The sequence below is a fragment of the Streptomyces corallincola genome, from assembly GCF_019104725.1.
Lineage (GTDB): Bacteria > Actinomycetota > Actinomycetes > Streptomycetales > Streptomycetaceae > Streptomyces > Streptomyces corallincola.
The window spans coordinates 1-44,434 of the sequence record NZ_JAHRXF010000051.1 but is presented as its reverse complement, the minus strand read 5'-3'; the positions used below and the strand labels follow the sequence as shown (position 1 = coordinate 44,434).

The window sequence follows — 44,434 nt, the reverse complement described above, 5'->3', positions numbered from 1 at the left end:
GAACCGCAGCATGTTCCCGGCCCCCAGCAACCCCCCAAGAGCAGAAGGCCGCTCAAAATGAAGGAGATGCCCCGCCTCGGGAATCTCCGCATAGCTGCCATGCGGAAGAACCCGCACCATCTCCTGCGCCTCCGCACGACCAAGCTCCCCGTCAAGCCCCCGCACGACGAGGGCGGGACACCGGACCTGGGCAAGTTCGTCCCAGTGGGCGTCATGGACCCAGCTCTCACGGGTGCGAAGCATCTGGCCGGGATCGAAGACGGGCCGCCAGCCATCGGCATGCTCCCGCATGCTCTCGGCGTAGAACGCACCGCGCGCCGGATCGGGCCGCTCCAACCAGGGGTCCCCCTCGGCGAACCAGTGCCGGGCGTCCGCGAGCCGCGCGAACGGCAGCGGCCAGGACGCGAACCAGTCGGCCCACTCCCGCTGGGAGGCCGCGCCGAGCGCGGAGGCCCGCATGTCGCAGATGACGAGGCCGCACACGAGGTCGGGGCGGCGCGCGGCGAGCTGCCAGGCGGTCAGCGCGCCCATCGCGTGGCCGACGAGCACAGCGGGCCCGAGCCCGAGCTGTTCGAGCGCGGCCTCGGCGTCCTCGACGTACGCCTCACGGGTGTACGCGGCCTGCCGCGGGCCCTCGCTGGCGCCGTGGCCGCGCTGGTCGAGGGCGACGACACGGTGCCGCCGGGCCAGTCGGCCCGCGATCCGCGCCCAGTGGGAGGCGCACCCCATCAGCCCGTGGAGCAGCAGCACGCCCGGCGTGCCGGACGGCGCGCGGTCCGCCGCGCCGGACTCCCAGGCGGCCAGCCGCACCCCGCCCGTCCCGGTCACTTCGATACGCCGTGCCATCGCTCCCGCCCCCCAGCTCCGCCCGGACCACCGGGGCGTGCGGCCCTGGTCACGGCCGTACGCTCCGCCGGTCTCGTCCCGGTCGTACTGCCTCGCACGCTATCGAAAACCCATTCGACGAACGGCTTCGTCCGGCCAACACCCCTCGTTCGAGTGACACCCCTCAAGGAATGATCGCCGCCGCCGAGGGGATCTTTCAGGCGGGAGGCGGACCACTCGGGGAAAAGCGGTCCGTGGGGAACGACCCTGGGAGCTCGGGGCTCCGGGTCGGTCACGGGGAGGTGAGGCCCCGGCGCCGGGAGGCGCCGGGGCTCTCCCGTGAGGGCCGGGGCTCTCCCGCACGGAGAGCCGGGGGGCCGATACCGGTGGGGCGCCGCCCGCCGCTCAGCCCTTGGCCACGAACACATGGGAGGCGACGTCCGCCTCCAGCTCCGCCGCCTCACCGCCGCTGCCCACCAGCACCCCGCCCGCCGACTCCGTGACACTCACCACCGAACCGGGCTGCACCCCCGCCCGGCGCAGGGCGTACATCAGCTGCGCGTCGGTCTGGATGGGCTCCCCGATCCGCCGGACGACCACGTTCTTGCCGTCGGCGCCGGGGGCGAGGTCCGCCAGCGAGACCATGCCCTCGTCCAGGAACGGATGGGCGCCGTCCTTCTCGCCCAGCTCCTCAAGACCGGGGATGGGGTTGCCGTAGGGCGACTCGGTGGGGTGCCGCAGCAGCTCCAGCACCCGGCGCTCGACGGCCTCGCTCATCACGTGCTCCCAGCGGCACGCCTCCGCGTGCACCTGCTCCCACTCCAGGCCGATCACATCGACGAGCAGGCACTCCGCGAGGCGGTGCTTGCGCATCACGCGGGTGGCCAGCCGACGGCCCTCCTCGGTCAGCTCCAGGTGACGGTCGCTGGCCACGGAGACCAGCCCGTCGCGCTCCATGCGCGCCACGGTCTGGCTCACGGTCGGCCCGCTCTGGTCGAGGCGCTCGGCGATGCGGGCGCGCATGGGCACGACGCCTTCCTCTTCCAGTTCGAGGATGGTGCGGAGATACATCTCCGTGGTGTCGATCAGTCCGGACATACGTGCCCCTCGATTACCTGTGCCGGTTGCCCGGCGCGTGCGACGGCCCTTCGTTCAATTCTGCCGGATACCACTGACAAGCGAGTGCCACCGTCCGTACCCGGCCCCCGTCGGCCACCCCAGTGGTGCGACGCGTGGAGCGCCCGGGGCGCCCGGTGCGCACGGGGTGTGAGGGCGTATTGACACAGGGCTGGTCCGGACCGCACCGTGATCCGCGACACGGCCGCCGGGAGAGCCGCGGCGGGACGCCGGAAGGGGACATCCCAATGAGCGACGGCACGGCCGCCGAGCTGTTCTTCGACGCCGCCATCGGCCTGCTGCGACGGGTCCGCGAGGAGGAGGCGGACGCGGTCGCGGCGGCGGGCACGCTGCTCGCGGACACCGTGGAGTCCGGAGGCAGGCTGTTCGCCTACGGCGCCGGGCACTCCGCGCTGGCCGCCCAGGACGTGGTCTACCGGGCCGGTGGACTCGCCCTGCTCAACCTGCTCGCCGTCCCCGGCGCCGTCGGCGTCGAGGCCCCGGCCACGCTGGGCTCCGCGCTGGAGCGGGTGGAGGGGCTGGCCGACGCCGTCCTCGACTGCTCCCCGGCCCGCGCGGGCGACGCGCTGATCGTCATCTCGTTGTCCGGCCGCAACGCCCTGCCCGTCGAGATGGCGCTCAAGGCCCGCGCGCTGGGCCTGAAGGTGATCGGCGTGACCTCCATGGCGTACACCGCCGGGACCTCCTCCCGGCACCGCTCGGGCACCTTCCTCAAGGACCACTGCGACGTCGTACTCGACTCCAAGATCGCCGTGGGGGACGCGGAACTCACCCTGGACACCATCCCGGCCCCCTTCGCCCCCGCCTCCACCGTGGTCACCTCCGCGCTGATGCAGGCGATGGTCGCCACCGCCGCCGCCACCCTCGCCGACCGGGGCATCGAACCCCCGCTGCTCCGCTCCGGCAACGTGGACGGCGGCACGGAATGGAACCGGCGCGTGATGACGGAGTACGGCGACCGGATCTTCTACCAGCGCTGAACGGGCGGTACGGGCACGGGAGTCGGCACCGGGCGACCCGTGGCGGACGTGGCCCGTACGAGGCGCGGTGCGCCCGGCCCGCGTGGATCAGCCCGCCGGGCCCCCGGCGGCCCCCCGCTCCCCCGCCAGGTCGAGCGCGGCGGCGATACGGGCGGCCACGTCCTCCGCGTAGGCAGCGTCGGGGCGTTCGTAGCGGCTGCGGCCGGTGCCGCGCAGGAAGGTGACGACGCCGAGGGTGCGGCCCCGGCTGCGCAGCGGGACGCACAGCGCGTGCGCGGTGTCCGCGGGCCACTGCCGGGCGAGCGCCCACTCGCGGGCGCGCTCGCCGGTACGGTCCCCGGCGTCGGCACGGACCGTACCGCCCCGCTCGACGCAGCTCGGCGCGGGGTGACCGGAGGCGTACCGCAGCGGGAGTCCGGCCGGGCAGGCGTCGTGGCCCGGTCCGGCGGCCCCGGCGGGCGCGGCGGCGACCCGTACCAGCCGCACCCGCGCCGTACGACCGCCGTCACCGCCCCCGGAGGCGGGACCGCTCGCGGACACCCGGTCCAGCAGCGCGTGGTCGGCGAACCCGGCGAGGGCGAAGTCGAGGTGCACGGTGGCCGCCTCGGCCGGGTCCTCGCACTCGGCGGCCACGCGGGCGGCCCGGTACGACTGGTTGGTACGGAACCGGAGCCGCGCCGCGTCCTGCTCGGCCCGCTTGGCGTCGGTGACGTCCTGGAACAGCCAGCCCACACCGAGGGGAACCGGTTCTTCGGCGAGTGGCGAGGCCAGCCGGAGGAAGCCGCTGCGCCAGCAGTGCCGCTCCTCGCCCTCCGGGGTGCGCACGGTCACCCACAGCTCGGCGGGCGCGGGCGGGGCGCCCTCGGCGAGGACATGGGTGAGGGCGCTCTGGAGCTCCTCCACGCCCTGGGTGATCAGTTCGCCCAGCGGGCGGCCCAGCAGGGCGGTGCGGGCGGTGCCGAAGGCGCGGGCGGCGCGGGCGTTGACCACGGCCGGACGCAGGTCGGCGTCGATCAGCACGACCCCCCAGGACGCGTCCTCGAACAGGGCCTCGCTGAGCGCGACGGACCGCTCCAGGTCGATCTGGGCGTGCACCTCGCTGAACGCGCAGTACACCCCGGCGGGCTCGCCGTCCGGGCCGCGCACGGCCGCCGACTGGGTGCGCACCAGGACCCGGCCGCCCGCCTTGGTGACCAGCGCGAACTCGTGCACCCGGCGGCCGGGCGCGCGCATGGCGGCCATCAGCCGCGCCTGTACGTCCTCGGCGTCCGCGCTGCGCACCGCCCAGCCGGTGAAGCCCGCCCGGCCCACGGCCTCGGCGGCGCTCCAGCCGAGTATCCGCTCGGCCTCCCGGTTCCAGTGCGTGACGACACCGTCCGCGTCGAAGGCGCACAGCGCCGCGTCCATGCCGTCCAGCAGCGCGGCCAGCAGCACGACGGATCCGCCCGTCTCGTCGGCGGCCTCCGGCGCCACGGAGAGCGCGTCGGCGGCCGGGCCGGTCGGCCGGGACCCGTCCGGCCCGCGTTCGTCGGTGGTCCCACTCGGCCGGGAAGCACTCACCTGGACCCCCTGGACACTCCGCCCGCGCACCTGCGGCACACGATCCGTTCACTGGCCATCATTCAACTCGAACGTGACACAGCCCACATCCTGTTCCCGCAAGATTGCGAAAATCAGCACGTGCCCCCGGAAACCCCCACCTCACCTGCGCGGAGCCGCAGATCCACGTACTCGGCCGTCTCCCCGTCCAGGACGTACCGCTCGCTCTCCACGAACCCGCGCGCCACCGCGAACGCGAGCCCGTCGGCGTTGGCCGCGAGCACACAGGTCTCCACCTCCCGCGCCCCCAGTTCCCGCGCCAGCGCCAGCCCGTCCGCGTAGAGCGCCGTACCGAATCCGCGCCGCCGGAAGCCGGGGAGCACCCGCGCGATGACGGTCGCCACCCCCTCCGGCCCGGCAGGCGGCCGTACCGTCGAACACCCCACGAGCACGTCCCCCAGATAGGCGTTGCGCAACCGGTTCCGCCCCAGCCGCTCCCGCGCCCCCTCGGACGCCATCGCGGCGGGCGGCACGACGGTGTTGTGCACGTACCGCCACTCCTCCAGCGCCCGGTCCCCGGCGACGGACTCGATACGCAACACGGCCGCAGGGAGCACGGGGCTGCGGGGCACGGAGCTACGGAGTGCGGGGCTGTCGGGTTCGCTCATGCGGCGAACGGTAGGAGGCGGGGGCGGAGGGAGTCCACGGAAAAAAAGGGGTTGAGCCGTGCGGGGGGCGTTCTTATGGTGGGGCGTACACGAGAAGGGAGGTGGTTCGGCAGATGTACAAGAACCGGACGCGTGAGGTGACTGCGGGCTAGCGGCCCGTCGCCACTCGAAGTGCGGTGCCGGACCGGCATGCCTCGTGCGTGCAGCCGGCCCAATCCCAGCAGTCACCGACCCGCGAACCCGCCGGTACGTCCGGCCGGCTTCCGTGCTGCGGCATGGAGACCTGGGTTCGCGGGTTGTCCGCTGTCCGGGGCTGTCCCGTAGGGGGCGGCCCCGGATGTGTTTCCGGGGCCGGGTGGGTTTCAGTGGGCGATGTCGGCGAAGCCGTCGATGTCCCGGGGGCTGCGGGAGCCGGGGCCGGTGTAGCGGGCGGAGGGGCGGACCAGGCGGCCGGTGCGCTTCTGCTCCAGGATGTGCGCGGACCAGCCGGCGGTGCGGGCGCAGGTGAACATCGAGGTGAACATGGGGGCGGGTACCTCGGCGAAGTCGAGCATGATGGCCGCCCAGAACTCCACGTTGGTGGCGAGGACGCGGTCGGGGCGCCGGTTGTGCAGTTCCTCCAGGGCCGCCTTCTCCAGCGCCTCCGCGATCTCGAAGCGCGGCGCGCCCAGTTCGCGGGCGGTACGGCGCAGCACGCGGGCGCGCGGGTCCTCGGCGCGGTAGACGCGGTGCCCGAAGCCCATCAGCCGCTCGCCCTTGTCCAGCGCCTTCTTCACGAACGCCTCGGCGTCACCGGTGCGCTCGATCTCCTCGATCATGCCCAGCACCCGCGAGGGCGCCCCGCCGTGCAGCGGGCCGGACATCGCGCCGACCGCGCCGGACAGCGCGGCGGCGACGTCGGCGCCGGTGGAGGCGATGACGCGGGCGGTGAAGGTGGAGGCGTTCATGCCGTGCTCGGCGGCCGAGGTCCAGTACGCGTCCACGGCGGCGACATGCTTGGGGTCCGGCTCGCCCCGCCAGCGGATCATGAACCGCTCGACGACGGAGCCCGCCTTGTCGATCTCGCTCTGCGGCACCATCGGCAGCGCCTGTCCGCGCGCCGACTGGGCGACGTAGGACAGCGCCATCACGGCGGCCCGCGCGAGGTCGTTCCTGGCCTGCTCGGCGTCGATGTCGAGCAGCGGCTTGAGCCCCCAGGCCGGCGCGAGCATGGCGAGCGCGGACTGCACGTCCACCCGGATGTCCCCGGAGTGCACGGGGATGGGGAACGGCTCGGCGGGCGGCAGACCGGGGTTGAACGCCCCGTCCACCAGCAGCCCCCACACGTTGCCGAAGGACACGTGTCCGACGAGGTCCTCGATATCGACGCCTCGGTACCGCAGGGCGCCGCCTTCCTTGTCGGGTTCGGCGATCTCCGTCTCGAACGCGACGACCCCTTCGAGGCCGGGTACGAAGTCGGACATCAGGCGGCTCCTCGTGACGTGGCGGCGGCGGTCGGTCACCCGGTGATACCCCGCTGCCACGGGGGTCACCCGGAACGGAGCGGAGATCTGCACCATAGCCCTGAGTGCCACTTTTGGGCAGCCCGTACGACACTCAGTGCCAGCTTCGTTCGAACGGCCGGGCGCCCCCGTGCCGGGTGTGCGGTGGAGCAGCCGCCCCCGTACGGCAGGATGACCGCGTGACCGACGCCGCCGACCACCCCGCCGACCGTCCGGAGCGCCCCGACCCGCTCGTGGACCCCGCCGCCATGCGCCGTCAGTACCGCGCCGTCGGTCTGGACGCCGCGCTGCTGGCCGCGCACCCGATGGACCAGTTCTCCCGCTGGTTCGAGGACGCGGCACGCGCGGCCTCGCACGGCACGCTGTACGAGCCGAACGCGATGGTGGTGTCCACGGCGGACGCGGCGGGGCGCCCCAGTTCGCGCACGGTGCTGCTGAAGCGCTTCGACAGCAGGGGCTTCGTCTTCTACACCAACTACACGTCCCGCAAGGCCCGCGAGCTGGCCGCGAACCCCGGCGTCTCGCTCCTCTTCCCCTGGCACCCGATCGCCCGCCAGGTCGTCGTCACGGGTACGGCGGCCCGCACGAGCCGGGAGGAAACGGCCGCGTACTTCCACAGCCGCCCGCACGGCTCCCAGCTCGGCGCGTGGGCCAGCGCCCAGTCCTCGGTGATCGCCTCCCGTGACGAACTGGACGCGGAGTACGTCGAGTTGGCGGCTCGGTACCCGGAGGGCGAGCCGGTGCCGGTGCCGCCGCACTGGGGCGGGTTCCGGGTCGTACCGGAGACGGTGGAGTTCTGGCAGGGCCGGGAGAACCGGCTCCACGACCGCCTGCGCTACATCACCCGCCCCGAGGACGGGAGTTGGACCGTTGAGCGGCTGAGCCCCTGACCGGCGGGCGATACGGCGGGACCCGTACCGCCGCTCAAGGCATCTGCCGCGTACGGCACTTCAGGCGGGCGTCAGCAGGTCGCCGTGGTGGCGGCGGGCGACCAGCGGGTGCGCGCGGAGCTTGCCCTTCAGTTCGTTGTTGCCGTACTCCGCGAACAGCGGGTTGGCCGGGTCCTCGGTGATGCCGGGGGCGTCGGAGGCGTGCGGGAAGGGCAGCGGGGCGATACGGGCGTCCAGGCGGGGGTTGTAGAAGAACGGCACGGAGAAGCGCTCGGTGGCGCCGGGCGGGCTGACCACGCGGTGGTTGGTGGCGATGAGATAGCCGTTGGTGGCGACCTCCAGCAGTTCACCGAGGTTGACGACGAACGCCCCTTCCAGCGGCGGGACTTCGTGGAACCGGCCGTCCTCCCGCTGGACCTGGAGCCCGCCGACGGCGTCCTGGAGCAGCAGGGTGAGGAAGCCGTAGTCCTTGTGGGCGCCGACGCCCTGGTCGGTGCCGTCGGCGGCGCTGCCCGGATAGCGGACGAGCTTCAGGTGCGGGTGGGCGTGCGCGCCGAACACCGGGTCGTAGAAACCGGCCGGGGCGCCGATCGCGGTCAGCAGCTCGCGCAGCAGGCGTCCGGCGACCGCGCCGAGCCGGTCGATCCAGGCGAGGGCGGCGGTACGCAGCTCGGGCAGGGCGGCGGGCCACTGGTTGGGGCCCTGGAGCCACCAGTACGCGGGCTCGCCGGGCACGGGGAGGCGGGCGGGGCGTTCAGCGCCGATGTCGAGCTGGTCCCGCCAGTCGCGGGCACCGGCGGTCTGCTCGTCGCCGGTGCGCGTATAGCCCCTGAAGTGCGGGGAGTTGACGTTGTCCAACGCGAGCCGGTCGGCCTCGGGGAGCGCGAAGAAGGCCCGCATCGCGGTGAGCAGGGCTTCGGTCTCGGCCCGTGTCACCCCGTGTCCGACCAGTTGGAAGAAGCCGACGTCGTGCGCGGCGGCGTGCAACTGGGCCAGGAAGGCGGCTCGTTCGGCGGGTGTGCCGTCGGCGGCGGCGAGGTCGATGACCGGGAGCTGGTCGTACCGGGAGGAAGTCGTCATGGGTGCGTCCGCGGGGTGTACGGGGCACGGGGGTCCGCCAGGGGTGGGGCGGGCCCCTGGTGCCGGAGGACGGGAGATGGTCCGGGTGGTCCGGACCCGGATCACGAGGAGACCGGATCGCGGCGGAAGGGGGCTGGGTCAGGCAGAGCGCCGACAGCCCATGCTCGTGACGCGCACGTAGTCCACGTGGCGGCGTCGAACGAGCGGCAGAAGCATGGGGAAAGGTTACTGCGGGACTGGAGATACGGGTGTGACGGGGGTCACGGGTGCGCCGGGTCTCGGGATCGGGGTCACGGGATCGCCAGGGCGCGGGATCGCGGGGTCAGCAGGTCGCGGGGTCGCGGTGGGGTGCGCCCGCCCCGGCCCCCGCCCCTTGCCCGCTCAGCGACCCGCACGCGCCCAGCGACCCCCACGCGCCCGGCGCCCCCCCTATGCGCTCAGCAGCACCCGCGCGCTCAGTACCCCTCCGCCCCGAGAGCGCCCTCCAGCAGCCCGGCCCACTGCGCCACCACCCGCTCCCGCCGGGCCCCGTCGTCGGTGAGCAGGTTGGCGAGCCCCAGTCCGCGCGCCATGTCCAGCAGCCCCTGGACGCTCTCGCGGACGCCGGGGCGTGACTCGTCGGCGCCGAGGAGTTCGACGGCGATGCGGTGCGTCTCGCGGCCGACCTTCGCCTCCAACTCGGTCACGCGCGGACGGAGTTGGTCTTCGTCGCTGGCGGCGACCCAGAGGTGCAGGGCCGCGCGGAAGAGGGGGCCGGTGTAGAGGTCCACCAGGGCGGCGACGACGGCACGGTGATCCGCGGGACGGCGATCGGCGGGACGGTCGGCGGGGCCGTCCGCGAAGAGGGCGCGCAGGGCGGTCGAGCGTTCTTCGGCGACGTACTCGACGGCGGCCGTGAACAGGTCCTCACGGGTCGGAAAGTGATGCTGGGCCGCGCCCCGCGAGACCCCGGCGCGCTCGGCGACGACGGAGACGGTGGACCCGGCCCAGCCGCGCTCGGCCAGGCACGCCACGGCGGCCTCCAGCAACCGCTGCCGGGTGACCCGGCTGCGGTCCTGCTTGGGCGCCCGCTCCCGGCCGCCCGCGCTCACACCACCCACTCCGCGTCCCGTCTCTCCAGGAAGGCCGTCATCCCCTCCCGTGCGTGGGGGGTGGCGAACAGTTGGGCCGAGAGTGCGGTCAGGTGGGCCGCGTCCCGGTCGAAGGTCTCCAGCACCCTAGCCGTGAGCAGCCGCTTCGTCTCGGCGAGGGCCTCGGGCGCGGAGCGGCGCAGGCCGTCCAGGATCGGGGCGAGCACGGCGTCGGCGTCCCGCCCGGCGGCGGTGAGCAGGCCGAGCCGTACGGCCTCGGCGGGGTCGAAGCGCTCGCCGGTGAGGCAGTACCGGGCCAGGGCGCGCGGGTCGGCGCGGGGCAGCAGGGGCAGGGAGATCACGGCGGGCGCGACCCCGATCCGTACCTCGGTGAAGGCGAACGTTGCCCGCGCCGAGGCCACCGCGAGATCGCAGGCGGCGACCAGCCCGAGCCCCCCGGCCCGTACGTGCCCGGTGATCCGGGCGGCCACCGGGCACCGCAGCTCCACGATCGTCCTCAACAGCGTTACCAGAGCGGCCGGTTCGGGCGGGTCCCGCAGATCCGCACCGGCACAGAACGTGCCGCCGGTGTGCGTGAGCACCACCGCCCGTACGCCGGGGTCGGCCGCGCACTCCTCCAGCGCACCGGCCAACTCCCCCACGAGCGAGGCGGACAGGGCGTTCCGGGTGGCCTCGGAGTCGAGGCTGAGTGTCTGTACGGCACGGTCGCGGGCGCGGCCGATCAGCGGGCTCACGCGTCCTCCTCCGGTCGGCGGCGCGGGATCTCCCCGGAGAGGGCGCGGGGGACGGCGGGGCGAGTGAGGGGCGGTGCCTCTCGTTCGGCGGGTGGCACAGCGTCGTACACGTCACGGGACACGGTGTCTCCGATCATGCTTCCGGCACGTCTCTAGTACGACTTGGGCAGGCCCAGGGTCTGGTGGGAGACGTAGTTGAGGATCATCTCGCGGCTGACCGGGGCGATTCGGGCCACGCGGGCGGCCGTGACGAGGGAGGCGAGGCCGAACTCGCGGGTGAGGCCGTTGCCGCCGAGGGTGTGCACGGCCTGGTCCACCGCCTTCGCGCAGGCCTCCCCGGCCGCGTACTTGGCCATGTTGGCGGCCTCGCCCGCGCCCGCGTCGTCACCGGCGTCGTAGAGCCGGGCGGCCTTCTGCATCATCAGCCGGGCGAGTTCGAGTTCGATGTGCGCCTGGGCGAGGGGGTGGGCGATGGCCTGGTGGGAGCCGATGGGCGCCTGCCACACGGTGCGTTCCCGGGCGTAGGCGACGGCCTTGCCGAGCGCGTACCGGCCCATCCCGATGGCGAACGCGGCCGTCATGATCCGCTCGGGGTTGAGCCCGGCGAAGAGTTGCAGCAGCCCGGCGTCCTCCTCCCCCACCAACGCCCCGGCGGGAAGCCGTACGTCGTCGAGGACCAGCTCGAACTGCTTCTCGGCGGCGCTGAGTTCCATGTCGATGGGGTTGCGGGCGAAGCCCTCGGAGTCGCGCGGGACGATGAACAGGCACGGCTTGAGGCGGCCGGTCCGGGCGTCCTCGGTGCGGCCGACGATCAGGGTGGCGTCGGCGTGGTCCACCCCGGAGACGAACACCTTGCGGCCAGTGAGGACCCAGTCGGCGCCGTCGCGGCGGGCGGTGGTCGTGATCCGGTGCGCGTTGGAGCCCGCGTCGGGCTCGGTGATCCCGAACGCCATGATCCGGGTGCCGTCCGCGAGACCGGGCAGCCACTCCCGCTTCTGCTCCGGGGTGCCGAAGCGGGCGATCACCGTGCCGCAGATCGCGGGCGACACCACCAGCATCAGCAGCGGGGAGCCGGAGGCGCCCAACTCCTCCAGCACGATGGACAGTTCACTGACCCCGCCGCCTCCGCCGCCGTACTCCTCGGGGAGGTTGACGCCGAGATAGCCGAGCTTGCCCGCCTCCGACCAGAGTTCGGTCGGGGGGCGGCCCTCCGCGATGACGTTGGTGAGGTAGGCGCGGCCGTAACGCTTCCCGAGGGCACCGACCGCCGCGCGCAGCGCCGTGTGCTCCTCGGGTTCTGTGAGAGTGGTCATGGGGGTGCCTCCGGGGTGCGGGGCGGATGGGGACCGGGCTCATGGGGCGGGGCTCATGGGAGCGGGGCTCATCGGGGGGGCGAGGCTCATGAGGGCGGGGCTCATCGAGCGGGCTTGTCTCGCTCCGCTCGCTGTTCGCCGGGGAGTTGGGGTGACCCCTGTTCATCGGCCCGCTCATCGGGACGCTCCTCGGCCCGCCCCCCGCTCACCACCGCGAGCAGCGTGCCCGGTTCCACCCGCTGTCCCGGTACGGCGTGCAGGGCGGTGAGGGTGCCGTCGGCGGGGGCGGTGACGCGGTGCTCCATCTTCATCGCCTCCAGCCAGAGCAGGGGCTGTCCCGCCGTGACGGCCGCGCCCTCGGCCAGCCCCTCGGCCACGCGGACGACGGTGCCGGGCATGGGGGCGACCAGCGAACCGGGCGCGAGCCGTTCCCCGGGTTCGGGGAAGCGGGGCAGCGCGGTCAGGACGGTGCCGCCGACATGGACCCGGTCGCCGTACCGCGCGACCTCGAACCTCCTTTGTACGCCGTCCACTTCGAGCACGACCAGATCCGCGTCGGCACGCACCACACGCACCCCGTCGGCGGTGAGGCCCTGCCGGGTGTGCCGGTAGCGGACCTCGTGTTCCTCACCCGCCATCGCGTACCGCTTGACCTGCGGCTGCGCGGGCACGTTGCGCCAGCCGCCGAAGCGGGAGGCGCCCCGGGCGTCCGCGAGGGCGGCGGCGAGCGGGGCGTACGGGTCGTGGGCGGGCGCGGTGAGGGCGGTGAGGTGGCGGTCGTAGAACCCGGTGTCCATGCGGGCGGCGGTGAACTCGAGGTGCCGGAGTGAGGCGACGAGCAACGCGCGGTTGGTCGTTGGCCCGTGGAGGGTGGCCCGCTCCAGGGCCCCGGCCAGTTTGCGGACGGCCTCGGCGCGGGTGGGGGCGTGGGCGACGACCTTGGCGAGCATCGGGTCGTAGTGCACGCCGACCCGGTCGCCGTCGCCGTACCCGCTGTCGAGGCGGACGCCGTCCGGAACGGCGAGCCGGTGCAGGGTGCCGGTCTGCGGGGCCCAGGCGTGCGCGGGGTCCTCGGCGTAGAGGCGGGCCTCGACGGCGTGACCGTGCGCGGGCGGTGGCCCGGCGGGGAGCGGGTGTCCCTCCGCGATCCGGATCTGTTCCGCGACGAGGTCCAGCCCGAACACGGCCTCGGTGACGGGGTGTTCGACCTGGAGCCGGGTGTTCATCTCCAGGAAGTGCGCCCGCCCGTCCGCCACCAGGAACTCCACGGTGCCCGCGCCGACGTACGACACGGAGCGTGCCGCGCGTATCGCCAACGCGGCCATCTCTTCCTGGAGTTGCGGCGGGAGTCCTGGTGCGGGCGCCTCCTCGATCACCTTCTGGTGGCGCCGCTGGAGCGAGCAGTCGCGGGTGCCGAGCGTCCACACGGTGCCGTGGGTGTCCGCGAGGATCTGCACCTCGACATGGCGGCCCCGCTCCAGGTACGGCTCGGCGAACACCTCCCCGTCCCCGAACGCGGCGGCGGCCTCGGCCCGCGCCCCCTCCAACGCGGCTGCCAGTTCGCCCAGTTGGCGTACGACGCGCATACCGCGTCCGCCGCCCCCGGAGGCCGCCTTGACCAGCACGGGCAGATCGGCGGCGGTGACCTCGCCGAGCGGTTCGATGCCCAGCAGCTCCTTGGCCCGCGTCTTGGACGCCATCGCCTCGATTGCCTCCGGCGGCGGCCCGATCCAGGTCAGGCCCGCGTCGAGCACGGCACGCGCGAAGCCCGCGTTCTCGGAGAGGAAGCCGTAACCGGGGTGCACGGCGTCCGCTCCGGCGGCCAGCGCGGCCTTCACGATCAGGTCGCCGCGCAGATACGTCTCGGTGGGCGCCGCGCCCGGCAGCCGTACGGCACGGTCGGCCGAACGGGCGTGCAGAGCACCGGAGTCGGCGTCGGAGTGCACGGCGACGGTACGGATGCCGAGGGCGGCGCAGGTGCGGAAGACCCGGCAGGCGATCTCGCCCCGGTTGGCGACGAGCAGGTTCTCGATCATGGGCCTCACATCCGGAAGACGCCGTAGCCGCCGCGCACGCCCGCGTAGGGCGCGTTGTGCACGGCGGACAGGCACAGGCCGAGGACGGTGCGGGTGTCGCGCGGGTCGATGACGCCGTCGTCGTACAGCCGCCCGGACAGGAACATGGGCAGCGACTCGGACTCGATCTGCCCCTCCACCAGCGCGCGCAGTCCCGCGTCCGCCTCCTCGTCGTACGGCAGGCCCTTCGCCGCCGCCGACTGGCGGGCGACGATGGAGAGCACCCCGGCGAGCTGCTGCGGGCCCATCACCGCCGACTTGGCGCTCGGCCAGGCGAAGAGGAACCGCGGGTCGTACGCCCGGCCGCACATGCCGTAGTGCCCGGCACCGTAGGAGGCTCCCAACAGCACGGAAATGTGCGGGACTTGGGAGTTGGCGACGGCGTTGATCATCATCGCGCCGTGCTTGACGATGCCGCCCTGCTCGTACTCCCGGCCCACCATGTAGCCGGTGGTGTTGTGCAGGAACAGCAGCGGGATGTCCCGCTGGTTGGCGAGCTGGATGAACTGCGCCGCCTTCTGCGACTCCTCGCTGAACAGCACGCCCCGGGCGTTGGCGAGGATGCCGACCGGGTAGCCGTGCAGCGTGGCCCAGCCGGTGGCGAGGCTCGTGCCGTACAGCGGCTTGAACGCGTCGAAGTCGGAGCCGTCCACCAGCCGGGCGATCACCTCGTGCGGGTCGAACGGGGTGCGCAGATCGCCGGGGACGATGCCGAGCAGTTCCTCGGGGTCGTACTTCGGCGGCTCGGCCGGGGGCGGATCGTCGTACGCCTTGCGGTGGTTGAGGCGCGCGACGATCCTGCGCGCCTGGCGCAGCGCGTCCGGCTCGTCCGCGGCGAAGTGGTCCGCGAGCCCGGAGTTGCGGGCGTGCATCTCGGCGCCGCCGAGGGACTCGTCGTCGCTCTCCTCGCCGGTCGCCATCTTCACCAGGGGCGGCCCGCCGAGGAAGACCTTCGCGCGTTCCTTGACCATGATCACGTGGTCGGACATGCCGGGTACGTACGCGCCGCCCGCCGTGGAGTTGCCGAAGACGACCGCGACCGTGGGAATCCCGGCGGCCGAAAGCCGGGTCAGATCACGGAAGATGGCGCCGCCGGGGATGAAGATCTCCTTCTGCGAGGGGAGATCGGCGCCGCCGGACTCGACCAGGCTGATGACCGGCAGCCGGTTGGCGAGCGCGATGTCATTGGCGCGCAGGGCCTTCTTCAGGCTCCACGGGTTACTGGCACCGCCGCGCACGGTCGGGTCGTTGGCGGTGATCAGGCACTCCACGCCCGCCACCACCCCGATCCCGGTGACCAGCGAGGCGCCGACCGTGTAGTCACTGCCCCACGCGGCCAGCGGCGACAGCTCCAGGAACGGGGTGTCGGGGTCGAGGAGCAGCTCGACGCGTTCCCGCGCGAGGAGTTTGCCCCGTGCGCGGTGCCGGGCGACGTACTTCTCGCCGCCGCCCGCGAGCGCCTTGGCGTGCTCGGCGTCCAGGTCCGCGAGTTTGGCCAGCATGGCCGCGCGGTTCGCCCGGTGGTCGGGGGACTCGGGGTCGAGGCCGGTGGGCAGGACGGTCACAGCAGGGCCTCCGGGATGTCCAGGTGGCGGGAGCGCAGCCACTCCCCGAGCGCCTTCGCCTGCGGATCGAACCGGTGCCGCGCGGCGACCCCGGCGCCGAGGATGCCGGTCACGACGAAGTTGAGGGCGCGGAGGTTGGGGAGTTCGTGCCGGGTGACGGTCAGGTCGCGGGTCTCGGGGAGGAGTTCCTTGAAGCGGCTCGTGGTGAGGGTGGCCGCGAGCCAGGCGTAGGCGTCGTCGGTACGGGTCCACAGGCCGAGGTTGGCGTCCCCGCCCTTGTCACCGCTGCGGGCTCCGGCCAGGTGGCCCAGGGGGACGCGGCGGGTGGGGGCTTGCGGGGAGGCGGCGGTGCGGGGGTGGGGTGGGGGCACATGGGGGGTGGGCACATATGGGGCGAGCCCGTGTGCCGAGGACACATGGGGCGGCGGCACATGGGGGGCGGGCGGGTCCGCTGGGTGGGGTGGGGCCACATGTGGGGTGGGCACATGTGGGGCGACCACATGGGGTGGGGCCACGCTGACGCGGCGGCCGTCGTGGAGTACGGCCACATGGTCCACGGCGCTGTGGGGGACGGCCACATCCTCGAACACCCCATAGGGCGACCCCTTTTCCGGGGGCGCGAGGACATGGAAGCCGGGGTAGCTGGCGAGGGCGAGTTCGACGGCGGCGCTGGTGAGCGCGCGGCCCACGGCACGCTCGTCCGGGTCGCGTACGACGAGACGCAGCAGCGCGCTGGCGGTCTCCTCGGTGTCCGCGTCGGCGCGGTCGGTGCGCACGAGGTGCCAACTCGCCTCGGCAGGGCGGGTCTTGGCGAAGGCGGTGCTCTCCACCTGTTCCCGGACCAGCGCGGCCTTGGCCTCGACGTCGAGTCCGGTGAGGACGAAGGCGACCTCGTTGCGGAAGCCGCCGAGCCGGTTCAGCCCGACCTTGAGGGTGGGGGGTGGCGCCTCGCCCCGTACGCCCTCGATCCGCACCCGGTCCGGCCCGTCCTGGCGCAGCCGTACGGTGTCCAGCCGGGCGGTGACGTCGGGCCCCGGGTAGCGGGCGCCCCCGGTCTCGTAGAGGAGTTGCGCGGTGACCGTGCCGACGTCCACGAAGCCGCCGGTGCCGGGGTGCTTGGTGATGAGGCTGCTGCCGTCGGCGTACAGCTCGGCGAGCGGGAAGCCGGGGTGCCGTACGTCCCCGTCGCGGAAGAACGCGTAGTTGCCGCCGGTGGCCTGGGTACCGCACTCCAGCACATGTCCGGCGACCACACTCCCGGCGAGCGCGTCATGGTCGTCGGGAGTCCAGCCGAAGTGGGCGGCGGCCGGGCCGGTGACGAGGGCGGCGTCGGTGACGCGTCCGGCGATCACGATGTCGGCCCCGGCCCGCAGGCACTCCGCGATACCGAACCCGCCGAGGTAGGCGTGGGCGGCGAGGGTGCCGGGGTGGGCGGCGGTGAGATCGTCGCCCTCGACGTGCGCGACCCGTGTGGGTATGCCGAGCCGGTCCGCCAACTCCCTTATGTGCGAGGCGAGTCCGGCCGGGTTGAGCCCGCCCGCGTTGGTGACGATCCGCACCCCGCGCTCGTGGGCGAGGCCGAGGCAGTCCTCCAGTTGGCGGGGGAAGGTGCGGGCGTATCCGGCGGACGGGTCCTTGAGGCGGTCGCGGGCGAGGATGAGCATCGTCAGTTCGGCGAGGTAGTCACCGGTGAGGACGTCCACCTCGCCGCCGGTCAGCATCTCGCGCAGGGCGCCGGACCGGTCGCCGTAGAAGCCGGAGAAGTTGCCGACGCGCAGGGGCGGCGCGGTCATGCCGTACCCCCCGTGGCCGGGCGTCCGGTGCCGGGCGGTCCGGCGAAGGCCTGGGCGATGTCCAGCCACCGGTCGGCGTCGGCGCCCTCGGCCCGTACGGCGAGGTCGGCGCGGTGGGCGCGCTGGGTCACCAGGAGACAGAAGTCGAGCGCGGGCCCGCTGACCCGCTGGGCGGCGCCCTCGGGACCGTAGGCCCACAGATCACCGGAGGGAGCGGTCACCTCGATCCGGAACTCCTCGTCGGGCACGGGCAGTCCGTGCGTGCGGTAGGCGAAGTCCCGCGCCCGCACACCGATGCGCACCACATGCCGAAGCCGGTCCGTGGGTGTGCGCACCACACCCAGCGCGTCCGCGACGTCCTGCCCGTGCGCCCAGGTCTCCATGAGCCGCCCGGTCGCCACGGACGCCGCCGACATGGGCGGCCCGAACCACGGGAACCGCGCTCCCGGCGGCGCCGCGCGCAACGCCCCCAGCAACGCGTCCCGCCCCTGCCGCCACCGCCCCAGCAACTCCCCCGGCGCCAGCCGGGCCGCCGCCTCCGCCCCGTCGTCCACGAACGTGGCGGGCGCGGCCGACGCCTCTTCCAGGAGCTTCCGGAACCCGCCCTCATCGGTCACCGCGAGCAACGCGGCCCGGTCGGTCCAGCACAGGTGCCCGATCTGGTGCGCGATGCTCCACCCCGCGGCAGGCGTACCACCCCGCCACCACTCCTCGTCCAACTCACCTACCAACAGGTCGAGTTGGCTGCTTTCCTCGCACAGATCGTCAAAGACGGGCGTCGGCTCGGACATGGGGGGAGCATGGCAGCGGCCGAAGAAACAATCAAGCGTGCTTGCATTAATCAATGTCCCGACGGAATCGAGCGGTTCGCGTGGACCGCGTCACCCACCGGCGAGCATGTCCCGGAGATCCTTCGCCGCCTCGGTGACATCCGCGTCGTACCCACCCTGGGCGAGCCGCAGCATGTACGCCACGGCGTTGTCGGGGCTCGGGTCGGTTACTCGATCCCGCCGAGCCCGCCTTCGGCCCCGGCACCCCCGCCGGGAAGATGCCTCGGCCAAGGACGTCGGCCCTTCGCCCGCGCGGCGCCGGTGGGTGCCGCGCGGGCGGAGGGACGTACCGCTGCGCTACACCGCCTGCACCGGCGGATACTCCGGTGCCCACTGGGCCGCTTCCACCGCTGCCTTCGCCGCTGCCTCGTTCTTGAGGGGGGTCCGGGCGATGCCGTCCTGGGCGGCGGCCCAGGCGACGGCGGCGGCCACCTCGGTGGAGGTGGCGCGGAGGTCGTGGATGGGCGGGAGGACGGGGGCGCCGTCGCCGGAGATCCTGTCGGTCTGGCGGGCGACCGCGTCGGCCGCCGCGCGGAGCATGCGGTCGGTGACGCGGGTGGCGCGGGCGGCGACGGCGCCGAGGCCGAGGCCGGGGAAGACCAGCGCGTTGTTGGCCTGGCCGATCTCGTAGGAGATCCCGCCGTGCTCGACCGGCGGGAACGGGCTGCCGGTGGCGACGAGCGCCTTGCCGTCGGTCCAGGTGATCAGGTCCTGGGGGACCGCCTCGGCCAGTTCGGTCGGGTTGGACATGGGCAGGATGATCGGGCGCTCGGTGTGCTCGGCCATCTCCTTGACGATGGCCTCGGTGAACGAGCCGCCCTGCCCCGAGGTGCCGATGAGCACGGTCGGACGGACCCGGCGTACGACCTCCTCCAGGGAGATGCCGGGGATCGAGTCGTCGCGCCGCCAGTCCGCGACCTCCTCGGCAGGGCGGGCGTACGGGACCTGGAAGTCGCGGAGCTTGTCGCCCTGGTCGTCGGTGAGCAGGCCGTAGCGGTCCACGCACCAGAACGCGGCCGTCGCGTCGTCCTCGGAGACCCCGTCCTCCATGATCGCGTCGCGGAGCTGGTCCGCGACGCCGATCCCGGCCGTACCGGAGCCGAACACCACGATCCGGTGCTCGCGCAGCGGCATCCCGGCCGCGCGGACCCCGGCGAGCACGGCGGCGAGGTTGACGGCGCCGGTGCCCTGGATGTCGTCGTTGAAGGTGAGCACCTCGTCGCGGTACCGGTTCAGCACCCGGCGCGCGTTGGCCGGGCCGAAGTCCTCCCAGTGCAGCAGCGCGTGGGGGAAGACGCGGCGCGCGGCGGTGACGTAGGCGTCGATGAACGCGTCGTACGTGTCGGGGTCCACGCGGGGGTGCCGGTTGCCGAGGTAGAGGTCGCTGTCCAGCAGCTCCTGGCGGTTGGTGCCCACGTCGAGGACGACCGGCAGGGTGCGGGCCGGGTCGATGCCCGCGGCTGCCGTGTACACGGCGAGCTTGCCCACCGAGATGTCGATGCCGCCGACGCCCCAGTCACCGATGCCGAGGATGCCCTCGCCGTCGGTGGCGACGATCAGGTCGATGTCGTCGGCGTCCCGGCCGCTGGCGCGCAGCGACCGCTCGATGTCGTCCACGGCGTCCACCGACAGGTACACCCCGCGCGGGCGCCGGAACTCGTTGCTGTACCGCTTGATCGCCGTGCCCACGGTCGGGGTGTACACGATCGGCAGCATCTCTTCGAGGTGATCACCGACCAGCCGGTAGAACAGCACCTCGTTGCGGTCGTGCAGGGCGGTCAGGTAGACGCTCTTCGCCAGGTCGCTGCTCTGCGCCTGGAACTGGCCGTACGCCCGCTCGGCCTGCTCGTCCTGGGTGAGCACGCCCGGCGGTATGAGGCCGACGAGGTCGAGCGCTCTGCGCTCCGCGTCGGTGAACGCCGTTCCTCGGTTGAGGCGCGGATCGGCCAGTACGGCACGCCCACGAGCCTCGATCTTGAGGGGACGGCGCGTGTCGATGATCTGGGTCATGAGGTCAGCCTTCCATCCGGTCCTGTCCCACTCTGGAGTCTGACGGAGGAGCGCCTGATCCGCAGTGCGGTACGGGGACGGGGCGGATGCGGTGCCTGTGAGGTGGGGCGGTGCCCGTGGGGCGTGGAGTGGGCGTGGGATGGGGGCGCGGGGCGGTGCCTGTGGGGCGTGAGGTGGGCGGAGTGGGGGGCGGGACGTGTGTGGCGTGGGTGTGGCGTGTGCGGCACCGGGCGCACGGCGGCCTGCCCGGATCCGGCGGTACGGGTCCACGCCCGCGGCGCTGCGGGGCCCGCCCGCTGTCTCCTCCGCGCCCGCCCTACTGGCCCTCGACCGGCATCGGTATCTCCCGCATCTCCCGCCGCCCGGTCTGGGTGCGGATCGCGCCGATGCTCGCGGCGATGACCAGGGCGATGGCGGCGGCCTCGGTCGGGGACAGGGCCTGGCCAAGGACCAGGAAACCGGCCGTGGCGGCGATGGCGGGCTCCAGGCTCATCAGGATGGCGAAGGTGGAGGCGGGCAGGCGGCGCAGGGCCAGCAGCTCCAGGGTGTACGGCAGCACGGAGGACAGCAGCGCGACGGCCGCGCCGAGCCCGGCCGTGACGGGGTTGACCAGCCGCGCTCCCGCCTCCGCGATCCCGAGGGGCAGGATCAGCAGCGCGGCGACGGCCATCGCCAGGGCCAGCCCGTCGGCCTGCGGGAAACGGCGCCCCGTACGCGCGCTGAACAGGATGTACGTCGCCCACATGGCACCGGCGCCGAGGGCGAACCCGACGCCCACGGGGTCCAGGTACCCGAAGCCGCCCCCGCCGAGCAGGAACACGCCCACGAGCGCGAGTCCGGCCCACAGGGCGTTGACGGCGCGCCGCGAGGCCAGCACGGACAGGGCGAGCGGGCCCAGCACCTCCAGGGTGACGGCGGGACCGAGCGGGATGCGCGCCACGGCCTCGTAGAACAGGGCGTTCATCGCGCCCATCGCCACCCCGAACGCGACCACCGTGCCCCAGTCCGCGCGCGAGTGCCCGCGCAGCCGGGGCCGGCAGACCACCAGCAGCACCACGGCCGCCGCGACCAGCCGCAGCGTCACCACCCCGAGCGCCCCCGCCCTCGGCATCAGCGAGACCGCGAGCGCCCCGCCGAACTGCACCGAGATCCCCCCGGCCAGCACCAGCCCCACCGGCCCCGCCCCACGGCCCCATCGCCCGGTCGGCGGGTTCGCCCCGGCCCTCGTCGGGGTTACGGCGGCTTCGGAAGCGGAACTCACGGGCGGTCCTGAGGGGCGGTGGCGGAACGGATCGGGGGTCGGGCACGGCGGCACCGGCTCACCGAGCCGCGCCACCCGCTCCAGGGTAGTGACCCGGTCGGGCGGGTGTGCCGGGGCCGTTCAGCGGCGGGACATGTACACATCGAACGCCTTGTGCAGCAGCCGGTTGAGCGGGAAGTCCCACTCACCGAGGTACTCCGCCGCCTGGCCGCCCGCGCCCACCTTGAAGCGCAGCAGGCCCAGCAGGTGGTTGGACTCCTCCAGGGTGTCGGTGATGCCACGGAAGTCGTAGACGTGGGCGCCGAGTTCATGGGCGTCGCACATCATCCGCCACTGCATGGCGTTGTTGGGCTGGACCTCGCGGCGGCGGCTGGTGGAGGCGCCGTAGGAGTACCAGACGTGTCCGCCGACGACCAGCATGGTGGCCGCCGCCAGCACCTCGCCGTCGTGGTGCGCGAGGTACAGCCGCATACGGTCCGGATCCTCCGCGGCGAGCGCCGTCCACATGCGCTGGAAGTACGGCAGCGGGCGCGCGATGAACCGGTCCCGCCCGGCGGTCTCCGCGTACAGCTCGTAGAAGGCCAGCAGGTCGTCGTAGCCGCCGCGCACCACCTTCACCCCCGCCTTCTCGGCCTTCTTGATGTTGCGCCGCCACTGCTGGTTGAGGCCGCTGTGGATCTCCTCCAGGGAGCGCCCGGCGAACGGCACCTGGCACACGTACCGGGGCTGTCCGGCCGCGAAGCCGTCCTCACCGCCGGGCTCGGACTGCCGCCAGCCCAGGGCGCGCAGCCGGTCCGCCAGTCGCAGCGCCCGGGGGTCGGTGGCGGTGGGCTCCGCGTCCCGCAGCCGGTGGGCCTCCGGTGCGGCGATGGCGTCCTTGACCGCCTGCGGACTCCACCGGCGTACGACGACGGGCGGCCCCATCTTCACCGAGAACGCGCCCCTGCCCTTGAGGTGCGCGAGCATCGGATCGAGCCAGCGCTCCAGGTCGGCGGTGTGCCAGTCGATGACCGGCCCCTCCGGCAGGTACGCCAGATACCGCCTGACCTTCGGCAGCGGGCGCAGCAGCACCAGCCCCACACCGGACAGCTGCCCGCCCTCGTCGAACCAGCCCAGGCTCTCCGCCCGCCAGTCGGGCTTCACATCCCCCCAGGACGGCACCTGCATATGGCTCGCCGAGGGCAGCGCGGCGACGAACGCCAGATGCTCCGCACGGGTGATGGAGCGAACGGTCAGGGCCATGACGGGGTCTCCTCGAAGATCGCTGACCGGCTCACCCTACGAGCCTCGCCCCGCCCGTCCCGGTGACCGAACAGCTCCAGCGCCTCGGTGTCCGTCGCCCGGGCGTTCAGGAAGTGGTCGGCCCACTCCGCGATGCCCGGAAAGCCGCACTCCGCCGTGAGGCGGGCCACCGCCGCGTCCACGTCGTACGGGGTGACCCGCAGGTCGGTGCCGGGGCCGAGGAGGCACCAGTGGGCGCCGGGGCGGCCGTACGGCATGCCGACGCTGCCGGGGTTGACGACGAGGCGGCCGTGGGTGAGGCGGATGTAGGGCATGTGGGTGTGGCCGCACACCACGGTGCCGATTCCGGGGGCGAGTCCTGTGAGCACCTCGGCCCAGCGGGCGGAGCGGGAATCGACCAGGACCACTTCCTCGTCGTCGCGCGGGGTGGCGTGGCAGAACAGGACCTCGCCCAGACCCCGCACCTGGAGGGTGAGGCTGCCCGGCAGCGCGGCCAGGAACTCCACCTGGTCCCCGGTGAGCGCTTCCGCCGCGAGCGGGGCGATGGGGTCCGGGATCCCGGTGCGCTCACCGCGCCGGTACTCCACGAGTTCACGGTCCGCGTTGCCGCTCAGCCACAGCACCTTCCCGCCCTGCGCGCGGAGCAGGTCCAGCACCTCCCCCGGTTGTGGTCCGGCCGCGATGTCACCGGTGACGACGAGCCGGTCGGCCGCCTGTACGTCGGGTTCCGCGAGGACCGCTTCCAGGGCGGGGAGCACCCCGTGGATGTCGGAGAGGACGGCTACGCGCTCATGCACGCCGGGTACTTGGCGCATCCCGTTCACCGGCCCGTCCCCTCTCCCGCGTCCCGTTCCCCGCCCGGGTCCCGTTCCCCGCCCGTGCCCGGCCCGGCGTCCGCGTCCAGACCCTCCGCCAGCACCTCCGCCAGGTGCCTCCCCCGCACCCCCGCCAGCTGCTGGAGCTGGGTCCGGCAGGAGTAGCCGTCCGTGAGGATCACCGTGCCGGGCGGTGCGGATCTCACCGAGGGGAGGAGTTGTTCCTCGGCGCAGGTGCGCGACACCTCGAAGTGCCCTTTCTCGAAGCCGAAGTTGCCCGCCAGGCCGCAGCAGCCGCCGGACAGTGCGCCGGTGAGCCCGGCGGACTCGCGCAGGGCGCGGTCGGCGGTGTCGCCGAGCACCGCGTGCTGGTGGCAGTGAGTCTGCCCGGCGACCGGGCGGTTGACGGCGGGCGGGGTCCAGCCGGGAGCGTGGCGTCGCAGCGTCTCCGCGAAGGTGAGGACCGCCGAGGAGAGGCGGGCCGCTCGCGGATCGGCGGACAGCAGCTCCGGCAGATCCGCGCGGAGTGCGGCGGCGCAGCTCGGCTCCAGCACGACCACCGGTGTGCCCGCCTCCAGTACCGGTGCCATCAGGTCCAGCGTGCGACGCAGCACCGTGCGGGCGGTGTCCAGGCGGCCCGTGGAGAGATACGTCAGGCCGCAGCAGACCTGGGCACCGGACGCCCCCGTCGGCGGCAGTTCCACCCGCATCCCGGCCGCCTCCAGCACCCGCACCGCAGCCCGGCCCACGGAGGGCGTCAGATGCTCGGTGAAGGTGTCCGGCCAGAGGACGACAGCGGGGGCATCCGTCTCCAACTCCCCCGCGCTCAACTCCCCTGCTTTCAGCGCCCTTTGTTTCCCCTTCGGAGGTCGCGTCCGCCGCCACCACCGCGAGAACCCCTCCCGCGCCAGTTCCGGAATCTCCCGCTCCCCCGCGATCCCCGCCACCCGCTTCGCCGCCCGCGCCAACACCCCGATCCGCGCCAGCCTGTTGAGCGTCCCGGCGGTCCGGGTCCGGGACACCCGGCGCAGCCATACCGGCAGGCCGCCCAGCGCGTAGTGGGCGGCCGGGCGGAGGCGGTGCCTGTAGTGGTGGTGCAGGAACTCGGACTTGTAGGTGGCCATGTCCACCCCGACCGGGCAGTCCGAGCGGCATCCCTTGCAGGAGAGGCAGAGGTCCAGGGCGTCCCGTACCTCCTTGGACCGCCAGCCGTCGGTGACGATCTCGCCCGCGAGCATCTCGTGCAGCAGCCGGGCCCGCCCGCGTGTCGAGTGCCGTTCCTCGCCGGTGGCGCGGAAGGACGGGCACATCACCCCGGGTCCGGTCTCCGTGGCCGTACGGCACTTGGCGACGCCGACGCAGCGGCGGACGGCGGCGCCGAAGTCGCCGCCGTCGGCCGGGTAGCCGAAGGCCACGTCCACCGGATGGCGGGGCAGCACGGCGAAGCGCAGGTTGCCGTCCAGCGGGGCCGGGCGGACCAGCATGCCGGGGTTGAGGAGGCCGTCCGGGTCCCAGAGGGCCTTGGCCCGCTCGAAGAGGCGCACGGTCTCGGTGCCGTACATCCGGGGCAGCAGTTCGGCACGCGCCTGGCCGTCGCCGTGCTCCCCGGACAGTGAGCCGCCGTGCGCGACGACCAGATCGGCCAGTTCCTCGGAGAAGCGGCGGAAGCGGCCGACGCCCCGCGCGGTGAGCAGGTCGAAGTCGATGCGGACGTGGATGCAGCCGTCCCCGAAGTGCCCGTACGGGGTGCCGCGCAGCCCGTGTGCGCCGAGCAGGGCCCGGAAGTCCCGCAGATACGCGCCGAGTCGGGCGGGTGGGACCGCGCAGTCCTCCCAGCCGGGCCATGCCTCGCTGCCGTCCGGCATCCGGGTGGCCGTCCCCGAGGCGTCCTCGCGGACGCGCCACAGCGCCCGCTGTTCCGCCGGGACCGTCACCACCAGGGAGTCCAGGGCGTCGGCCGCGCGCGTGATCTCCGCCGCCCGCGCACGCGCCTCGGCGGCCGTCGCCCCGCCGGTCTCCACGAACAGCCAGGCCCCGCCCCCGGGCAGTCCGGCCGGGGTGCGCACCAGGTCGGCGGCCATGCCCTCCACGGTGAGCGGCCCATACGGCAGCAGCCCGGCCGCCGCCTCGGCGGCGGCGCTCTCGTCGGCGTACCCGAGCACCGCGAGCGCGCGGGCGGGCGGCGCCTCCACCAGCCGCACGACCGCCTCGGTGACGATGCCGAGGGTGCCCTCGGAGCCGCAGAGGGAGCGGGCCACGTCGGCGCCCCTCTCCGGGAGCAGCGCGTCCAGCGCGTACCCGGAGATACGGCGGGGCAGCTCGGGGAACCCCGTGCGGAGACGGGCCAGTTCGGCGTCCGCCAGCTCGCGCAGGCCGTCCGGGGCGCCCGCCCAGTCGCGGCCGGTGCGGAGCAACTCTCCGCGCGCGGTGAGCACGGTGATTTCCCGGACGCTGTCCGCCGTGGTGCCCCAGGCGACGGAATGGGAGCCGCACGAGTTGTTGCCGATCATCCCGCCGAGGGTGCAGCGGCTGTGCGTGGACGGGTCGGGACCGAAGCGCAGGCCGTGCGGGGCGGCGGCCTCTTGGAGCCGGTCCAGGACCAGCCCCGGCTGCACCACGGCGGTGTGCGCCTCCGGGTCCAGCGACACCAGCCGGTTCATGTGCCGGGTGAAGTCCAGGACGACCCCCGTACCGGTCGCCTGCCCGGCGATGGACGTGCCCCCGCCGCGCGCGACCACCGGCACACCCCGCTCCCGGCACACCGCGAGCACGGCGGCCACGTCCTCCGCGTCCTGCGGCGCGACCACGCCCAGGGGCACGCGCCGGTAGTTGGAGGCGTCCATCGTCGTCAACGCCCGTGCCGTGACGCCGAATTCGACCTCACCCCGCACGGCGCCCCGCAATTCGGCCGCGAGCCCGTCCGGGTCCCCCGCGGACCCGTCCCGGCCCGACGCACCACGCCCCACCGACTCAGCCACCCCGGCCGCCCCGGCCGGTCCCGCGCCCCTCGACGACCTCGCGCCCCTCGACGACCCCGCTGCCCTCGACACCCTCGACATGCCCGACCTCCCCGTACGTTCCGTCACGCCCCAGCATGGACCCGATCACGAAAAGTCACCGAAAGTTATCCACAACCGCGCACCGATCGTCGTACAACTCCACAAGAACAGAGCGTGACGCGTTCGTCTCATCGGACGGACATGATTCCGTCCGGTTTGGTCTTGCCGATACGCTCCGGACCGTGGCCGACATCCAGATTCCCGCTGACATCAAGCCCGCCGACGGTCGATTCGGCGCTGGCCCCTCCAAGGTACGGACCGAGGCGCTCGACGCGCTCGCCGCGACCGGCAGCTCCCTGCTCGGCACCTCCCACCGCCAGGCCCCGGTCAAGAATCTCGTGGGTCAGGTCCGCGAAGGCATCTCCTCCCTGTTCTCGCTCCCCGAGGGCTACGAGGTCGTCCTCGGCAACGGCGGCTCCACCGCCTTCTGGGACATCGCCACCCACGGACTGATCGAGAACAAGTCCCAGCACCTCAACTTCGGTGAGTTCTCCTCCAAGTTCGCCAAGGCCGCGAAGCTCGCGCCCTGGCTGGACGAGCCGACCGTGATCGCCTCCGAGCCCGGCAGCCACCCCGAGCCGAGCGCCGAGGCGGGCGTGGACGTGTACGCGTTCACGCACAACGAGACCTCGACCGGTGTCGCCATGCCGATCCGGCGGGTGACCGGCGCCGACGAGGGCGCGCTCGTCCTCGTGGACGCCACCTCCGGCGCGGGCGGCCTCCCGGTGGACGTCGCGGAGACGGACGTCTACTACTTCGCCCCGCAGAAGTCCTTCGCCTCCGACGGCGGCCTGTGGATCGGTGTGTTCTCCCCGGCCGCGATCGAGCGGGCCGAGCGGGTGCACGCGAGCGGGCGGCACGTCCCGGAGTTCTTCTCGCTGCCGACCGCGATCGACAACTCCCGCAAGAACCAGACGTACAACACCCCGGCGCTCGCCACCCTGTTCCTGCTGAACCAGCAGTTGGAGTGGCTGAACGGGCAGGGCGGCCTCGACTGGTCCACGGCCCGTACGAAGGACTCCTCGTCGCGGCTGTACGCGTGGGCGGACGAGTCGAAGTACGCGACGCCGTTCGTGACGGACGCGGCGAAGCGTTCGCAGGTCATCGGCACCATCGACTTCTCCGACGAGATCGACGCGGCGGCCGTCGCCAAGGTGCTGCGTGCCAACGGCGTGGTGGACACCGAGCCGTACCGCAAGCTGGGCCGCAACCAGCTCCGGGTGGCGATGTTCCCGGCGATCGACCCGGCGGACGTCGAGGCGCTGACCAAGTGCGTGGACTACGTCATCGAGCGGCTCTGACCGTCCCGTGAAACCGTGCCCGGGAACGGCGCCCGTGGAACCGTTCCCGTAAAACGGTGCTCGTGAAACGGTGCTCGTAGAGCGTTGAAAGGCGCCCGGCGGAAGATCGCCGGGCGCCTTTCACCCGTACGGGACGACCTCGGGAGGTGTGAATCCCCGATGGCCGCTCAGTTGTCGTCGCCGGGCGTCCCGCTGTCGGCAGCTGTCACGTTCACGGCGGCCCACGTGGCGTCCACAGCCGCGCGTTCCGTGCTGTCGGCGCCGTACAGGTCCTCGGCCGCCCGGAGGGTCGCCTCGCGGGCCGCGTGGTAGTCGGTGTTCGAGGTCATGTACGTGGTGAGGGCGCGGTACCAGACGTGGGCGGCCTTGTCGCGGCCGATGCCGGTGAGGGTGGAGCCGTCGGAGGTGGGGCTGTCGTAGTCGATGCCGTTGACGGTCTTCGCGCCGCTGCCCTCGGACAGCAGGTAGAAGAAGTGGTTGGCGATGCCGGACGAGTAGTGCACGTTCAGCTTGCCGACGCCGTCGTACCAGGAGTCGGCGGAGGTGCCGTCCTTGCTGGGCTTGTCCATGTAGCGGATGGGACGGCCCGGTTCGAGCATGTCCACCTTCTCGCCGAGGAGGTAGTCGCCCACGTCCACGGGGTTGTCGGCGGCGAACTCCACGGCCGTGCCGAGGATGTCGGAGGTGGCCTCGTTCAGGCCGCCGGACTCGGCGCTGTAGACGAGACCGGCGGTCGCGGCGGTGACTCCGTGCGTCATCTCGTGGGCGGTGATGTCGATCTCGGTGAACGGGCCGTAGCCGGTGGAGAAGCCGTCGCCGTAGGTCATGCAGAAACAGCCGTCGTCCCAGAAGGCGTTGGCGTAGCCGCGGCTGTAGTGCACGCGGGAGTAGGAGCCGACCCCGTCGTTCCTGATGCCCGCGCGGCCGAACTCGTTCTTGTAGAAGTCCCAGGTCAGCCCCACGCCATACTGCGCGTCCACGGCGGCGGTCTGGTCGTCGTTCACCGTCCCGTCGCCCCACTCGTCGTCCGCATCGGTGAAGAGCGTGCCGGGGCCGGGGATGGTCGTCCGGTTCTGGTTGTACGTACGGTGGCCGCCGCGCTCGGAGTCGATGAGGCTGTACGTGCCGTCCGCCTGGCGCGTGGTGCCGATGGTGACCCGGCCGCTGTACTGGCTCTCGCCCACCCCGGTGTGGATGCCCTGGTAGCGGTACAGCTCGGCGCCCGTGGCCGCGTCGGTGACGACGTGCAGCTCGCTGGGGGTGCCGTCCTTCTGCGTGCCGGTGACGACGGTCTCCCAGGCGAGGGTGGGGCGGCCGGTGGCTGCCCAGACGACCTTGCGGGGCTTCCCGGCGACGGGCCGGGCGGTCGTGCCCTCGCCGTGCGCCTGGGCACTCGCGCTCGCCACGGCGGCGTGCTGTGCGGTGGCGGGTGCCAACTGCGCCGATGTGCTGGCCACTTGGATGGCGGCGTCCGTGGCCTTGGTGACGCTCTCCAGCGTCCCGCCGGGTGCCGTGTGGACGACGAGGTCGCCGCCGAGGACGGGCAGGCCGTCGTAGGTGCGCTCGTAGCGGGTGTGGGTGGTGCCGTCGCGGTCCTGGAGCACGTCGGTGGCGACGAGCTTCTCCTTGCCGCCGAGCCGCAGTTGGCGGGCGGTCCGGGAGCTGTTCTCCGTGGCCGCGCTCAACAACTGTGCGCGGGCGGAGACGGACAGGGGGCGGGCGGTTTCACGAAGTGAAGACGAGCCCTCGGCGGTCGCGGCACCGGCCGGGGCACCCGTGAGGGTGCCGAGCAGCGCGGCGGTGGCGACCGCCGTTCCTATGAGGACGCTTCTGCGCTGCGCGCGCTTCAAACCTGGCATGGCGAACTCCTCATTGCCGTGGGGGGCCGGGCGGACGGGTCGGTTCCACCCGGTCGAACAAGAGGTGCGGCCACAAAGTAGAGGCAAACTGTTGCCAGTTCAACGGGTCCACGTCCGAGACATGGGCGACCAGTGGGAAAGCGGCCAACGTCGCGCACGTCGGCCGCCCTCCGCCTCAGCGAGGTCTCACTGGGTGTACGAGTAGTGCGGGCTGTCGAACTGGGGGCCGGACTTCTCGTAGGTGAACCAGTACGACAGCGTGGAACCGGAGTTGATCGAGACGTTCTGGGTCCAGGTGCCGCCGTTGTTGGTCATGCGGACGTTCTGCTGGTTGGCGCCGTTGATCAGGTAGTGCACGTCCACGTAGTTGGCGGAGGTCGTCGGACGGAAGGTGATCCGGGCCTGGTTGGCGCTCACCCGCTCGACACCGGCGGTGTAGTCGGCGGTGGTGGTGCCGCCACCCGTCGAACCACCGGTACCGCCACCCGTACTCCCACCGGAGCCACCGGAGCCACCAGTGCTGCCACCGGTGCCGCCGCCCGTGCCGCTGCCGTTGCCGTTCGTCTGGTAGACGGCGAACCAGTCCACGCTCATGGACGCGCCGGAGGTGATGTTCCCGGCCTGCGAGGCGGAGTTGCAGCCGCAGACCTTGTCCGGGTACGAACCGGCGATGGCGAGGTCGAAGATGGCCATGTACCCGTGGTCGATGGCGTTCTGCCAGGTGCCCGTGGAGACCTGGTTCTGGTTGACGGTGTACGTCAGGTTTCCGTCGAGGTAGAAGCGGAGCTGCTCGGCGGAGGTGTTCGTACGGTCGATGATCGCGGAGTACGTGTGGTACCCGGTCTGGCAACCGCCGCACGGCTGAAGGTCGCTGGTGATGCCGTCCGGGTCATGGCACTCGCCCGCCCACACCCCGCAGTGGAAGGTGGTGGAGTGCTTGCTGAGCGCGTTGACGTCTTCCATGATGTCGATCTCGCCGATGCCGGGCCAGTTCGTCGCGCCGACCGGACGGGCGTTGCCGCCCATCGCCCAGAACGCGGGCCAGTAGCCGAGCCCGTTCTGCGGGTTGGGCTGGAGGATCGACGCGCTGAGCTGCAACTGGCCGCCCGCGGGTGCCATGAAGTCGGTGCGCTGCGTCTCGATCCGGCCCGAGGTCCAGTGGCCGGAGCCGTCCCGGATCGCCTTGATGACGAGGTGGCCCTGGCCGTCCTGGTAGACGTTGTTGGTCGAGTCCGTCGCCGTCTCGATCTCGCCCGTGCCCCAATTGGCGGCGGCTCCGGGGTAGTTGTAGCCGGTCCCGATGTCGTACAGCCAGTTGGCGCGGTTCAGTCCGCTGCCGGACGCGCCGTTGAAGTCGTCCGAGAAGACGGTCGTCCACCCGGACGGGGGTGCGGGGACGGCGGCGGACGCGCTGCCGCTCGTACCCACCACCCCGATCAGCGTGCCGAGCAGCAGCACCAGCGCGGCGCCGAGCGCCAGCGGGAAGGTGCGGTGCGGTGCGGTCGTTCTCATGGGGGTTCTCCCTTTTCGCAGTGGGGACGGGAGGAGTGCGGCCCGGTCTCCGGTGGGGGTCGGAGACCGGACGGCGGGGAGGGCGGGGCTCACCCAGACGGTTGCCACGGCTCTACTGGGAGCGCTCTCAGAACGGCCATGAGTCTGTCACTCTCGCCTCCTGCGCCACTCGAACCCCGCTGCGATGTGGTCCACACGCGCGCGGCCGGAGTCTCGCCCCTCCTCAACTCGTCTCGTCCGAGCACGACTTGACGCCGGTCGCCCGAGACCGGAAAGGGGTCTGCCACTCCAGGCAGGAGTGTCCGGCCCCCCTGCCGATGCGTCAATGAGTTCAACACGATCGGCCAGAAAAACGGGGAGTGCGCTTACGGCACTTCACAAGGCGAACGCAAGCGGTGACGCGGCATGAGCAAGGGGACCCGGTGATCACCGGGTCCCCTGTCCTACGTGGTCAGTGCGCGGGCCTACGTGAACTGTCCGAGGAGGGCGGCCCAGGTCTTGGGCTGGGTCAGGTCGCTTCCTTCTTGCGGGTCAGCCGTGATCAACTCGCCGCTCCTAGACTCCTGGCGTGTCCGACACTCCGAACTTCCTCCACGTTTCGTCCACACTCGATCGCCAGTCGATCGCACAGCATGGCCTCGACTGGACCCTGATGGGCGCCGCCAAGGGCATCGCAGGCAGCCGCCGCCCCGAGGTGGAGGGCATCTTCGTCTGCCGGGGCGAGGAGGAAGCGGACTTCTTCCTTCGGCTCAACAACACCGGCGGGCTGGTCGATATCTGGGCCGTGGACGGCATCGACGAGGCCCTGCTCCTCGACAACGGCAACGGCTTCGCCTACCTCCCCCACCGCATACCAGCGACGCAGGTGCGCGTGACGCGATCCGACGTCCCTCGGCAGCGCGGTTTCTGACTTCGCCAGGGACGCGGTTGTGCCACAGGTGAACCCCGGAGTCATCAGCGCCTGACGACCCCGGGGCGGCCGGTGCGACTCACTGCTTGAGCTGCCCGAGGAAGAGGCTCCAGCTCTCATGGGAGATGAGGAGTTGGGGGCCGGTGGGGGTCTTGCTGTCGCGGACGGCGTGGCCTTGCGGGGCTGTGTCGGCTACCTCGACGCAGTTGCTCTGGGCTCCTGAGTACGACGACTTCCGGAAGGGGGATACGACCTCGGACACGATGCCTCCTTACCTCGCTGGCCAGTCACTCCATCGAAGTGCTACCCCACACAGGCTCTCAGGACGGCTGCTTGAGCTGCCCGAGGAAGAGGTTCCAGCCAGCGCGGGAGATGAGGAGAACGGGGCCAGCGGGGGTCTTGCTGTCGCGGACGGCGTGGCCTTGATCAGCAGTGTCGGCCACTTCTACGCAGTTGCCTTCCAGCGCAGAGTACGAGGACTTCCGAAACTGACCTGAAATGTGGATCACGATGCTGCTCCCTACAGGGCTTTCAGTGTGCTTTGAATGAGCTCCGCACTCTGCTCTGTGGTCAGTGCTGAAGTCTGCAACTGCTCGAAGACGCGGTAATAGGAGTCCAGGTCATCGGAAGAGTCGATAACTGGCGCGCTCGTAAGGTCGTCCATCGCCACTACCTCGACCCTGGAGTCGGTGTCAAAGCTGAAGGCCGCAAAGGCTGGCGTTGCCGCCGGTAGCGTGCCAGCGCTGAACGGTAGGACCTGGAGTGTGACGTTCTCGCGCTGTCCGACCTCAAGCAACGCAGCGAGCTGGTCGCAGTGAATCTGCGCGTCCACCAGCGGATGCCTGATGACCGCCTCCCAAATGACAGCGCGGAACATGACGCCACCCTTGGTGATTCTTTCCTGTCGCCGCTTCCGCACTTCCAGTAGCCGCTCGATGTGCTCGCGGCTCAGCCGGTTGGGGCCTCCCACGACGACCGTCTCGGAGTAGGCCGGAATCTGGAGAAGACCCGGAACGAGCACCTGTTGCCACTGCCGGATGGTGGTCGCATCGTCCTCAAGGGCAATGTGGTCCACATATTTCGGCCGCAGATGCGGCGCGTGCTCCGACCACCACCCGCGCTTCTTCGGCTGTCTGGCCAACTCCTCCAGCTTGAGGCGCACTTCCTCGTCCGAGACGCCGTACGCCTCCAGCAGTAGCCGCACCTCGATCACGCGGGGTGTCGCGTGGCCGCTCTCCACGCGGCTGATTCTCGCCTGGCTCGACGCAATCAGTTCGGCGGCTTGCGGCTGGTCGATCTTGGCGGCCTGGCGGTACTGCCTGAGCGCCGAGCCCAGACGCCTGCTGCGCACCGTCGGCCGTCCACCTGCGGGCATGCCCGCCTCCTTTCAGCGCGACCAACCATGCCACAGCCGCAAGGGTTCTGACGCACGATCACTGGATCGAAGTACACCGGTGCATATATTTCTCGATTCAGGTTGTGCGGGTCCCTCATTTACTCCAAGCTCCTCACATGCCCGAAACCGAGACCTTCCTCATCCCGAAGCACCGACGCCACGTCCCCACCGCCCGCCAGCGCTTACGGAAAGTGCTGGCCGACTGGGGTCTCACCGACGAACTCGCGGACGCGGTGACCCTGTTGGCGAATGAGCTGGTGACCAACGCCGTGACGCACTGTCGGATCACGCACGCGCAGGTCAGGGTGACCCTGACGCTGGACGCGCCCGCGTTGGTGCTGGAGGTGGCGGACCCCGACCGGGACCGGTTGCCGGAGCCGCACGACTCGGGGCCCGAGGAGGAGGGCGGGCGGGGGCTCGCGCTGGTCGCGGCGCTGTCGGACGACTGGGGGCACCGGAAGGACCCGTACACGAAGTCCGTGTGGGCCAAGTTCAGCCTCGCGCGAGCGGAGGACGCCCGTGTTCCGGTGGCTTCGTAGGCCGCGGCGCACCCCGGCGCCCCAACCCCCGCCCCTGCTCAGGGAGATCCGCACCCCTGACCCGTACGTGTGGCCCCTCCTCAGCCCCTACGACGCCCGCTGGCGCCGCTGGGCCACCCGCTCCCGCGCGGCCGGACGCCACCTCCCCTTCCCGGAACCCGGCCCGCCTCCCCCACCGCCACTGCCCCCGGCCTGGCACACGACGGACGACGTGGTCCGCCCGTACGTCCTGCGCCCATGAACCACTGCTCGCTCAGGGCAGCTTGATGCTCCGGCGGACCCTGGCGATGACCTGCTGGGCGTCTGTGCCGAATACCGCCGACTCCGCGAAGGTGTCCCACACGCGGCGGTAGAGGGCGATCGTTTCCGCATCATCGAGCCACAGCTCGGCGTGCCAGTCCTCCGCGATCACGAGGCGGTCGTCCATGACCCAGAAGCCGTTGCCGGGGAACGCGGGCAAGGGGGCATCCAGGGGGACTATGCCGAGGCGGACGGTGTCCATGCCGACCACCCCAAGGAGGCGGTCCAACTGGGCGGCCAAGATCTCCGGGGGGCATACCCGCGACCAGAGGGCCGCTTCCCACATGATCAGATTCAGCCGCTTGCCCTGCCGGTACAGCCACTCCTGCCGTTTCATACGGGCACGCACCGCGTCATCGGCGTCACGGGGGGCGTTCTGGAGGTCCGCGTAGCGCTCGAAGACGCAGCGCGCGTAGTCCGCTGTCTGCAACAGGCCGCAGACGCTGGCGCTCCCCCAGACGTGGATCGTGTCTGAGTTGAACACGACCGTGTTCCACGTCTCCTGGACGGGGCCGTGGCCTGCCGCCAGTTGTCTTCGCCAGGAGCGGATGTGACTCTCGAACCCCTGCAACCGGGAGCGCAGTTCAGGGAAGGCGGCAGGTTGCCCCGCAGCCTCGGTCCAGGCTCGAAGATCATCGGAAGTCGGCGTCTGCCTGCCGTTCTCCAGCTTGCTGACCTTCGACTGCTGCCAGCCGAGGCGGAGCGCCAGTTCGGTACCGGTGAGTCGGCCATCGGGACTTTCGACGCGCAGCTCACGAAGCCGACGTCCCAGTTCTTCGCGTGCCCTCTGATAGTCCGTGCTCACCAGTACCCGCTCTGCCGCCCTACTGTTCGTCTACACGGCGCCACCATCCAACTGGGCCGCGAATTCCCTCCACGGTACGGCGTGATGCCATGCAGCATCCCGGATCATGCAGCACCGCACCACTTCTGCCGGCTCGGTGATCAGATCGACGTGGGTGAGCTGATCGTCGTCGTCGAACTTCAGCAACGCGATCAGGCGGCTGTCGAACAGCCAGAAGTCCTCCACCGGAAGCTTCATCCGGTCCGCGTCGGAGCGGTACAGGTTGCGGATGTCCTCGCCGAGCTGGCTGTTCCGCTTGGCGTTGTCCAGCAGGTAGAGCTGTCCGGTGGTCGGCGGGTCGTCCACGAGTCGGACCCGCTCGACCCGCTTGCCCAGCCCGGTCTGCCTGCGGATCGTCGCGCAGTACGGGTGGTCGAAGGTCCACTCGATCTGGCCCGTCTCCACGAACTGGCGCCAGGTGTCGTCCTGTTCGTCGCTCGCGTACCGTCGCCGCGTCTCCAGCCGCCACGCCGTGTGCTCGAACTTGCCGAACAGGGCGCTGAACTCGTCCAGCTCGATCGTCCGCACCTGGCGCGTCCGCTCCTTCGGCGTCCAGTCCACCAGGAGGTCCCGCGGGACGACCACAGCGACCTCGCCCTCCGAGAGGTGCTGGAGCTGAGCAACGTCCTCCGTGTCCGTCAACGGCGGCCCGTGGACGATGACTTCGCCCGAGTCCAGATCCTCATGTACCGAAGGACACCCGTCCCCACCACTTCCGGTGCCGTTTAACCGCAGCCTGCGCGCCATGCGCATCCACCCCTTCTTGCTCTCGCACTAGGTGACGGCCACAGCATGCCGACTGCGCTGGGTGCATGTCCATGCATTCTCAGTAATTAGGCGCGAATAATAAAGAATATTCCCGACCTTTCGATCCGGGCGCCCCTAGCTTCGTCACTCAGGGCGCTCGCCCAGTAACGGAGTTCAGACCGAAGGGAACCCCATGCGCCAGACCCCCGACCTCTACGCCCTCGACCTCACCACCGCCACCTTCACCCAAGCCTGCGGCGGTCCCTGCACCGACGGCTGTGTCACCCTCGCCCGCATCGGGGACGACGCCTGGGCCCTCGGGGACAGCAAGCGCCCCGACCTCGCCCCGCTCCGCTTCACCGGGGAGGAGCTGGACGCCGCCGGGATCGACCCCGCGCGGTTCGGGCTCGCCCGCTGACCGTTCGGCGGCCGACGCGGTCCCGGCGGCGTGCGCCGGGACCCACCCCGTGCCGCCGGGACCGTCCCCCTGCCCCGTGACAGGAACGCCGTGCACCACCACGCCTACCTCTGGACCGGCCCCAAGTCCCGCTTCGATCAAGAGGCGTTGCGGCGGCCCCCGCATCCCGAGGCGCCGCCGCCCGACAGTCGGCCCGAGCTGATCCAGCGGTATCGGGAAGTGGCCGCCGAGTTCCCCCGGTCCGGGTTGCCGCCGTTGGAGACCGCGTACTGGCTGCTCAAGCCGTACTCCGCCGTGCGGGGGACCTGGGCCGAGGCGGAGGGCGCCGCCGCGTGGCTGGGTGAGCGGCTGGCGGAGTACAGCCCCCGTATCGCGCCCGGCGCCTCACGCACCCCGCACCGCACCCTCGTTCAGCGGGCCGTCGAGCACCTGCGGTCCGGCGGGGACACCGCGTACGGGTTCTATCTCGAACGGCCCGCCTACCTCGCGCTGGCGCTCGTCACGTGTTCACCCAACCGGAGTCGGCCCGAACTGCCCTGTCCGCGGCGGGAGTAGTCAGCCGCGCCGACGGGTGCGCCGTATCCCGAACCACAGCAGCGCCGCCACCCCAACCGCCACGACCGCCGTCCTCCACCGGCCGCCCGAGGCCACCCCGCCCTTCTCGTCGGCCTGGTCGCTGCCCGAACTCCGCTCGCCGGAAGGTGACTTCACGCTCCCCGCACCAGCCGGAGCGTCCTGTGCCACCACCGAACTCCCCTCCCCCTCACTGCCGTACAGCAGCTTCTTGCCGTCGAGGGAGTACGTGATCGACTCACCCTGGCGCTGGAGGGGGACGTTCAGACGGTCCACGCGCTTCGGCCGACCGTTGTTCCAGTCGTAGTAGATGCCGCCGAAGTAGCCGCGCACGGCAAGCTGTTGGCCGTTGGGGGAGAACGCGGCGTCCGTGGCCCAGAGGTCCACCGGGGCGATGGGCCTGAAGAGGTTGGTGCCGGACACCGAGAGGTGGGCGGGGCCTTCGTAGAGGTGGCCGCCGTCCTCCTTCTTGTCGATGAGGTAGACCCGGCCGGTGACCGGGTGGACGACCATCGACTCCGCGTTGCGGGGGCCGTCGGTGTACTTGACCACGTACTGCTTCGCCGTGATCGTCTGGTCCTTCAGCTCCTTCGGTTCGGGGAGCTGGTAGATCCAGACGTAGGGCCAGCGGCCGTCGAAGTTGTCGCCTATGTCGCCGACGTACATCTGATTGCCCGGACCTATGGAGATGGCCTCCACATCGCGCGGGGCGCCGATGCCGCGCAGGGTGATCATGGCGAGCGTCTTCCCCGACTTCCCGTCCACGGCGTAGACGTACGGGCCGTCGTCGCTGTCGTTGTGGGTCCAGTAGACGCCGGGGTGGAGGCGGGAGGCGGCCAGGCCGCTGGACTCGGTGATGCGGGGGTCCGTCATCGTGAAGCCGTTGTCGGAGCCCTCGGAACCGTCCGCCGCGGAGGCCGGGGCGGCGTGGGCGGGCAGCGCGCAGGCCCCCGCGAGCAGGACCCCGGCGAGCAGGGCGAACGGTCGGCGCATGGTCCCAGCCTGCCACCTCCGGCCATCTCCTCGCTCCGCACCGGGTGTTCGTCCGCGCCCGAGGTGGTCCGCTTCACACGCACCGCGTTTCCCGGCCGTGCCCGTCATCGTCCATCATGAGCGGATGCTCAGATTCATGCCCGTAGGCGACTCCATGACCATCGGGAGCGCGGGCGAGCACACCTGGCGTTACCGGCTGTGGCGGACCCTGTGCGAGACGTACGGCGGGCCGTTCACCTTCGTCGGGCCGCGCGAGGCGCTGTACGACAAGTCCGCCGAGGAACCCGTCTCCCTCGCGTACGCCGAGCCGGACTTCCCGCGCGCCCACCTCGCGGGGTGGGGCGAGGGGTGGCAGCACATGGCGCCGGTCATCGGGGACGCGGTGCGCGCCCACAAGGCCGACGTGCTGCTCGTCTCCCTCGGCCTGATCGACCTGGGCTTCTACACCAACGCCGAGCAGACCGCCGAGAACGTGCACGCCTTCGTCGCCGCCGCCCGCGCGGCCCGGCCCCGCGTCCGCATGGTCGTCCTCCCGGTCATCCCCAACGTCCGGGCCGCGAACGACGCCCCCTTCGCCGCCCAGGTGGACCTCTTCAACGTCCGTCTCGCCAAGGCCGTCGCCGGCCTCGACGAACCCCGCTCACCCCTGCTGCTGGCGTCCGTCCCCGAGTCGTACGACATCCACACCGACACCTACGACGGCACGCACCCCAACGAGCACGGCGAGCACCTGATCGCCGCCGCCTTCGCGGACGCGATGCGGGAGGCGTGGGGGCTCGGAGAGTAACCCCCCACGCGCACCCCCCGCCGCTGCGCGCGCCCCCATCCCGCCCCCACGCACCCCCGTCCCCTTGCCTAGAGCGCACTCCAAGCCGTTGGCTAGGTGCTCATGAAGTACACGCAGCTTGGACGCACGGGCCTTGAGGTCAGCCGACTCGTCCTCGGCACCATGAACTTCGGCCCGCAGACCGACGAGGCCGCCAGCCACGCCATCATGGACGCGGCCCTCGGCGCGGGCATCAACTTCTTCGACACCGCCAATGTGTACGGCTGGGGTGAGAACAAGGGCCGTACCGAGAGCATCATCGGCAACTGGTTCGCCAAGGGCGGCGACCGCCGCGACAAGGTGGTCCTGGCCACCAAGGTGTACGGCAACATGTCCGGCGACGACAGCGTGTGGCCCAACCACCACAAGCTCTCCGCCGTCAACATCCGGCGTGCCGTGGACGCCTCGCTGAAGCGCCTCCAGACCGACTACATCGACGTCTACCAGTTCCACCACATCGACCGGAACACCCCGTTCGACGAGATCTGGCAGGCCATCGACGTCCTGATCCAGCAGGGCAAGATCCTGTACGTCGGCTCCTCCAACTTCCCCGGCTACAAGATCGCCCAGGCCAACGAGACCGCCGCCCGGCGCGGCGGCACCATCGGCCTGGTCAGCGAGCAGTGCCTGTACAACCTGGCCGAGCGCCGCGCCGAGATGGAGGTCATCCCGGCGGCGCAGGACTACGGCCTCGGGGTCATCCCCTGGTCGCCGCTGCACGGCGGTCTGCTCGGCGGTGTCCTCAAGAAGCAGGCCGAGTCCGGCCGCCGCGCCTCCGGCCGTGCCGCCGACGCGCTCGCCGACCCCGCCCAGCGCGCGCAGATCCAGGCGTACGAGGACCTGCTCGACAAGCACGGCCTCCAGCCCGGCGAGGCCGCCCTGGCCTGGCTGCTGACCCGGCCCGGCGTCACCGGCCCCATCGTCGGCCCGCGCACCGCCGAGCAGCTCGACTCCGCGATCCGCGCCACCGAGCTGGAACTGAGCGAGGAACTGCTCGCCGGTCTGGACGAGATCTTCCCGGGTCCGGGCCCGTCGCCCGAGGCGTTCGCCTGGTAGCGCCGTACGGCTCGTGACCCCTACGGGTGGGTCCCGGCGGTCCGCCGCCGGGACCCACCCGTAGGGGCTGTCGGGGCGGGGCGCGGCTCGCCGCTACTTGACCGCCGCCGCCACCGCCACCACCACGAGCATCAGCACAAGCACACCGGCCATGATCCGGTTCCGGGTTTTCGGGTCCACGTACCCGAGCCTAACCGTCCGCGCCGAGCGGCCAGCGGCCGACCGCCTCGTAGCGGGGCCGCTCCCCCGGCACTCCGGAGCGCGGCAGGCCGCTGCGGACCAGTGCCAGCTCGGGCACTGTCCAGACCGGGCCGGTGAACTCCCGCAGCGCGTCCACGTACCGCTCGACGTCCGTCACCTCGCGGGCGCGGGCCAGGGTCAGATGGGGGCGGTAGTGCCGGTGCCCGTCCATCGGGACGCCCGCCTCGCGGGCCGCCGCCTCCGCCCGTCCGGCCAGCACCGTCAGCGCGTCCAGGTCGCCGCTCGCCCCGGCCCACAGGGCCCGCCCGTGCCCGAACTGGCCGCCGCCCGCCACCGCGAGCGGGAACGGGCGGGTACGGGCCGCCGCGTGCGCCAGGCGGTCCGACAGGGCGGGTACGAGGGCGTCGGCCACCTCGCCGTAGAACGCGAGGGTGTAGTGCCAGCCGGGCCGCCCGGTCCAGCGCAGCCGGTCGGCGCCCGGCAGCCCGCGCAGTACGGCGACCTCGGCGGCGAGTTGGTCGGTCACGTCGTCGGGGGGCAGTACGGCGGCGAAGAGTCTCATCCGGCCAGCCTGGCAGCGCCGTGAGCGCCGGACCAGACGCCCCACCACCGCGACCGCCACTCCTCAGCGGGAGCCCACCGAGAGGCACCGGGAGACCCCCGAGAGACCCTCGGGAGATCCCGAAAGCTCCCGGGAGACCGGGGCAGGGCCCGTACGGGAAGCCCCCTACGCCACCGGTGCCAGTTCCTCCCGCTCGCGCGGTACGAACCGCAGCCGCGGCCCGCGCTGCCACCGCACCGCGAGGCGCAGGTTGCCGACACGGGCCAGGATGACGCCGATGACGGCCGCCGCGCCCGCGGAGAAGACACCGCCGAGGGCGAACCCGATCTGCGGGCCGAAGCGGTCGGTGACCCAGCCGACGAGCGGCGCGCCCAGCGGCGTACCGCCCATGAAGACCATCATGAAGAGGGCCATCACACGGCCGCGCATGGCCGGGTCGGTGGTCATCTGCACGGCGGTGTTCGCGGTGACGTTGACGGTCATGCCGAAGATGCCGATGGGGACCATGAGGAAGGCGAACAGCCAGTACGCGGGCGCCGCGGAGGCCACGATCTCCAGCGCGCCGAAGGCCAGCGCGGCGGCGATCAGCAGCCGCATGCGGGCCGTACCGCGCCGGGCGGCGAGCAGGGCGCCGATCAGGGAGCCCACCGCCATCAGCGTGTTCAGCAGGCTGTAGCCGCCCGCGCCGACGTGGAAGACGTTGTCGGCGTACGCGGAGAGCCAGACCGGGAAGTTGAAGCCGAAGGTGCCGATGAAGCCGACCAGGACGACCGGCCAGATCAGGTCCGGGCGCCCGGCGACGTACTGGAGGCCCTCGCGGAGTTGTCCCTTGCCGCGCGGTGCCCGCTTGACCGGGTGCAGTTCACGCGCCCGCATCAGCAGCAGACCGGCGATCGGGGCGGCGAAGGACAGGCCGTTGGCGAGGAACGCCCAGCCGGTGCCGACGCCGGTGATCATCAGACCGGCGACGGCTGGGCCGACGAGCCGGGCGGACTGGAAGTTGGCTGAATTCAGGCTCACCGCGTTCTGCAGCTGCTCGGGACCGACCATCTCCGAGACGAAGGACTGCCGGGCGGGGTTGTCCACCACGGTGGCCAGGCCGACGAAGAACGCGGCCAGATACACGTGCCAGACGTGGACGTGGCCGGTCAGGGTGAGCACGGCGAGCGCGAGACCGGACAGGGCCATCGCGGACTGGGTGACCATGAGGGCGGGCCGCTTGGGCAGCCGGTCCACGAGGACACCGCCGTAGAGGCCGAACAGCAGCATCGGCAGGAACTGCAGGGCGGTGGTGATGCCGACCGCGGCGGAGGAGCCGGTGAGGCTGAGGACGAGCCAGTCCTGGGCGATGCGCTGCATCCAGGTACCGGTGTTGGAGACGACCTGGCCCATGAAGAACAGGCGGTAGTTCCGGATCTTCAGCGAGCTGAACATCGAGGATCTGCCGGGACCGGAACCGGGAGCCGGTCCGGGCTGTGTGGGGGTGGTCGGTGCGGGGGCGGAAGCTGCTCCGGGTCCCGTACTCAAAAGGTCGCCTCCTCGCGCGTGCTTCTTAAAGATGGGCCAGCTTCTCCAGTACGGGGGCGGCGGCCCGCAGCGCGGCCCACTCGTCCTCGTCGAGGCCCTCCACCAGACCGGCCAGGAACGCGTTGCGTTTGCGACGGCTCTCCACGAGCATCGCCTCGGCCTGTTCGGTGCGGCTGACGACCTTCTGGCGCCGGTCCTCGGGGTGGGGCTCCAGACGGACCAGTCCCTTGGCCTCCAGGAGGGCCACGATGCGGGTCATCGAGGGGGGCTGGACGTGCTCCCTGCGGGCGAGTTCGCCCGGCGTGGCCTGGCCGCAGTTGGACAGCGTGCCGAGAACCGACATCTCGGTGGGGCTCAGCGACTCATCGACCCGCTGGTGCTTGAGCCGACGCGACAGGCGCATCACTGCTGAGCGAAGGGAGTTCACGGCGGCGGCGTCGTCGCCGTGGGTGAGGTCCGACATGTCTTTAGCGTAACTCATTACTCTGACTAAAGAACAATCGGGTGTGCACAGATTCCCGTGAGACACGCCACTCAACCGTCAGGTCACCCGTACGAGTGAGGCACTTCCGGAAAGCGCTCCGCGGGGTGGCCGGATGTGGCGACCCTCGTACGCATGGGGACCAGTGTGCTCAGCCTGCGGATAGACGGGGAGCTGCTCGAAAGGCTCCGGCACCACGCGGCGAAGAGGGGGATGAGCGTGCAGGACTACGTGGTGGGCACGCTCGTACGGGACGACTTCGACGAGCGGTTCCAGAACGCGGTGGAGGAGACGGAGAAGTTCTACGGGGTCGGGTGAGACACCCGACCCCGCAGACGGTCACGCGACACCGGCCGGATCAGGTCAGGCCCAGCGCCGGCATCAGGTAGTAGAAGGCGAAGACCGCCGAGACCACGTACATCGGCGCCGGCACCTCCTTGGCGCGACCGGCCACGACGCGCAGCACGGTGAAGGTGATGAAGCCCATGCCGATGCCGTTGGTGATCGAGTACGTGAACGGCATGATCAGCATCGTCACGAAGGCCGGGATGGCGATCGTGTAGTCCGCCCAGTCGATCTGCTTGACCGAGTTGGACAGGATCAGGAAGCCGACCACGACCAGCGCCGGGGTGGCCGCCTGGGACGGGACCATCGTGGCGACCGGGGTGAGGAACAGCGCGACGGCGAACAGACCACCGGTGATCACGTTGGCGAAGCCGGTCCGGGCACCCTCGCCGACGCCCGCCGTGGACTCCACGAAGGCGGTGGTGGCCGAGGAGGAACCGACACCACCGGCGGCGACGGAGAGACCGTCCACGAAGAGGACCTTGTTGATGCCCGGCATGTAGCCCTGGGCGTCGGTCAGCTTGGCCTCGTCGCTGATGCCCATGATCGTGCCCATCGCGTCGAAGAAGCACGACAGCAGCACGGTGAAGACGAACAGCACGCCGGTCAGCACGCCGACCTTGGAGAAGCCGCCGAACAGGCTGAAGTGGCCGATCAGGCCGAAGTCCGGGGTGGAGACCGGGTTGCCGGGCCACTTCGGCACGGTCAGACCCCAGGAGCCGACCTTGGCGACGGAGTTGATGATCAGCGCCAGCACGGTCATGCCGACGATGGAGATCAGGATCGCGCCGGGCACCTTGCGGACCAGCAGCGCGAAGGTGATCAGCACACCCAGGATGAAGACCAGCACCGGCCAGCCGTTGAGGTGGCCGTCCGCGCCGAGCTGCACCGGGACGGTGGTCTGCGCGATGTCCGGGATGCGGGTGACGAAGCCGGAGTCCACCAGGCCGATCAGCATGATGAACAGACCGATACCGATGGAGATCGCCTTGCGCAGGCCGAACGGCACCGCGTTCATCACGCGCTCGCGCAGACCGGTGGCGACCAGCAGCATCACCACGATGCCGGCCAGCACGACCATGCCCATCGCGTCCGGCCAGGTCATCCGGGGGGCGAGCTGGAGGGCGACCACCGAGTTCACGCCGAGACCGGCGGCGAGCGCGATCGGCACGTTGCCGATGACGCCCATCAGGAGGGTGGTGAAGGCCGCCGTGACGGCGGTCGCGGTCACCAGCTGGCCGTTGTCCAGATGGTGGCCGTACATGTCCTTCGCGCTGCCCAGGATGATCGGGTTCAGCACGATGATGTACGCCATCGCGAAGAAGGTGGCGAAACCGCCCCGGATCTCCCGCGCGACAGTGCTGCCGCGTTCGGTGATCCTGAAGTAGCGGTCGAGGGGGCCGAAGGCGGGGTTTCCGTCCGGTTGTCCGGGGGCGGGAACCTTGGCGGTGGCCGAGGTGGGCATGGAGGTCCTCATCATCCTGAAGGGTTCCCCCGAGCCCTTTTGGAGTTTCCTACGATCAGAAGTGGTCAAAGCCAAACGGATTCAGTATGAACGTATGAGCGGCATATCCGCTATCTCCGCGCGTAGACACGCAAGTCACACCGGCGTCGAGCGCCAGGCCCGCAGAACGG

General features: G+C 71.7%; 41 protein-coding genes. 10 read left to right on the top strand and 31 right to left on the bottom strand.

Going from position 1 to position 44,434, the window contains the following annotated elements; all coding sequences use genetic code 11:
- Positions 1-846: alpha/beta fold hydrolase (locus tag KUM39_RS24445; RefSeq protein WP_217787926.1), on the bottom strand; the 846-nt coding region annotated here is incomplete at its 3' end.
- Between the two features lie 384 nt (positions 847-1,230).
- On the bottom strand, positions 1,231-1,923 hold the full coding sequence (locus tag KUM39_RS24440; protein ID WP_217787925.1) for an iron-dependent transcriptional repressor DtxR: 693 nt from the start codon (positions 1,921-1,923) through the stop codon (positions 1,231-1,233).
- Positions 1,924-2,189: 266 nt separating this feature from the next.
- Between KUM39_RS24440 and KUM39_RS24435 the strand changes: the two genes are divergently transcribed.
- On the top strand, positions 2,190-2,942 hold the full coding sequence (locus tag KUM39_RS24435) for an SIS domain-containing protein (protein WP_217787924.1): 753 nt from the start codon (positions 2,190-2,192) through the stop codon (positions 2,940-2,942).
- 87 nt (positions 2,943-3,029) lie between these two features.
- On the opposite strand, the gene KUM39_RS24430 is transcribed toward KUM39_RS24435, so the two are convergent.
- The 3 genes from KUM39_RS24430 to KUM39_RS24420 form a co-directional block, all read right to left on the bottom strand.
- Positions 3,030-4,502, bottom strand: coding sequence for a PAS domain-containing protein (locus tag KUM39_RS24430; protein WP_217787923.1), 1,473 nt, complete (start codon positions 4,500-4,502; stop codon positions 3,030-3,032).
- A 113-nt stretch (positions 4,503-4,615) separates the two neighbouring features.
- Positions 4,616-5,149 (bottom strand): GNAT family N-acetyltransferase, encoded by a 534-nt coding sequence (locus tag KUM39_RS24425; protein WP_217787922.1) that lies wholly within the window; start codon positions 5,147-5,149, stop codon positions 4,616-4,618.
- A 362-nt stretch (positions 5,150-5,511) separates the two neighbouring features.
- On the bottom strand, positions 5,512-6,612 hold the full coding sequence (locus tag KUM39_RS24420; protein WP_217787921.1) for a citrate synthase 2: 1,101 nt from the start codon (positions 6,610-6,612) through the stop codon (positions 5,512-5,514).
- A gap of 287 nt (positions 6,613-6,899) precedes the next feature.
- On the opposite strand from KUM39_RS24420, the gene pdxH reads away from it, so the two are divergent.
- Positions 6,900-7,541: a pyridoxamine 5'-phosphate oxidase gene (gene pdxH, locus KUM39_RS24415; RefSeq protein ID WP_217787928.1), complete on the top strand. Its 642-nt coding sequence runs from the start codon at positions 6,900-6,902 to the stop codon at positions 7,539-7,541.
- Between the two features lie 60 nt (positions 7,542-7,601).
- Here the strand turns inward: pdxH and KUM39_RS24410 are convergent, their stop codons facing one another.
- The 14 genes from KUM39_RS24410 to KUM39_RS28635 all read right to left on the bottom strand — a co-directional run bounded on the left by KUM39_RS24410 (position 7,602) and on the right by KUM39_RS28635 (position 26,446).
- Entirely contained in the window at positions 7,602-8,621 is a 1,020-nt protein-coding gene (locus KUM39_RS24410; protein ID WP_217787920.1) for an isopenicillin N synthase family dioxygenase, read from the bottom strand.
- 455 nt (positions 8,622-9,076) lie between these two features.
- A complete protein-coding gene (locus KUM39_RS24405) occupies positions 9,077-9,721 on the bottom strand; it encodes a TetR/AcrR family transcriptional regulator (RefSeq protein ID WP_217787919.1) in 645 nt (214 codons plus the stop codon).
- Positions 9,709-10,446, bottom strand: a complete 738-nt coding sequence (locus KUM39_RS24400) for an enoyl-CoA hydratase family protein (protein WP_217787918.1) — start codon at positions 10,444-10,446, stop codon at positions 9,709-9,711. Before KUM39_RS24400 ends, KUM39_RS24405 begins: the two co-directional genes overlap by 13 nt.
- A gap of 152 nt (positions 10,447-10,598) precedes the next feature.
- Positions 10,599-11,759 (bottom strand): acyl-CoA dehydrogenase family protein, encoded by a 1,161-nt coding sequence (locus tag KUM39_RS24395; protein WP_217787917.1) that lies wholly within the window; start codon positions 11,757-11,759, stop codon positions 10,599-10,601.
- Between the two features lie 101 nt (positions 11,760-11,860).
- A complete protein-coding gene (locus KUM39_RS24390; protein ID WP_217787916.1) occupies positions 11,861-13,795 on the bottom strand; it encodes an acetyl/propionyl/methylcrotonyl-CoA carboxylase subunit alpha in 1,935 nt (644 codons plus the stop codon).
- Between the two features lie 5 nt (positions 13,796-13,800).
- Entirely contained in the window at positions 13,801-15,399 is a 1,599-nt protein-coding gene (locus tag KUM39_RS24385) for an acyl-CoA carboxylase subunit beta (RefSeq protein ID WP_217787915.1), read from the bottom strand.
- The gene (locus KUM39_RS24380) at positions 15,396-17,192 is read right to left on the bottom strand and encodes an acyclic terpene utilization AtuA family protein (RefSeq protein ID WP_217787914.1); all 1,797 of its coding nucleotides are present in this window, start codon (positions 17,190-17,192) and stop codon (positions 15,396-15,398) included. The genes KUM39_RS24385 and KUM39_RS24380 overlap by 4 nt, the downstream gene beginning before the upstream one ends.
- Positions 17,189-17,983: a TIGR03084 family metal-binding protein gene (locus KUM39_RS24375; protein ID WP_217787913.1), complete on the bottom strand. Its 795-nt coding sequence runs from the start codon at positions 17,981-17,983 to the stop codon at positions 17,189-17,191. Before KUM39_RS24375 ends, KUM39_RS24380 begins: the two co-directional genes overlap by 4 nt.
- 336 nt (positions 17,984-18,319) lie before the next feature.
- Positions 18,320-20,032, bottom strand: a complete 1,713-nt coding sequence (locus KUM39_RS24370; RefSeq protein WP_217787912.1) for an NAD-dependent malic enzyme — start codon at positions 20,030-20,032, stop codon at positions 18,320-18,322.
- A 316-nt stretch (positions 20,033-20,348) separates the two neighbouring features.
- Positions 20,349-21,293, bottom strand: a complete 945-nt coding sequence (locus KUM39_RS24365) for an EamA family transporter (RefSeq protein ID WP_217787911.1) — start codon at positions 21,291-21,293, stop codon at positions 20,349-20,351.
- Between the two features lie 120 nt (positions 21,294-21,413).
- Positions 21,414-22,535: a lipid II:glycine glycyltransferase FemX gene (locus KUM39_RS24360; protein WP_217787910.1), complete on the bottom strand. Its 1,122-nt coding sequence runs from the start codon at positions 22,533-22,535 to the stop codon at positions 21,414-21,416.
- Positions 22,526-23,332, bottom strand: a complete 807-nt coding sequence (locus KUM39_RS24355) for a metallophosphoesterase family protein (protein WP_372455807.1) — start codon at positions 23,330-23,332, stop codon at positions 22,526-22,528. The genes KUM39_RS24360 and KUM39_RS24355 overlap by 10 nt, the downstream gene beginning before the upstream one ends.
- Positions 23,333-23,355: 23 nt before the next feature.
- On the bottom strand, positions 23,356-26,193 hold the full coding sequence (locus tag KUM39_RS24350; RefSeq protein ID WP_246620665.1) for an FAD-binding and (Fe-S)-binding domain-containing protein: 2,838 nt from the start codon (positions 26,191-26,193) through the stop codon (positions 23,356-23,358).
- Between the two features lie 127 nt (positions 26,194-26,320).
- A complete protein-coding gene (locus KUM39_RS28635) occupies positions 26,321-26,446 on the bottom strand; it encodes a hypothetical protein (protein WP_281425749.1) in 126 nt (41 codons plus the stop codon).
- A gap of 145 nt (positions 26,447-26,591) precedes the next feature.
- On the opposite strand from KUM39_RS28635, the gene serC reads away from it, so the two are divergent.
- Positions 26,592-27,710, top strand: coding sequence for a phosphoserine transaminase (gene serC / locus KUM39_RS24345; RefSeq protein ID WP_217787907.1), 1,119 nt, complete (start codon positions 26,592-26,594; stop codon positions 27,708-27,710).
- Between the two features lie 167 nt (positions 27,711-27,877).
- Here serC and KUM39_RS24340 read toward each other — a convergent pair whose 3' ends face one another.
- Both KUM39_RS24340 and KUM39_RS24335 read right to left on the bottom strand, forming a co-directional pair.
- Positions 27,878-29,569, bottom strand: a complete 1,692-nt coding sequence (locus KUM39_RS24340) for a M4 family metallopeptidase (protein ID WP_217787906.1) — start codon at positions 29,567-29,569, stop codon at positions 27,878-27,880.
- Between the two features lie 186 nt (positions 29,570-29,755).
- A complete protein-coding gene (locus KUM39_RS24335) occupies positions 29,756-31,081 on the bottom strand; it encodes a glycoside hydrolase family 16 protein (RefSeq protein WP_246620661.1) in 1,326 nt (441 codons plus the stop codon).
- Between the two features lie 568 nt (positions 31,082-31,649).
- On the opposite strand from KUM39_RS24335, the gene KUM39_RS24330 reads away from it, so the two are divergent.
- Positions 31,650-31,991: a hypothetical protein gene (locus KUM39_RS24330; RefSeq protein WP_217787905.1), complete on the top strand. Its 342-nt coding sequence runs from the start codon at positions 31,650-31,652 to the stop codon at positions 31,989-31,991.
- Between the two features lie 79 nt (positions 31,992-32,070).
- On the opposite strand, the gene KUM39_RS24325 is transcribed toward KUM39_RS24330, so the two are convergent.
- Genes KUM39_RS24325 through KUM39_RS24315 form a run of 3 tightly spaced genes read right to left on the bottom strand, consistent with a single transcriptional unit; the run spans position 32,071 to position 33,366 of the window.
- Complete coding sequence (locus KUM39_RS24325) at positions 32,071-32,253, bottom strand: DUF397 domain-containing protein (protein ID WP_217787904.1); 183 nt, start codon at positions 32,251-32,253, stop codon at positions 32,071-32,073.
- A gap of 58 nt (positions 32,254-32,311) precedes the next feature.
- Positions 32,312-32,500, bottom strand: coding sequence for a DUF397 domain-containing protein (locus tag KUM39_RS24320; RefSeq protein WP_217787903.1), 189 nt, complete (start codon positions 32,498-32,500; stop codon positions 32,312-32,314).
- Positions 32,501-32,511: 11 nt separating this feature from the next.
- On the bottom strand, positions 32,512-33,366 hold the full coding sequence (locus tag KUM39_RS24315; RefSeq protein ID WP_217787902.1) for a helix-turn-helix domain-containing protein: 855 nt from the start codon (positions 33,364-33,366) through the stop codon (positions 32,512-32,514).
- Between the two features lie 137 nt (positions 33,367-33,503).
- On the opposite strand from KUM39_RS24315, the gene KUM39_RS24310 reads away from it, so the two are divergent.
- Complete coding sequence (locus tag KUM39_RS24310; protein ID WP_217787901.1) at positions 33,504-33,926, top strand: ATP-binding protein; 423 nt, start codon at positions 33,504-33,506, stop codon at positions 33,924-33,926.
- 253 nt (positions 33,927-34,179) lie between these two features.
- Here the strand turns inward: KUM39_RS24310 and KUM39_RS24305 are convergent, their stop codons facing one another.
- Complete coding sequence (locus tag KUM39_RS24305; RefSeq protein ID WP_217787900.1) at positions 34,180-35,031, bottom strand: helix-turn-helix domain-containing protein; 852 nt, start codon at positions 35,029-35,031, stop codon at positions 34,180-34,182.
- Positions 35,032-35,061: 30 nt separating this feature from the next.
- Positions 35,062-35,817 carry a DUF6879 family protein gene (locus KUM39_RS24300; RefSeq protein WP_217787899.1) on the bottom strand — a complete coding sequence of 252 codons (756 nt, stop codon included), beginning with the start codon at positions 35,815-35,817 and terminating at the stop codon, positions 35,062-35,064.
- Between the two features lie 193 nt (positions 35,818-36,010).
- Here KUM39_RS24300 and KUM39_RS24295 point away from each other — a divergent pair, with 193 nt between their 5' ends.
- Both KUM39_RS24295 and KUM39_RS24290 read left to right on the top strand, forming a co-directional pair.
- The gene (locus tag KUM39_RS24295; protein WP_217787898.1) at positions 36,011-36,235 is read left to right on the top strand and encodes a DUF397 domain-containing protein; all 225 of its coding nucleotides are present in this window, start codon (positions 36,011-36,013) and stop codon (positions 36,233-36,235) included.
- Positions 36,236-36,325: 90 nt separating this feature from the next.
- Positions 36,326-36,790, top strand: coding sequence for a hypothetical protein (locus tag KUM39_RS24290; RefSeq protein WP_217787897.1), 465 nt, complete (start codon positions 36,326-36,328; stop codon positions 36,788-36,790).
- On the opposite strand, the gene KUM39_RS24285 is transcribed toward KUM39_RS24290, so the two are convergent.
- Positions 36,791-37,801, bottom strand: coding sequence for a WD40 repeat domain-containing protein (locus KUM39_RS24285; RefSeq protein ID WP_217787896.1), 1,011 nt, complete (start codon positions 37,799-37,801; stop codon positions 36,791-36,793). It lies immediately after the preceding gene.
- Between the two features lie 124 nt (positions 37,802-37,925).
- Here KUM39_RS24285 and KUM39_RS24280 point away from each other — a divergent pair, with 124 nt between their 5' ends.
- Together KUM39_RS24280 and KUM39_RS24275 are read left to right on the top strand one after the other, a co-directional pair.
- The gene (locus tag KUM39_RS24280) at positions 37,926-38,588 is read left to right on the top strand and encodes a GDSL-type esterase/lipase family protein (RefSeq protein ID WP_217787895.1); all 663 of its coding nucleotides are present in this window, start codon (positions 37,926-37,928) and stop codon (positions 38,586-38,588) included.
- Positions 38,589-38,690: 102 nt separating this feature from the next.
- Complete coding sequence (locus KUM39_RS24275; protein WP_217787894.1) at positions 38,691-39,683, top strand: aldo/keto reductase; 993 nt, start codon at positions 38,691-38,693, stop codon at positions 39,681-39,683.
- Positions 39,684-39,873: 190 nt separating this feature from the next.
- Here the strand turns inward: KUM39_RS24275 and thpR are convergent, their stop codons facing one another.
- The 3 genes from thpR to KUM39_RS24260 form a co-directional block, all read right to left on the bottom strand.
- Positions 39,874-40,446 carry an RNA 2',3'-cyclic phosphodiesterase gene (gene thpR, locus KUM39_RS24270; protein ID WP_217787893.1) on the bottom strand — a complete coding sequence of 191 codons (573 nt, stop codon included), beginning with the start codon at positions 40,444-40,446 and terminating at the stop codon, positions 39,874-39,876.
- Positions 40,447-40,611: 165 nt separating this feature from the next.
- Positions 40,612-41,973 (bottom strand): MFS transporter, encoded by a 1,362-nt coding sequence (locus KUM39_RS24265; protein ID WP_308288226.1) that lies wholly within the window; start codon positions 41,971-41,973, stop codon positions 40,612-40,614.
- A 25-nt stretch (positions 41,974-41,998) separates the two neighbouring features.
- Positions 41,999-42,436 carry a MarR family winged helix-turn-helix transcriptional regulator gene (locus KUM39_RS24260; RefSeq protein WP_217787891.1) on the bottom strand — a complete coding sequence of 146 codons (438 nt, stop codon included), beginning with the start codon at positions 42,434-42,436 and terminating at the stop codon, positions 41,999-42,001.
- A 153-nt stretch (positions 42,437-42,589) separates the two neighbouring features.
- Here KUM39_RS24260 and KUM39_RS24255 point away from each other — a divergent pair, with 153 nt between their 5' ends.
- Complete coding sequence (locus tag KUM39_RS24255) at positions 42,590-42,772, top strand: ribbon-helix-helix protein, CopG family (RefSeq protein ID WP_217787890.1); 183 nt, start codon at positions 42,590-42,592, stop codon at positions 42,770-42,772.
- 40 nt (positions 42,773-42,812) lie between these two features.
- Here the strand turns inward: KUM39_RS24255 and KUM39_RS24250 are convergent, their stop codons facing one another.
- Positions 42,813-44,264, bottom strand: coding sequence for an NCS2 family permease (locus KUM39_RS24250; RefSeq protein ID WP_217787889.1), 1,452 nt, complete (start codon positions 44,262-44,264; stop codon positions 42,813-42,815).
- Between the last annotated feature and the right edge of the window lie 170 nt (positions 44,265-44,434).

Coding starts and splice junctions, on each gene's coding strand:
- KUM39_RS24440 (WP_217787925.1), bottom strand. CDS start 1,923: ATGTCCGGACTGATCGACACCACGGAGATGTATCTCCGCACCATCCTC.
- KUM39_RS24435 (WP_217787924.1), top strand. CDS start 2,190: ATGAGCGACGGCACGGCCGCCGAGCTGTTCTTCGACGCCGCCATCGGC.
- KUM39_RS24425 (WP_217787922.1), bottom strand. CDS start 5,149: ATGAGCGAACCCGACAGCCCCGCACTCCGTAGCTCCGTGCCCCGCAGC.
- KUM39_RS24420 (WP_217787921.1), bottom strand. CDS start 6,612: ATGTCCGACTTCGTACCCGGCCTCGAAGGGGTCGTCGCGTTCGAGACG.
- pdxH (WP_217787928.1), top strand. CDS start 6,900: ATGCGCCGTCAGTACCGCGCCGTCGGTCTGGACGCCGCGCTGCTGGCC.
- KUM39_RS24410 (WP_217787920.1), bottom strand. CDS start 8,621: ATGACGACTTCCTCCCGGTACGACCAGCTCCCGGTCATCGACCTCGCC.
- KUM39_RS24395 (WP_217787917.1), bottom strand. CDS start 11,759: ATGACCACTCTCACAGAACCCGAGGAGCACACGGCGCTGCGCGCGGCG.
- KUM39_RS24390 (WP_217787916.1), bottom strand. CDS start 13,795: ATGATCGAGAACCTGCTCGTCGCCAACCGGGGCGAGATCGCCTGCCGG.
- KUM39_RS24380 (WP_217787914.1), bottom strand. CDS start 17,192: ATGACCGCGCCGCCCCTGCGCGTCGGCAACTTCTCCGGCTTCTACGGC.
- KUM39_RS24375 (WP_217787913.1), bottom strand. CDS start 17,983: ATGTCCGAGCCGACGCCCGTCTTTGACGATCTGTGCGAGGAAAGCAGC.
- KUM39_RS24370 (WP_217787912.1), bottom strand. CDS start 20,032: ATGACCCAGATCATCGACACGCGCCGTCCCCTCAAGATCGAGGCTCGT.
- KUM39_RS24360 (WP_217787910.1), bottom strand. CDS start 22,535: ATGGCCCTGACCGTTCGCTCCATCACCCGTGCGGAGCATCTGGCGTTC.
- KUM39_RS24350 (WP_246620665.1), bottom strand. CDS start 26,193: ATGGACGCCTCCAACTACCGGCGCGTGCCCCTGGGCGTGGTCGCGCCG.
- KUM39_RS28635 (WP_281425749.1), bottom strand. CDS start 26,446: ATGCTGGGGCGTGACGGAACGTACGGGGAGGTCGGGCATGTCGAGGGT.
- KUM39_RS24340 (WP_217787906.1), bottom strand. CDS start 29,569: ATGCCAGGTTTGAAGCGCGCGCAGCGCAGAAGCGTCCTCATAGGAACG.
- KUM39_RS24335 (WP_246620661.1), bottom strand. CDS start 31,081: ATGAGAACGACCGCACCGCACCGCACCTTCCCGCTGGCGCTCGGCGCC.
- KUM39_RS24315 (WP_217787902.1), bottom strand. CDS start 33,366: ATGCCCGCAGGTGGACGGCCGACGGTGCGCAGCAGGCGTCTGGGCTCG.
- KUM39_RS24310 (WP_217787901.1), top strand. CDS start 33,504: ATGCCCGAAACCGAGACCTTCCTCATCCCGAAGCACCGACGCCACGTC.
- KUM39_RS24300 (WP_217787899.1), bottom strand. CDS start 35,817: ATGGCGCGCAGGCTGCGGTTAAACGGCACCGGAAGTGGTGGGGACGGG.
- KUM39_RS24295 (WP_217787898.1), top strand. CDS start 36,011: ATGCGCCAGACCCCCGACCTCTACGCCCTCGACCTCACCACCGCCACC.
- KUM39_RS24285 (WP_217787896.1), bottom strand. CDS start 37,801: ATGCGCCGACCGTTCGCCCTGCTCGCCGGGGTCCTGCTCGCGGGGGCC.
- KUM39_RS24280 (WP_217787895.1), top strand. CDS start 37,926: ATGCTCAGATTCATGCCCGTAGGCGACTCCATGACCATCGGGAGCGCG.
- KUM39_RS24275 (WP_217787894.1), top strand. CDS start 38,691: ATGAAGTACACGCAGCTTGGACGCACGGGCCTTGAGGTCAGCCGACTC.
- thpR (WP_217787893.1), bottom strand. CDS start 40,446: ATGAGACTCTTCGCCGCCGTACTGCCCCCCGACGACGTGACCGACCAA.
- KUM39_RS24260 (WP_217787891.1), bottom strand. CDS start 42,436: ATGTCGGACCTCACCCACGGCGACGACGCCGCCGCCGTGAACTCCCTT.
- KUM39_RS24255 (WP_217787890.1), top strand. CDS start 42,590: ATGGGGACCAGTGTGCTCAGCCTGCGGATAGACGGGGAGCTGCTCGAA.
- KUM39_RS24250 (WP_217787889.1), bottom strand. CDS start 44,264: ATGCCCACCTCGGCCACCGCCAAGGTTCCCGCCCCCGGACAACCGGAC.